Source organism: Hyphomonas chukchiensis, from assembly GCF_000682695.1.
Classification (GTDB): domain Bacteria; phylum Pseudomonadota; class Alphaproteobacteria; order Caulobacterales; family Hyphomonadaceae; genus Hyphomonas; species Hyphomonas chukchiensis.
Genome location: NZ_AWFG01000012.1, coordinates 1 through 54748, shown reverse-complemented (window position 1 = coordinate 54748; position 54748 = coordinate 1). Strand labels below are relative to the sequence as shown.

Below are 54748 nucleotides of genomic sequence, written 5' to 3'. Positions count from 1 at the left end.
CAACCGGCCAGAACCCACCTGATGACCTGAACGTCCTGATCGAAGTCCCACTCGGCGGCGACCCGATCAAGTATGAGATCGACAAGGCTTCCGGCGCCATGTTCGTCGACCGCTATCTCTACACCGAGATGCGCTACCCCTGTAATTACGGCTTCGTGCCCCACACGCTGAGCCTTGATGGCGATCCGATTGACGTGATGGTCGTTGGCAATCGTCCGCTGGTTCCGGGCAGTGTCGTGCGTGCACGCCCTGTCGGCGTCCTGATGATGACCGATGACAAGGGCCCCGACGAGAAAATCCTCGCCGTGCCGCATAACAAGCTGACGTCCTATTACGACAAGATCGCGACCTATCACGACCTGCCACAGACGCTGATCGACAAGACGGCGCACTTCTTCGAGCACTACAAGGATCTCGAAAAAGGCAAGTGGACACGTATCGAAGGCTGGTACGGCATCGAAAAGGCGCGTGAGCTGATTTCGCTGGCCGTCGAGCGCGGCAAAAAAGGCTAAAGCCAGGCGGCGGACGCATTCATGGACTTAACCGTCTGGCTTGCGCTGCTGGCCTTGTTCTTTGCGGGCGGCCTGACGCCCGGACCCGCCGTCATGATGGTGATGAGTACATCCTTGCGCTATGGCGCGGGGACGGCACTTGTTCCGGCCGTCGGCATATCGACGGCCAATCTTGTCTGGATCACGCTTGCGGCAACGGGCCTCGCGACATTTGCCGCGAGTGCACCCACCGTTCTGCTGGCCCTGAAGCTCGCCGGCCTCGTGTTCATCGCATGGCTTGCCTGGACCATGGCAACCGGGGATCCGACCCAGCCACGTGCCAGCGCCGCGCAAGCCCCACCGAAAGCGAGCCTCTTTGGCCGGGGCATAGGCCTGCAATTGCTCAATCCCAACGCGCTCGTATTCTTTGGCCTGCTGCTGCCCAGCTATTTCGATGCCGATCACCCGGTCATCATGCAGGCCGCGATTATCATGGTCACCGTCACGGCGACAGAAATGCTGGGGCTGACTGTCTATGCCTGGGCCGCCGATGCCATGAACCACCGCTTCCGGAACCCCGCTTTTGCGCTCTGGTTCAACCGCGCGGCCGCTGCTGCAATGCTCGTCTCGGCCGGGTTCGCGGCCTTCCTGACCACTGCTAAGTAGCCGAGATCACCTCAAAACGACCCGTTTTCGCGTTGCGCCAGTGAAGCTCGCCATGAACGATGGCAAACCAGGCGCCATGGAGTGACAGCTCGCCTGCCTCAACAGCCTGTGCGACGAACGGGAAAGTCATGAGGTTGCCAATCGAGGTCTCGATGCCTTCAAGCTCCAGGGCAAACTGAGGGTTCACCGAGCCACTCTCGACAACCCGCTCCCGGGCCTTTTCGAGAAGACGGACCCAAGGCGTCACGAATTCGCCAATGGCCGGATTACCCGCACCATCCAGTGAGGCTGCAATGCCGCCACAGCCGCCATGGCCCATCACCACGATATGGCCAACCTTCAGAACATTCACCGCATATTCCAGCGCCGCACTGACACCATGCAGGCCCCCATCGGGCTGATAGGGCGGCACCAGATTGGCCACGTTGCGAACCACAAACAGCTGTCCCGGCGCGGCATTGAAAATGTCAGACGGCTCTGCGCGGCTATCGGCGCAGGCGATCAGCATGATGTTCGGATCCTGCCCCTGGCCGAGTTCACGATAAAGATTTGCCTGTTGGGCATAATCGCCTGCGCGGAAGCGCCGGTAGCCTGAAATCAGGTCATCAATCGATTTCATGTCGTATATTCCTGTTTCTGCGCCGCAGACGTAATCCATAATGCGTAATCGGCAAGCAGAATCGGGACAATTTGTTAGCGATATGTCTATAATAACAAAATAGGCGTCATGGGACCCATGACCATTCCTCGCCTTTCCAGGAGACTTCAATGGCGACTACGACCGACGGCTCCAAGACATCCCGCAAGGGCCCGACGCGCAGCGAAGAATCGAAAGCCGCGATCCTTGAAGCCACACGCGTTGAAATGGCCGAAACGGGCTGGCGCGGCTTCAGCGTCGACAGCGTTGCCAAACGGGCCAGCGCTTCAAAGCAGACGATTTACCGCTGGTGGCCGTCGATTGGCGCCATGTGCGTCGACGCGGCGCTCGCGCTGATCCCTGATAGCCCGGATGGCGGCCGCGACCCGCAGGAGCGCGTGACGGCGCTCATCGTCCCGCTCGAAGCAACAGCGCGGACCGGGCAGGGACATGCCGTCTTGCGCGTGGCATTGCTGGCCGCCGTTGACGACAAGGAGGCCGGAGAAGTCTGGCGCGCCTGGATTGGCCGGGACATCCGCCAGCCCCTGCGCATGCTGCTCGCCGAACTCGCAGGAAAAAAAGTCATTCGCCGCGATTTCGATCTCGATGAAGTTCTGGAACTTCTGCTGGGCCCCCTTTGGCACCGCCTGATGATCATGCGGGCGCCTGTCCGGGAGGGCTTTTGTGCCGAACAGGCGGGCAATTTCCTCAGGGTCTACGCGACTTTCTGATCGATCCTCGCCGCCAATCAGCATGAATCTTGCACGGATCCCCCGTAAAACGACGGGGAGTGCAGGAAATGCCACTGGGACGTGTAAATTGGGTCGATCACGCAAAAGGCGCGTGCATCATTCTCATTGTGACCCTGTTCGCGACGCAAGGGTTTGCCGCCTCAGGCATGCAGACGGGCTGGATGGGTCCGGTCATGTCCTGGGCGCAGCCATTTCTAATGCCGGCTTTCTTCTTTCTTGCGGCGCTGTTTCTCAACAGAACGCTCTTCGGGCCGTCCAGACACTATATTGATCGCAAGATCCTTCACTTCGTCTATTTTTATATTGTCTGGCTCGTGTTGCAGGATGTCGTCCTCAACAACGGGCTGCTGTTCAGCGCTCCGCACGTTTTCGCGGGCGACCTCCTCGCTGCGCTGATCGAGCCGCGCGAAAGCCTGGTCCTGGTCTACATGCTGACCGTTTTTCACGCCGTGACCGGGCTCGTAAGACGCGTGCCGGCGCGCAAGGTATTCATCATCGCGGCAAGTCTGCAGATCGCTTTTACGACGGGCTGGATCGAGACAGGATCCGTCGTCCTCAACGAGTTCGGCCGCTGGTACGTCTTCTTCTTTGCCGGTTACATTGCCGCGCCGGTGGTCTTCGAGATGGCTGAGCGTGTTGCCGGGCATGGGGCACAGACCGGACGCGCGCTGATCGGATGGGCGGTTGCCAATGCGGCGTTCGTTGGCCTTCACGTCGCCGGTCTGCCGCTGATCAGCCTGGCGCTGGGTTTTGCGGGCACGGGGGCAATGATCGCGTTTGGCCTGATGCTGTCGCGTATCAAATGGCTGTCGATCATTGGGTATGCCGGGCGTCATTGCCTGATTGTCTATCTGACATGCGCCATACCGGTCACGCTGATGCAGCGCGGCCTGATCGCGAGCGGCGAGATTGATCACGCGGGCCTGGTTATCCTGACAACAACATTGGGCGCGGTGGCCCTGTCGCTTGGCTTCCACCGCCTCGTGCGCCGGACGCAGCTGAACGTGCTCTATCGCAGGCCCATGCGGCTGCGCATCAAATCGGCCAGATTCAGCCGCTCATCAGCCCTGCTGCCCCCGCCCCCGACGGCGGCCTGACGGCTACTTGGCGCGATGCCAGACCATCAGGGGATCGAAAGCGCCGGTTTCGGCCGCCCTTTGCAGCTGCGCAATCTGGTCTGATACGACATTCTTGGCCTGGCCCGGCATGGGCGCATTATAGAGCGCCTGATCCAGACGGCAGATCTGCTCGAACAGGGCTTCCGAACGCGCCACGAGTTCCAGAAAGCGGGGGGGGAGGCCCTTGTCGCGCTGGGCATCGGCATCAAGCGGCGGATCATCACGGTTGACGCGATACTTGCGCGCGGAGGCATCCTCGCGGCGCATTTCGCCGTCGCGCACGGCTTTTTGCATGACCAACCAGCTCGCCGCCTGCATCAGGCGCGTCGTCAGCTCCATGCTCCAGGCAGAATAGGTGAGGCCTGCCTCGCGCGGCAATGTGCGGGCGTGATCGCGCCCGGGGCCGTCGAGATAGGACGCTGTTTCCTCAACCAGCGCCATGCCCTTCGCGAACACAGTGTCGAAAAGTTTCCCGCCGGTGAAAGAGTTGAGGCTGTCGGAGCCGTTGTCGGGTGACCCGTTTGCCGCCATCTTCAAGACCTCAGAACACAAATTGCAATCTCAATACTTAAGTCATAACCCATTGCCGAGGCCTTAACTCTTTCCGCCAAACAGGGCGTCGGCCGCAGATTTCTGGGCCTCTTTTTTCGCAATTTCAGCCTCGCATGCCGCGATCTGGTCGCGCAAGGTGCTGATGCGGGCGTGCAGCTCGTCGATCGACATCTGATCCAGTGTCTGGCCGCGATTTGTCAGGATCGGTTCTTCTTCAAACAAGGGGCCTCTCCTTCGCTGCCTAAGCCGGTAGGCTTTCATAAAAACAGAAAGGCGGGCTAGAAGCGACTCCCCGACCGCCATTTTCATGAAGGAACGACGCCATGACCGAGATGATGAAAGCCGTAATCGTTGAGGAAGGCGCACCGCTCCGCCTTGGCGACGTGGAAGTGCCAACACTCAAACAGGGCGAAGTGCTCGTGAAGGTCGCCGCAGCCGGTCTCAACCGCGCGGACCTGATCCAGCGCAAGGGCGCGTATCCGCCGCCGCCCGGCGCATCCAATATCATGGGGCTGGAAATCGCCGGCCATATCGAGGCACTCGGCGAGGGCGTCCCGCGCTGGAAAGTGGGGGATCCGGTCTGCGGCCTACTGGCGGGTGGCGGCTATGCGGAGTTTGCGGCCGTGGACCAGGGCTCGCTCCTACCCGTTCCTGAAGGCATGGACATGGCACATGCCGCCTGTTTTCCCGAAGCGCTGTTCACGGCGTGGGCCAATGTATTCGACAGGGTCGGCCTGAAGGCGGGCGAGGATTTCCTCTGCCATGGCGGCACCAGCGGGATTGGCGTCATGGCCATCCAGATGGCGCGCGTTGCAGGGGCAGGAAAGATTTTCGCCACGGCCGGAAGCGACGAGAAATGCGCCCTTGCTGCAGAGCTCGGCGCGGACCGGGCGATCAATTACAAGACCGAGGACTTCGAGGCTGTTGTCCGCGAGGCAGGTGGCGTCGATGTCACGCTCGACATGGTCGGCGGCGACTATGTGCAGAAGAATATCGGCGCGGCAAAGGTCGACGGCCGGATCGTCAATATCGCCTACCAGAATGGCTTCACGGCCGAGGTCAACTTCGCGCCGGTGCTGATGAAGCGGCTGACGCTGGCTGCTACCACGCTACGGGCCCGGCCTGTGCCGGAGAAGCAGCGCATTCGCGATGCGGTGGAAAAGGATTTCTGGCCGCATGTCGTGTCGGGCCGGATCAAGCCCGTTCTGGACAAGACATTCGCCATGTCAGACGCTGAAGCGGCGCAGGCTTACATGGGAAAAGGCGCTCATTCGGGCAAGATCATTCTCACCCTCTGAGACGTATGCCTTTTCATTCAGCATCGCATGATCTATAATGTTTTCAGGTTCCAAGCTTGCCTGAAACCTTGACCGCCCGGCACGATGTGTCGGGCGGCTGCATTTCAGGCCCCAACGTGCTCCAAGGAGACATCCCATGTCCGAGATTCTGATGCCCAAGGCGACAGCCGTCTGGCTGCTGGACAATACGACCCTGACCTTCACGCAAATCGCAGCTTTCTCTGGCCTGCACCACCTTGAAGTCAAAGGCATCGCCGATGGGGACGTCGCCGAGAACATGCGCGGCGTTGACCCGATCGCTGGCGGCATCCTGTCGCGCGAAGAGATCGCACGCGGCGAAGAGAACCCTGATTATGTTCTGAAAGTTGCCGCGTCCAAGATCGCGCACATCCCGCAGCCGCCGCGCAAGGGCAGCCGCTATACGCCGGTCATTCGCCGTCAGGACAAGCCTGATGCCGTGGCCTGGTTCATCCGTAACCACCCGGAAGTGTCGGACGCGCAGATTTCCAAGACGATCGGCACGACCAAGTCGACGATCAACAATGTGCGGGACAAGTCGCACTGGAATTCGCAGAACATCCGTCCGGTTGACCCCGTTACGCTGGGCCTTTGCACCCAGATCGAGCTCGATGAAGTGATCGCGAAATCGGCGGACAAGCGCCGCCGTATCGAGGCTGAAAAGAGCCTCAATACGGAAGGTCCGGGCCTTGTGCCGACGCAGGACGATGCGGCTGCATATGAAGCCGAGCAGGAAGATGATCGTCACAAGAAGGACGTGTCTGCGGCCGACGTCTTCCGCGACTTCAGCTAGGCAAATCTGCAGTCAGGACTGCAGTTTACGAAGAAACACGTAGAACGCACCGGCGCCGCCATGGCGCTGGTGCGCTTCGGCGTAGCCTGACACAAGCGTGCGGGCATGATCCGTGTCGAGCCAGGCGAGGAAGTTGCGCTTTAGCACGCCTTCGCCCAGACGGCCCTTCCCTGTAATAACCAATACACAACGCGACCCGTCTGCCTGGGCATTGGCCAGGAAGCCGGGCAGGGCGCGCGACGCTGTGGCCTGCGTGTGGCCGTGCAGGTCGAACGTGGCTGAGACGACCAGTTTGCCCCGCTTCACGCGCTTTTCCCTGCCGCGATTTGCCGGACCACCGACGGGTATTCCCGGACCGTTCGCGGGTACTTCACGGGGCGTTGCGGGGCGCCTGGTGGGTATTCCCGGACCATTCGCGGGGGCTTTCTGGTCCGGTTCGCCCGCTTCGAGGGCAGAAATCAGCGCGCCGAAGTCTTCCGGCGCCGGGCCGATGGGTTTGATGGATTTCGCGACGCGCGACCAGGCCTTGGCTTCTTCGGGGGTCAGGGGGCGCTTCGACATGGGGCCCGTCTAGGGCGCTGCGGGCGGATCGCCAAGACCCGGGGCTTCCGACACCATCATGTTGCGCAGGAGCCGGTCAGCCACGGCGCGGGGCAAGAGGACCCAGAGGCGGCCGGGCGCATTCATGGTGCCGGCGCGGGAGCCGGCGTCGGTGCCCGTGCCGAAATAGAGGTCACCGCGCACGGCCCCCTTGATGGCGCCGCCCGTGTCCTGCGAGATGAGGAGGCCCGACCAATGCCCGCCGAGACCGGGCGCGCTCGTTTCGACAAACATGGGCATGCCGAGCGGCTGGATATCGGTATCGACCGCCATCGAGGCGAGCGGCGTGAGCGGGACCCCCTGCGCGCCAACCGGGCCGAGGGTTGGGTCACCTTCCGGCTCGGCGCGGAAGAAGACGTAGCGCGGGTTCTGGTTCATCGCGAGGCGGGCCTCGGCGGGCCCGGCCCGGTCCATCCAGGCGCGGATGCCCTGCATGCTGGCCTGCCCGCGCGTGATGCGGCCGGTTTCGATGAGCCAGTTGGCGGTGGACTTGAACTTGTGCCCGTTATGCGCGGCGTACACGGCCCGTGTTGTGGACCCGTCGGGGAAGGTCAGCCGGCCGGACCCCTGGATTTGCAGGAAGAAGACATCTGACGGATGGGCATAGGCGATGGGCGTGACACCCGCGCGGCTGATTTCCTCGCGCGACGGATAAGGGCGGGTGCGCCCGTCCGGCAGGCGCTGAAGCGGCGATGCGCCGTTCGGGATGAGATCTGCGGGCACGGCGGGGACCGGCTCGGTGAAGGGCGGCACAGGCGTACGGCGCGCTTCATAGGTCGGTTCGAAATAGCCGGTGAAGCGGCTGTTGCCATCAGGCGAAAGGGCCTCGATGGGCGTGAAAAGGCTCTGATAGGCGGCGCGGGCGCCGGCCTCGTCCCGGACACGGGCCATGGCGGCGCAGGCCGGCAGCCATTCGCCAACCTGCCCTGCCCAGGTGGCCTTTGCGGAGAGTTCGGCATTTTTGGGCCGCGCCTGAAGCTTGGTACAGCTGCGCTGGAAAGCCTGGACGCTGTCCATCAGGCTGACGCCGGACCAGCCGGGCAAATCCCCATAGGCCCCGGATGCGACGCCGGGCGGCGGCAGGAGGACAGGCCCCGCCTGTGACGGCGCGGATCGGGGCGCCTGCGTGCTCTGGCACGAGACAAGCGCGAGCGACAGGAAAGCAATAGCCAGTGTGCGAAGCATGGGCTTTTATGGCCCGCTTTGCGCGCAGCTGTCATCCAAAACTGTCAGGAATTGCCTGGAGGGCGATCAGTCGACCGTATCAACGTCATCAAGGATCCAGTTCGGATCCGTTCCGCGGACATTGCGCATGAAGGTCCAGTGTTCCTTGGCCGTTCGGGTGATCTCGCCATCGCCCAGCTCGGCCTCATAGCGCACAACCACGCGGGCGGTATCGCCATCGAGCTCCGCACTTTCGATCTCGGCCCGCTTGATGCGCAAGAGTTCGAACGTCTTTTCGCCGCTTGTCTGGCGGGCCGTGATGGCGGCATCCCAGGCCTCATAGACATCATCGTCCAGAAGCGGGCGCAGCGCGGCACGGTCGCCCTTGGCGAAAGCGCCGACGATCATGGTGTAGGCCATCTTGGCGCCCTGCATGAAGCCGGACACGGTAAAGCTGTTATCCGCATTGTAGATGTCTTCCAGGCCGCCAGCAGCAGGCCCGGTGAAGATGGGGCGCTCGTCACTGACACGCCGTTCGCGACGCTCGGCGAGCTCCGCCACATTGGTCTCGGAAGGCGCGGGCGAAGCGGATGGGCGCTGCACGGGCCGGTCATTACCGCCCCGCCCGAGCGCCATGTACAGGCGCGACAGGACAATCAGCGCGACGGCCGCCAGAACTAAAACCTCGATCACTGGGTCGAACATGTCTTATGGAATTCCTTCAAGTATCCGGCCTCTTATCCCTAGATAGGCACGCGCGGCCACAAACGCCAGTGAACGTTGCGCCTTTGGAGGGCGCATGCTAGGCGCGCGGTGCGATCCAGGTAGAGGAAACATCATGACAGACACGAGCGCACCGGGAAACCCCAATCCCCCGCAAGACCCAAATGGCGAGAAGCCCGCAGCGCCCATCATGCGCGTTCTGGGACAATATGTGAAAGACCTGTCTTTCGAAAACCCGGGGCATGCGCCTGTCCAGTCACAGCCCAATATCGATCTGGGCATCGATGTCGGCGCGGCGCCGCATGCGGATGGCAATGGCCTGTATGAGGTTTCCCTGAAGCTTTCCGCCAAGGCCCTGGCCGACGGCAAGGTGATGTTCATTTCCGAACTGGACTATGCGGGCCTGTTCCAGCTGCAGAATGTTGCGCAGGAACAATTGGAGCCGATGCTGCTGATCGAAGCGCCACGCCTTCTGTTCCCGTTTGCCCGCCGCATCATTGCAGAAATCACACGCGAAGGTGGCTTCCCGCCGCTGCTGATCGACCCGGTCGACTTCGTGGCGTTGTACCAGGCGCAGGTGCGCCGCGCCAATGCGGCCGGAACCCCGACCCAGCAATAGGCCTCAGGCCTGTTTCCACAGACAGTCGGGACCGAGCGTCTCGATGAAGGCCGCGTGAGCGGCCTTCTCTGATTCTGTCAGCAGGGATGGCAGCTTGTGGGGCCGCTGGCGGGCCGTGCGGCGTTCGCCGGCCTGCAGTTCTGTGTCCGGTGTATCGAAGGAAAAGGCGCGCGCGCGGCCGCCCAGCAGTTCCAGATAGACGCTGGCGAGGAGCTGGCTGTCGAGCAGGGCGCCGTGCAGCGTGCGGCTTTCAAGCGAGATGTCGAAGCGTTTGCAGAGCGCATCAAGACTGGCCGGGGCGCCGGGATATTTCTTGCGGGCAAGGGCGGCCGTATCGAGCCAGCGATCATCGGGGATCGGGTCTCGCCCGCAGAGCGCGAGTTCCATGTTGAGGAAGCCCCGGTCGAAACCCGCATTGTGGGCGACGAGCGTTGCGTCACCGACAAATTCCAGGAAGGCGCCGACGACATGCTCTTCCTCGAAGAAGGGCGCATCCTTGAGATGATCGTCAGTCAGGCCCGTGATGCGGATGGTCGCCTCGGAAACGGAGCGGCGCGGATTGATGCGTGTGTGGAATGTCTTGCCGGTCGGAATGTGGTTGATCATCTCGACGGCGCCCATCTCGATGACGCGGTCGCCATCGTTCGGATTGAGGCCGGTGGTTTCCGTATCGAAAGCGATCTCGCGGATGAGTGTGGTCATGAACGGGCTTCCTCTTCCTTGCGATTCATCAGGGCGATTATGGCCCGGACATGGTCGCGCGCAAACTCGAAACCATGTCCCGTGGAGATCACAAAGTCAGCCCGGGCGCGCTTTTCGGCATCGGGCACCTGGCGTGCGAGGATGGATACGAAAGTTTCCGGCGTCATGTCGGGGCGCGAAAGGACGCGCTCGCGCTGGACATCTGCCGGGGCGCTAACCACGACGACATAGTCGCAGAGCTGCCAGCCGCCCGTTTCGTAGAGCAGGGGGATGTCGATGACGACGAAGGGGGCGCCAGCTTCGCGCGCCTCCTGGCGGAAATCATGCTGGGCCTTGCCCGCGAGCGGATGGACGATGGATTCGAGGCGCTTCATGGCCTCGGCATCATTGAGCACGCGCTCGCGCAGGCGCAGGCGGTCGATCGCGCCATCGACGGCAACGCCCGGGAAGGCCGCCTCGACAGGCGCCACCGCCGCGCCGCCCTTGCCGTAAAGTTCGTGTACGGCCGCATCGGCATCATAGACGGGCACGCCCTCATCGCGGAAGAGCTGGGCCGTGGCGGATTTTCCCATGCCGATGGATCCGGTCAGTCCAAGGATTATCATGACGTGGCCTCCACGACCTTTCGGCATTTGCGCTCGGCTGCCTCGATATCAGGCACGATGCCGAACCAGTGCTCGAAGGCGAATGCCGCCTGGGCGACCAGCATGCCGAGACCATCCATCGGGGTCCAGTCCTGCGCGGCGGCCGCGGATAGGGTTTTGCTGGCAGCGGCGCCATAGCTGATATCATAGAAGGTGCGCCCAAGACCGGCTGGCAGATCCAGCGATTGTCCGGAATGACCGAGGCTCAATGTGTTGATGACGATTTCTGCCGTTGACAGACGGTTCATGCCGTCTTCAAGCGAGCAGACGTCCGGCCTTTCGACCAGGTCGTCAGCGATGGCTTCTGCACGCGATACCGTCCGGTTACTGATGGTCAGCTTGGCGCGCATGTCTGTCAGCACGAAGGCGAGGGCGCGGGCAGAGCCGCCGGCGCCAAGCAGGAGCACATTCTTGCCGGCCACATCGATGCCCGCCTGATCGAGCGTATGGAGGAAGCCGGGCGCATCGGTATTCTCGGCGCGCCAGCCGCTATCTGTGCGGATCAGTGTGTTGGCTGCGCCGATGCGGCGGGCGAGGTCGCCTGCCTCTTCGGCGAGCGCGAGCGCCGTGTGCTTGTGGGGCAGGGTGATGTTGAGGCCGCGGGCGCCCTGCCGCGTAAGGGTTGCAAGGGCCGATTCCAGTTCGCCATCCGGCACCTGCATCGCCTCATAGGTCGCGTCGATGCCGTGCTCGCGCAGCCAGGCATTGTGGATAAGCGGCGAGAGCGAATGAGAGATCGGGTCGCCGATGACGCCGTAGAGCTGGGTCATGTGGCGAGCGCTCCTCTTATGCGCAGGTAGTCGAGCAGCGGCAGCAGCGGCAGGCCGAGGATCGAGAAATAGTCGCCCTCGATCTGGGTGAAGAGCTGTGCGCCGAGGCCTTCGAGCTGGTAGGCGCCGACCGTGGAGAGGAGCGGCTCGCCAACGCGGTCGACATAGTCATTGATGAAGGCTTCGCTGAGCGGGCGCATCGTGAGTTTCGGCCGGGCGAGGTGGCGCCAGACGGGCGTGCCGTTCTCGCAGATGACGATGGCAGTTTCCAGCGTATGCGACTTGCCGGAGAGCTTGCGCAGATGATCGCGGGCGCCTTCGAGATCGGCCGGCTTGTCAAAGGCTTCCCGGTCAAGCGAGAGCATCTGGTCGCCGCCGATGACGAGGCCTTCGGTGCGGTTGGAGACTTTGACGGCTTTCAGTTCGGCAAGCTGCATGGCCTGGTCGCGCACAGACATGCCTTCAGCGCGCATCGCAGCCTTGGCCGAGTCCTCGTCGACATTCGGCTTCACGCTGGCGGCGTCGATGCCGGCACCTGCGAGCAGGGCCCGGCGGCTGGCGCTGCCGGAAGCAAGGGTGATGGAAAGACTCATATCTGGCCGCGCCGTTCGTTCAGGAGGTTGAGAATGGCCGCAGCCGTTTCTTCCACAGACCGGCGGGAGACATCGATCGTCTTCCACTTGTTGCGCTGGAAGAGGCGGTTGGCCTGTGTGACCTCATCACGCACCGCGTCTTCGTCGGCATAGATCGTGTGTTCGTCCTGGTTCAGGGAGATGAGGCGCTGGCGGCGGATCTGCACGAGGCGTTCGGCGCTGATCTTGAGGCCGACAACCATGGGGCCTTTCTCGCCGAGCTTTTCCATGAAGTCCGGCAGCGCCACCCCGGGCACGAGCGGAATGTTGCCGGCACGGACCTTGCGGTTGGCGAGGTAGACGCATGTGGGTGTCTTGGATGTGCGGCTGACGCCGAGCAGGATCACGTCGGCACCGATCAGCCCGTTGACATTCTGGCCGTCATCATGGGCGAGCGTGAAATTGATCGCTTCCATCCGGTCGAAATAGTCCTGGTCGAGCGCGTGCTGGCCGGCAACCTTGTGGTTGGCCGAAATACCGAGGTGGCGTCCGAGCATGGCGATGGACGCATCAAGCACGGGCAGGGTCGCGACGCCGCGTTCGCGGCAGAAGGATTCCAGGCGCGCTCGCAGGGCTTCATCGGAAATCGTGTACCAGACAACGCCGGGCGCGGCCTCGATCTCGCGCATCACGCGCTCAAGCTGCCGTTCGGACCGGACGAGGTAGTAGTTGTGCTCGAGAGGCTGTACATTCTCGAACTGCGCACACGCGGCCCGTTGAACGGCATTGAGGGTTTCGCCCGTACTGTCAGAGACGAGGTGGACGTTGAAATAGATGCTGGGGCGCTGCGGTGTGGTCATGGCTTCCTCTCTTGCCGATGGCCGGGCGTTTTCACAAGACCTGTGTAGTTCCTGTGCATAGATGATTCCTCACACCGGGAGTCACAATCCATCCACATGCGGCGGAATCTGACTCCCGGGGAATCCCCCTATGTTCCATCCTGTGACTCCAGAAGGGGCGTTAAGAGGTCGTTAACCAGCGCGTTCATTGAGGGTTAAGCAAGTCTTAACGGGGTGCGACACCCTGTGACTCCCATGTGGAATTTGCTGGACAAATCCTGTGAGTGGCCTTTCTCCCCTGATATCACCGGGTAGTAATAATAAGCGCCCTGACGGGCTTTTGAGAGATGAGAGATTTGAGGGTCATGGGGCAAGCGAGCACACCAAAACTGATATCGGTTCTCGGCGGAGAAGCTGCCAAGGTGCCTCCAGTATGGATGATGCGGCAAGCCGGGCGTCACCTGCCAGAATATCTCGAGTTGAGATCACGGGCCAAAGACTTTCTCGATTTTTGCTACACACCTTCCATGGCAACCGAAGCGACGCTTCAGCCTGTTCGCCGCTATGGCATGGACGCAGCAATCCTTTTTGCTGATATCCTGCTGATACTTGATGCGATGAGCCTGGGTGTCGAGTTCGAGAAGGGCGTTGGCCCTCTGGTGCAGCAGATCGATTCCGCCGCTGACCTCGGCAAGGTGCCTGCGAAGAAGGCGGCTGACCGGTTGGCGCCTGTCTATGAAACAGTCTCGCGTGTGAAGGCTGAGCTCTCGGCTGAAACTGCCCTCATCGGTTTTGCCGGTTCGCCCTGGACGGTCAGCCTTTATGCCATCGAAGGGCGCGGCAAGACGGACAAGTCGCTCGCCTGGCGCTGGGCGCATGGCAGGCCGGATGAGCTGGCCGCCGTCATGGACCATGTGATTGAAGCGACCGCCCATTACCTCCTGAAACAGGTGGAAGCGGGCGCGGACGCCCTGATGCTGTTCGACAGCTGGGCCGAGGGATTGCCGGACAATATTTTCCGCGAAGTGATCATCGCGCCGACGAAGAAACTCGTGACGCTGTTGCGCGGGATGGGCGTGACCGTGCCGATTATCGGTTTCCCGCGTGGCGCAGCGGCGATGCTGCCAGAATATGCCCGTGTGACAGGTGTGACCGCGATCGGCCTCGATACGGCCGCTGTGCCGTCTTTCGTGAATGCTGAAATCGTCGCCGGCATGCCTGTGCAGGGCCATCTGGACCCGTTGCTGCTGATCGAAGGGGGTGCGCGTATGGACGCACGCGTCCGCGAACTTGTGGAAGCTTATTCCGGGCGCCCCCATATCTTTAACCTCGGCCATGGTATCCGGCCGGAAACACCTATCGGGAACGTGGAGCGCGTCCTGAAAATCATTCGGGAAGGCTGACCGATCATGGGTCGCAAGATTGCTGTTGTGCTGTTCAACCTGGGTGGGCCTGACGGGCCGGACTCGGTGCAACCCTTCCTGCGCAACCTGTTTGACGACCCGGCGATCATTCAGGCGCCTTTGCCGATCCGCTGGGCACTGGCCCGTTTCATTTCCAAGACGCGGGCGCCCTCTGCGAAGAAGAATTACGCGATGATGGGGGCGGGCGGTGGTTCGCCCCTGCTGCCGGAAACCGAGAAACAGGCCGAAGCGCTGCAGATCGAACTCGCGGCGTCGTTGCCCGGCGATGAAGTGAGAACCTTCATTGCGATGCGCTACTGGCATCCTTTCACCCGGGATGTTGCCCGCCAGGTGAAAGACTGGGGCGCTGATGAAGTTGTGCTGCTGCCGCTCTATCCGCAATTCTCGACGACAACGACGGGATCGTCGCTGAAGGAATGGAAGAAGCATTATGCCGGACCGACCCGGACAGTGTGTTGCTATCCGTTCGAGGAAAGCTTTATCGCCGCGCATGTCGATCAGATCATGGCCGCTTTCGATCAGGCCGGGCGCCCGGAAAACGTATCGCTGCTGCTCTCGGCGCATGGCTTGCCGGAAAAGATTGTCGAGGCGGGCGACCCCTACCAGTGGCAATGTGAAACGCTGGTCGCGATGATTGCCGCGCGCGTGCCGCAGGATTGGGAAGTTGTTGGGTGTTACCAATCACGTGTCGGGCCGCTCAAATGGATCGGGCCGTCGACGGATCTGGAAGTCGAACGGACATCGAAAGAGAAGCGCAACATATTGATCGCACCGATTGCATTCGTGTCAGAGCATATCGAAACGCTGGTCGAACTTGGCGAGGAATACAAATTGCTGGCCGAGCAGCATGGCGCTGCAAGCTATACGCGCGTGGAAGCGCTCGGCACGCATCCGGGCTTTATCCGGACACTGGCGGGCGAAACCATGGCCGCGCTCGACATGAATGATACGATCCGGTCGTGTGCCGGGAGCCGGCTGTGTCCGACGGGCGCATCGGGCTGCCCGCACGCCGATGTCGTGCGTCAGGCCGGCCGCGCCGTCAGCATGCCGGCGGCTTAGGAGGCCAGACGATGCTCTATCTCTTCGTGAAAGCGCTTCACATCATCTTCGTTGTATCTCTGATGGCGAGCCTGCTTGTCTATCCGCGCTACAAGATCCACCAATTGTCGAGTTCGCCCGGCGAGCCGCTGTACGAGACGATGAAGAAGTCGTCGCAGCAATTGCGGATGATCATCATGAACCCCAGCCTGATTCTGGTCTGGGTGTTTGGCCTGACCATGCTGTGGATGAACCCTGCGCTGCTCTCGCAAGGCTGGCTGCACGCCAAATTGCTGCTGGTTCTGATCCTTTCCGGGCTGCACGGCTATTTCATTGGTCTCGGCAAGAAAGTGGACCGCGGCGGTGATGGCGTGTCGGCCAGGCGGCTTCGCATGCTCAACGAAGTGCCGTTCCTGCTGATGATCGTCATCGTCATTCTGGTGGCCGTGAAGCCCTTCTGAGGGCCATAAGCCATTGAAGACTTGACGAAACCGGCTCTCGAGGCCCATATGCGCTGTAACCGGCGCACAGTCCTTGTGCAGCGCGATGTTGTATTCGCCCGGTCCCCCACATTTCAGTCCGACCCAGATCATACCCGGATTCCACCTTTAATTGGCCTCATCCATGCTCGATAACGTTACCAGCGTCACCCTCCGCGAACTCAAAGCAAAATCCCCAGAAGAACTTCTTGCCTATGCGGAGGAACTTGAGGTCGAGAACGCCTCGGCGCTTCGTACGCAAGACATGCTGTTCGCGATCCTGAAGGAGCTGGCTGACAGCGAAGTCGAGATCACGGGACAGGGCGTGCTGGAAGTGCTGACCGACGGCTTCGGCTTCCTGCGCTCGCCGGAATCCAACTACCTGCCCGGCCCGGACGACATTTATGTCAGCCCGGAAGTGCTGAAAAAGGCGAATATCCGGACCGGTGACACCGTTGAGGGCCCAATCACGGCGCCGCAGGACAATGAGCGCTACTTTGCGCTGACCGACGTGTCGAAGATCAATTTCGAGGAGCCTGAAAAGGCCCGCCAGAAAGTCCACTTCGACAACCTGACACCGCTTTATCCCGAAGAGCGGATGAAGATGGAAAGCCGCGACCCCACTAAGAAAGACCGCTCGGGCCGCGTGATCGACATCGTGTCACCGATCGGCAAGGGCCAGCGCGCCCTGATCGTTGCGCCGCCGCGGACCGGCAAGACCGTGCTGCTGCAGAACATTGCAGCCGCGATCGAGGAGAACCACCCGGAATGCTACCTGATCGTGCTGCTGATCGACGAGCGCCCGGAAGAAGTGACCGACATGCGCCGCACGGTGAAAGGCGAAGTCGTTGCCTCGACCTTCGACGAGCCGGCGACGCGCCACGTGCAGGTCGCCGAAATGGTGATCGAGAAGGCGAAACGCCTGGTCGAGCACAAGCGCGACGTGGTCATCCTGCTGGACTCCATCACCCGTCTTGGCCGCGCCTACAACACGACGGTGCCAAGCTCCGGCAAGGTGCTGACTGGTGGTGTGGACGCCAACGCACTGCAAAGGCCGAAGCGGTTCTTCGGCGCGGCGCGGAACGTGGAAAACGGGGGCTCACTCACAATCGTCGCAACGGCGCTGATCGATACGGGCAGCCGGATGGACGAAGTGATCTTCGAGGAATTCAAAGGTACGGGTAACTCCGAAGTCGTGCTCGACCGGAAGATTGCCGACAAGCGCACCTTCCCCGCAATCGACATCATGAAGTCCGGTACGCGGAAAGAAGAGCTGATCACGCCGGCCGACCAGCTGTCCAAGATCTATATCCTGCGCCGTATCCTCGGCCCGATGGGCACGAACGATGCGATCGACTTCCTGATCGACAAGCTGCGCCAGACGAAGACGAACGACGAATTCTTCGAGGCCATGAAGAACTAGGCATGATGGAGCGCACATGAGCGAGCGCGACACAATCTGCGCCCTCGCTTCGGGTGCGCCGCCGGCTGCGATAGCGATCCTGCGCCTGTCGGGGCCGCAGGTGCGCCATCTGGCAGAGCGCCATCTGGGCAGCGGCCTGCCTGCGGCGCGACATGCAACACTGACGGACATGACCGATAATGACGGGGCCTTGGTTGATAGGGGCCTCGTGCTCTTCATGCCGGGCCCCGGCAGTTATACGGGCGAGGACACGCTTGAGCTTTACCTGCATGGCGGGGCGGCCGTGATCGCGCACGCGCTGGAAACACTCACCGCACATGACGGCGTTCGCATGGCTGAGCCGGGCGAATATACGCGCCGCGCTTTCGAGGCGGGCAAACTGGACCTGACCGAAGCTGAAGGTGTTGCGGATATCATCGAGGCCGAGACGGCCGCGCAAAAGGCGCAGGCGCTGCGGCAGCTGGGTGGCGGGCTGTCGGAAACGTATGACCAATGGCGCGCTGAGCTGACAGGTGTTCTGGCGCTGGTTGAAGTGGCGATTGATTTTCCCGATGAAGGCGACGCACCGCAGGATACGACAGCGCCGATCCTGGCGAAGCTCGGCCGCGTGATTGGCGAGATCGAAACCGCGTTGGGCGATGGCGGAATTGGCGAGCGGATCCGCGACGGGTTTCGCGTGGCCATTATCGGCGCGCCGAATGCCGGAAAGTCGACCCTGCTGAATCGTCTCGCGCGACGTGAGGCGGCGATCGTGACGGCAAAGGCCGGAACGACGCGGGACGTGATTGAAGTGCGCCGTGTGCTCGGCGGGCATGTGGTCTGGATTGCGGACACGGCTGGTCTGCGCGTGACGGATGACGAGATCGAAGCGGAAGGTGTGCGACGTGCGGAAGTGGCGGCGCGTGAGGCTGACTTGCGGCTGTTCGTGCTGGATGCAAGTGACCCTGACATAAGCCATCTGTCCACGGACTATCGTCTGGATACGGATCTTGTGGTTGCCAACAAGAGCGACCTTGTCGCAGTGCCGGAAGGCATCAAAGCCGATCATGTGATCTCGGCCAGGGATGGCGCCGGCGTCGAGCCGCTGGAACAAGCGATCGCCCGGTTCGTTGATCAATATGCGGCTTCAGTTGAGGCGCCGTTGATAACACGCCAGCGCCATAGGGCGCGGCTGAGCCAAGGGTTGAGCAGTCTGGAGGCCGCCCGCGATGCCCTTGAGCAAGACGTGGGGGCTGAAATGGCGGCAGAAGACATCCGCATGGCCTTGCGCCAGCTTGGGTCGATCATTGGTGTTGTCGGTGTGGAAGATGTGCTGGGCGCTGTCTTCTCCGAATTCTGCATCGGCAAATGACCCCTAGGGTTTGAGGCCCTGCGCGGTTATATAGCCGCCAGAACACCCCCTATTCCAAAGGTACTTTATCGATGGCGATGCCAGACCAATTCGACGTGATTGTTATCGGCGGCGGACACGCTGGCTGCGAAGCGGCTGCGGCTGCGGCGCGCTTTGGTGCGCGCACGGCGCTCGTAACGCACAAGCGATCGACCATTGGCGAGATGAGTTGCAACCCGGCGATTGGTGGCCTCGGCAAAGGCCATCTCGTGCGCGAGATTGATGCGCTGGATGGTTTGATGGGCCGCATGGCCGACAAGGCCGGCATCCAGTTTCGCATGCTCAACCGCTCCAAAGGCCCGGCTGTCTGGGGGCCGCGCGCGCAGATCGATCGGGCGCTTTATCGCCAGGCAATGCAGGCGGAGCTGGCGGATTATCCCAATCTCACGATTATCGAAGACGGCGCCGAAGACCTCATCATCGAGGATGATATCCTTAAGGGCGTCGTTGGGCTTTCCGGCGCAGTCTATCATGCGCGATCTGTAGTCATTACTACAGGAACGTTCCTGAAGGGCATGATCCATATTGGCGACAAACGCATCCCGGCCGGGCGTGTTGGCGAGGCGCCCGCGATAGGCTTGTCTGACCGGCTTTATGGCATGGGCCTGCCCATGGGCCGCCTCAAGACCGGCACGCCTGCCCGTCTTGATGGGAGTACGATAGCCTGGGACCAATTGGAAATGCAGGCGGCAGACGAATTGCCGGTGCCATTTTCCTATATGACGGACCGGATCGACGTGCCCCAAGTGGCATGTGGTATCACGTGGACGTCGGCAGAAACCCACGCAATCATCGCCGAGAATATCAATCAATCGGCGGTCTATTCCGGCGCGATTGCCGGACGCGGCCCCCGCTATTGCCCGTCCATCGAAGACAAGGTTCACCGTTTTGCCGATCGGGACCGTCACCAGATCTTTCTGGAGCCGGAAGGCCTCGACGACGACACGGTCTATCCGAACGGCATTTCCACGTCACTGCCGGAAACGGTCCAGGATCAATTCATCCGGACCATTCCGGGCCTCGAAAACGTGGTGATCCGGCAATATGCCTACGCGATTGAATACGACTATGTCGATCCGCGTGCTTTGACGCCCGCACTGGAAGTCCGTGCGCAGGCGGGGCTTTATCTGGCTGGTCAGATCAATGGGACCACGGGATATGAGGAAGCAGGCGCCCAGGGCCTCGTCGCGGGCCTGAATGCGGCGCGGGCATCTGCGGGCAAAGAACCCGTGATGTTTGACCGGGCCGAAGCCTATATCGGCGTCCTCATTGACGACCTCGTCACGCGCGGCGTGACCGAGCCGTATAGGATGTTTACATCGCGCGCCGAATATCGTCTGGCCCTCCGCGCGGACAATGCGGATCAGCGCCTGACACGAAAAGGCCTCGAAATGGGCTGTGTGGGCCCGATTCGGGCCAAAGTGTTTCACGTGAAACAAGATGCATTAACCCGCGCGCGTGAAACGCTCCAGGCCCTGACCCTCTCGCCGGCAAAAGCAGCGCAGGCCGGATGGGAAATCAATCAGGACGGCAGGGTGAGGTCGGCCTGGGAATATCTGGCCTACAAGAATATCGGTTTTCCCGAACTGACCGCCGTTTGGCCGGACCTTTCAGATATTTCTCCCGAGACGGCCGCCCAATTGGAAATAGAGGCCCTCTATTCCGGATATCTCGAACGCCAGTCGGCGGATGTGGCCGCGCTTCGCCGTGACGAGGGTCTGACGCTTCCACGTGACATCGATTACGCATCGGTTGGTGGACTTTCGAATGAAGTCCGTCAGAAGCTCGAATTGATCCGGCCAACAACGCTGGGCCAGGCCGGGCGGATTGAGGGTGTCACGCCCGGTGCACTCACGGCATTGCTCAGCCATGTGAAACGCCGCGCGAAGGCGGTCTGACCCGATGACAAGCGAGAATGACCGTGCGGTATTTCTGGCCGCTCATAATGTTTCACGTGAAACGCTTAACCGTTTGGACCGCGTGATCGACACGCTCGATTCCTGGCGGATGAAGTCGAATCTGATCGGGCCGCGCGAGTGGCCGCATATCTGGCAAAGGCATGTGTGGGATTGCCTTCAATTGCTCGACCATATTCCGGAGACGGCTAGCGTCGTGGATCTTGGATCGGGCGCAGGGTTTCCCGGCCTTATTATCGCGGCGGCCCGGCCGGAGGGCCGCGTGACGATGATGGAAAGCGTCGGCAAGAAAACGGCGTTCCTGAATGCGGCGATTGATGCGGCCGGATTATCGGCCGATGTGTATAAGGGACGGGTGGAATCGGCACCGGCCAGCCGCGCCGATTTCGTCACGGCGAGGGCCTTTGCGCCGCTTCCGAAACTTCTGGATTACGCCTCTCCCTGGATGAAAAACGGTGCAACAGGGCTATTCCTCAAGGGCGAACGCTGGGAAGAAGAATTGACGGAAGCCCGACAAAGGTGGAGATTCGCTCATGAGGCGATTCCGAGCCGAAGCGGTGGGTCGGGAGTCGTGTTGATCGTAAGGGAGCTGCAAGGTGGCGAAGCCTAGGATTTTTGCTGTGGTGAATCAGAAGGGCGGGGTCGGTAAGACCACGACTTCGATTAACCTTGGAACTGCATTGGCGGCTGTAGGTCGCCGCGTTCTGATCGTCGATTTCGATGCGCAGGGTAATGCCTCGACAGGCCTTGGTATTTCCAGGGCAGACCGGCAATTGACGAGTTATGATCTGGTCGTTGACCGTGTCGACATGGAACAGACGGTCCTTTCGACCATCGTGCCGCGCCTGGACATTGTTCCCGGCGACGAGAACCTGTCTGGCGTGGAAACGGAATTGGCCGGTGATGCGCGTCGCTCCTATCGCCTGCGTGAAGCGCTTATGAATTATGTTGACCGGGCCGAAATGGGCGGCCTCGTCAAATACGATTATATCCTGATCGATTGCCCGCCATCCCTGTCGGCACTGACATTGAACGCCATGACGGCCGCGAATGCGCTGCTTGTGCCGCTACAGTGCGAGTTCCTGGCGCTGGAAGGTCTGTCCCAACTGATGCGGACGGTCGAAGTCGTGCGGCAGGGCCTTAATCCTGGCCTCGAGATCCAGGGCGTGGTGCTGACCATGTATGACCGTCGCAACAACCTGTCCGACGAAGTGGCCGACCAGGTACGCGCCTATTTCGGCAACAAGGTCTACAACACGGTCATACCGCGGAATGTCCGTCTGTCCGAGGCGCCATCCTTCGGTAAGCCCGCACTACTCTACGATTATCGGTGTCCCGGCAGCGAGGCCTATATCCGTCTCGCCTCCGAAGTCCTGCAACGCGAAAAAGCGAGAGCGGCCTGATCACGATGAGCGAAGAGGCAAAGAGCAAACCCACGCGGCTTGGCCGCGGATTGTCGGCCCTGATGGGCGAGGTCGATGCTGTCGGCGCTGGTTCCGGCAAGGAATTGTCTGCCAAGCCGGGTGTGGCGTCGAATGAGATCGATATTGACCTTATTCGCCGGAATCCGGCCCAGCCGCGCCGCACATTCGATGAAAGCGCGCTGAACGAGCTCGCGGAGTCGCTGAAGAGCAAGGGTGTCTTGCAAGCGATCCTCGTGCGGCCGGACCCGAAGGATAAGGGCAAGTTCCAGATCATCGCGGGTGAACGCCGCTGGCGTGCGGCCAAGATTGCGGGCCTGAAGTCGATCCCGGCGCTTGTGCGCGACATCGATGAACTTGAGCTTCTCGAGATCGGCATCATCGAGAACGTCCAACGCGCAGACCTCAATCCGATCGAAGAGGCGGAAGCCTATGAAGCGCTGATGAAACGCTTCGGGCGGACGCAGGACAGCCTGGCCAATAGCGTCGGCAAGAGCCGGGTTCACATTGCCAACACACTGCGCCTGCTGCAATTGCCGGAAAGCGCGCGGGCGTTTGTGCGCGATGGGAAACTGAGCGCCGGCCATGCCCGCGCTGCGCTTGGCGCGCCGGACCCTGAGGCGCTCGTCAAGCTGGCGGCGGAGAAGGGGCTGAGTGTTCGCGAGGTTGAGGCCAAGGCTAAAGAGGCGCGCGAGGGCGGACCTGTCGAGACAAAATCAGCCAAGCAAATGGCCGAGGAGAAGGATGTCGACACCGAAGCGCTTGAGGCGGACCTGACGCGCACGCTGGGTCTGGCCGTAGACATCCGTCATGGCAAGAATGGTGGCGAGCTGCGGATCCAGTATCGCGACCTGGAGCAGCTGGACGATGTGTGCCGGCGCCTGACCGCCAAACGCGGAAGCTGATCAGGACGCTCTCGCAGCGGCCTGGCCAAGCTCATTCATCAGTACACGCACAACAGGATCGGCGCTGCCTGATCCTGACTTCGCCTGCTGCTCGGCTTCATAGATACGCTCCATAATCCGCATCAGCCGCTTCTGTGGCCACTTGCCGAGGCGCGCGCGAAAGGCAGGCCAGTCACTCTGCCAGACAGGCGGGCGCAGCTTCATGCCGGGGGCGCCTTCACCGGCAGCCATGCGCTTGTGCGCATCGAGCATGCGCAGGGTTTCGCTTTGCAGCGCACGCAGGATCGAGATGGCCGATGTGCCTGCCACCTCAAGACGTTGCAGCGCGACATTGGCGGCGACGAGGTTGCCATCCAGCGCCGCACGGATAGCGGCTGACAGGTTGTGGTCGATATCTGTCGCAGAGAGGGAGCGGATATCGCCAAGCGACACATCGCGCCCCAGCCCGCGCGCATAGAGCGCCAGCTTCTCGATCTCGGCATTGGCGATGCCGCGATGGCCGGGCAGGTCGCCGGTGAAGGCATGAAGCGCGGCTGCATCGATTGTTGCGCCAACTTCCAGCAGAGCCGTTTTCACGCGCTCTTCAATATCGCCGGCCTCATCTGCGAACAGCTGGAGGCAGGCCGCATTCTGGGCACCACTCGCCGCAGCACGTAGCTTCGATTTGGATGCGAGCGATCCCGCCTCGATCACCAGCCGCGCGGCATAGCGGTCCGGGCGCTTGTCGCCTTCGGCCAAGGCTTCAGCAAGCAGCGCGGCGATCTTGTCTCCGCTCGTCCGTATACGTATTGCACGCGGATCGCCGAGCAGGGAGACGGCTTCAAGATTGTCGAAGAGGAGGGACGGGTCCTTCTTGATGGCGTCATCGTCGAGGACGGTGACTTCCAGCTCACCCAGTTTGGGCTTCCACGCCTTGATCAGGCTGCTGGCGGCGTCACTTGCAAGGCCCTCGTCTTCGCCGAAAGCCAGCACAGACCAGATGGCGGGATCAGGCCTGCGAGCGAAAGCGACAGCGTGCTTGCCCTTTAGCAGCATCAGTCAGCCATGAGCTGGAGACGCAGATCCTGCACGATATGCTTGGCGAGTTCGCGCATGGTGCGATCCGCGGCGCTGGTCTGGGCGGCGATATCGCCATAGGGCTGGGACGGCACCGAGAAGTCAGTCTCCGCATCGGCGGAGCCTGAAATGGCTGAATTGTCCCGGGCGAGAACATAGCGCGCTGTGGCCGAGAGGCTGGAGCGCGAGGCGGCGCCATCCGGCTTGAAGGCCAGCCGCGTCAGGTTCTCGTTCAGGACCACGTTGAGCGTCGCAGGCTCTGTAACGCCCGGCAGGCCGATCGCCAGCTCTTGCTGAAGCGCCCGCCGCAACACATAGCCGGACCGTCCGCTGATCGGCTCAACCGTAATGGGCCCGCCTGCGGCCAGTGCGCTATTGCCCGGTGCATAGACCGGCTGGAAGCCACAGGCGCTCAGGGTGAGCATGGCGAAGGCGGCGAGGAAGTGTTTCATGCCACCACGATATTCACGATGCGGCCGGGAACGACAATGGTTTTCTTGACGTCCTTGCCATTGAGGAAGGCGGCAACTTCCGGATCCGCGAAGGCAGCGGCCTCTACGGCCTCCTTCGCGAGGTCCTTCGCGACAGTGATTTCGCCGCGGCGTTTGCCGTTTACCTGAACAGCCATCGTAACGCTGTCGTCGACCAACAGGGCGGGCTCGGGCTCGGGCCAGACCGCAGCCGAGACGAAGCCTTCGCCGCCAATGCGTTCCCAGCAGGTTTCAGCCAGGTGCGGCATGAACAAGGTCAGGCAGCGTGCCAGCATGGAGGCGCCTTCCATGCGCGCGCCGACAAGTACGTCCGACCCCGTTTCAGCCTTTTTCAGCGCAGTGACCCATTCATAGATCGTTGCAACGGCTGAGTTGAAGCGGAAATCGGAAATGGCCTTGTCGATGGAGGCGACGGCTTTGTGCGATGTTTTGTGCAAAGCGACTGAGCCATCATCTGAGCCAATAGCGGAAGATCCGTTTTCGGGCAGGGCATCAAAGACGCTCCAGATACGCTGCGCAAAGCGGGCTGCACCTTCAGCGCCGGACTGTGTCCATTCCACATCGCGTTCAGGCGGGGAGTCCGAGAGGACGAACCAGCGGGCAATATCGGCGCCAAAGGCCCCGATAATGGCATCCGGATCGACCGTGTTCTTCTTCGACTTTGACATCTTCTCGATCGGGCCGACGCTCGCGGGCGCGCCGGTCGCAATCTCGATCCAGGTCCCGTCGCGCTGTTCGACTTCCGATGGTTCCAGCCAGACGCCGCTGTCTGACTTGTAGGTTTCGTGTGTCACCATGCCTTGCGTGAAGAGGCCCGCGAACGGCTCGCCGCTGGGCAGGTCCAGCTCGCCGACATCGCGCATCGCGCGGGCAAAGAAGCGGGCGTAGAGCAGGTGGAGCACGGCATGCTCGACGCCACCGACATATTGGTCGACCGGCAGCCAGTAGGCGCGCTCTTCCAGGTCGTCGGGGCTGGCGAACCGCGCATAATACCAGGAGCTGTCAACGAACGTGTCCAGCGTGTCCGTCTCGCGGCGGGCCTTGCCGTTGCAGTTCGGGCAGGTCGTGTGCTTCCAGGTCGGGTGGCGCTCCAGCGGGTTGCCGGGGACGTCGAAGGTGACGTCGTCGGGCAGACGGATAGGCAAATCAGCTGCCGGAACCGGAACGATACCGCAGGTTTCGCAATAGATAACCGGGATCGGGCAGCCCCAATAGCGCTGGCGCGAGACGCCCCAGTCGCGCAGGCGATAGTTCACCTTGCCTTCGCCAAGGCCCATGGATTCGATCTTGGCGATTGCCATGCGCTTGGCATCGTCGATGGATTGGCCATCGAGGAAGCCTGAATGGAAGATCGTGCCAGGGCCGGTATAGGCATCGTCTTCGACGTCAAATGTAGCGGCGTCTGCGTTGGGCGGCAGGACAACCGGCGTGACCGAGAGGCCATACTTGCGGGCAAATTCAATGTCGCGCTGGTCGTGCGCCGGGCAGCCGAAAATGGCGCCCGTGCCATAGCCCATCAGCACGAAGTTCGCGACCCAGACCGGCAATGTGCGGTCGGCTTCGAACGGATGCTGCACGGTGAGGCCTGTATCGAAGCCGAGCTTCGGGGCCTTCTCGATGGCCTCTTCGCTTGTGCCGACAGCAGCGCACTCGGCGCGGAACGCCGTGAGCGCGTTGTTGCCTTCGGCCAGTTGCAGCACGAGCGGGTGATCAGGTGAGAGCGCAATGAAGCTCGCGCCGAACAATGTGTCCGGGCGCGTGGTGAAAATCTCGACGCCTTTCTCATAGTTCGCCGGGGCATTGCCTGCGAATTCGAACCGCATCTGCAGGCCTTCCGACCGGCCGATCCAGTTGGCCTGCATCGTGCGGACCTTCTCGGGCCAGCGCTCGAGCTTCTGGACTTCTTCCAGCAGGTCTTCGGCATACTGCGTGATGCGGAAAAACCATTGGGTCAGTTCGCGCTGCTCGACGATGGCGCCGGAACGCCAGCCCCGACCGTCAACGACCTGCTCGTTTGCCAGGACCGTGTTGTCGACCGGATCCCAGTTCACCTTGCTGGCCTTGCGATAGACGAGGCCCTTTTCCAGCATCTTGAGGAAGAGGCCCTGCTGGGCGCCATAATAGTCCGGGTCGCAGGTCGCGAACTCGCGGCTCCAGTCGAGCGACAGGCCGAGCTTCTTCAGCTGGGCCCGCATCGCGTCGATATTCTGGTAGGTCCATTTGCCGGGATGGACGCCGCGCTGCATGGCCGCGTTCTCGGCGGGCATACCGAACGCATCCCAGCCCATCGGGTGGAGCACGTTATAGCCCTTGGCGCGCCGGTGGCGGGCAACGACATCGCCCATGGCATAGTTGCGCACATGGCCCATGTGCAGGCGGCCGGACGGGTAGGGGAACATCTCGAGGATGTATGCCTTGGGCGCATCCCCGGCCTCGGCCGGTGATTTCGCCTTGAACAGGTTTGCTGCGTCCCACTCGGCACGCCATCTGCTTTCCGCGGCCTGCGGATCATAACGGGTGGCCATGTCCCGCTCCTTTAAAGACGTATGATTTGTGGCTTTCTAGCCGATCTGTGAAGCCTTGAGCGTGCGCGCACGTTGAAGGATCTTGTTCTCAAGCTGGATTCCGGTTTCCGGGTCGACGGTTGCATCGGTCCAGGTGCCGTCTGTGTTGGTCTGGCGGAAGACCGAAACCTTGACGCCATCGGCGCGTAGTCGCGTATCGAGAATGTAGACAGTAGCCTTGATGCGCTCGTCCGGCGAGTCCGGGAAGGACTTCCAGTCATAATTGACGATGCCGCCTACGGGATCGGCTTTATCGAGGGGCATGTTCTCGAATGTGTCCAGCGTGGCGCGCCAGAGATAAGGGTTCACAGTGCCGACATTTTTCTGGGTGATGCTGGCATCGTTGGACTTGCTGCCGCCGAACTGGCAGCCGGAAACGATCAGCATGCCAGCCATGGCGGCGGTGAGGATGTGTTTGACCATGAAGATTGTTCCTGAGTGCAAGACCTTGTTGACGAGGGTTTGTATAACAAGGGGAGTCGGGGCTCGCCAGTGCTGATATGCCGTAGAGGGCGCAAGGGGTTTGCAGGAGAGAAACCATGTGGAAACCACTGACACTGCTGGCCGTGCTGGGCCCGCTGGCCGGACAGGCCATAGCCCAGGAGGACTGGGAGGTCTGGGAAACCGAAGCCGGGGCCGATGTGGCGGTCGCCGCGTCGAGCGCTGAAGATGCGCCGGTGACCTGGGCAGCCGCTTTCAATCTCTCGACCAACCGGATTCTGGACAATGGCCTCGAGATTGGCGCCGTCGGCCGGCTTGAGCTGCAGCACGACAATCCCCACAGGGCGGGCTTCAGCGGCGTGAGCGGGGGTGATTTCGGGCTGGGGCAGGGCGCCTTCAGCGGCCTTGCGGCGGGGACTGGCTATGAGCAGGTCGGGACGCGGGGCCAGCTGGAACAGGCCTATGTCTATGCCGAAGGGGGCTATGGCGAGGTGCGGCTGGGCCGCGACAAAGGCGTGGCCGCGCGATTTTACGAAGGCGCCCCCAGCATCTTCCTCAAGGCCAGCACGGCCAATCCGGTGCTCGACCCGACCGGCCGGGCCTATATTCGCACTGATAATGACCTGACAGGACCGGCGCTGAAGGTCAGCTATGCCAGCCCGCGTATCCTGGGTGTCCGGGCCGGGGTCTCTTATACGCCGACGGCCGATGTGCGCGGACTGGACCGCGATCCGGAGCGCCAGGTCGCGGGTAATCCGCAAATCAGTGTCGATTCAGCGGCTGAAGCGGCCATCAATGTCTCGCGGCGCTTGCGCGAGAGCGGTGTCCGGTTGCGCGGGGCGCTCGCCTATAGCCGGGCGGATGTCAGCTCGTCCCTGCGACCGGATATATATGGCACAGTGGAAACATGGTCGGCCGGGGCATCGGCGGAGTTCGAGACGATCACGCTGGGCGCGAGTCTGCTCGGCAGCAATAATGGCCTGGATTCAGGTGCGGGCGACTATTCCGCCTGGACGATCGGGGCCACCAAACAGGCCTTCTCGATGGTCTTCGGTGCCGACTATGGCGAGGCAACGGACGACCTGACTGGGCTGACAAGCGAATCATGGAGCCTTGGCGCTGCCAAGGAACTTACCGACAGCCTGCGTGTTACAGGGGGATACCGGAGCCAGACAAGTCGCGTAAGGCGAGCTTTGCCCCTCGGAGTGCCTCAAAAGGAGGATTCGGCGGACGGTATTGTGTTAGAAATCACACTATCGCTTTAATTTAGCCGCCTCACGGAATGTTAATCTTCTATTTACTGGGCCCGCTGACTATTCTTGTTACGGGTAAGGTGCAGAATATGAAATCGGGCTTGGTCCTCTCTCTCATGCTGTTCTCGGCTGTGCTGGCAATGCCAGCCATGGCCGATCCGGCTATGGCAGAGGGCGCGATGAAGGTCGATGCACCATCCCTTTCCGAAAGCAAGGCCGCAGAGGCTGACTGGTATCGCCAGTTTGCCCGCCCAAAGCCTGCGGACACCAAGCCAGTCTGGCAACCGGAACCAACCGATGATTTCTCGGTCCAGTTCGGTGGCAACACACGCTGGCAGCTTAATCTCGACATGCTGACACGCCCGAACTCGTCGCCCCTGCCGCGTGAGCAGATGCAGGCTGGCGCCACGTTCCGCGTGACACCCCGTTTTTCGGTCGGTGGTGAAGTCAGCCTCGGTGCCGAACGTCTGAATGATTCCACCCAGTGGGAAGACAATCAGGTCGAAACCGGTATCCGGCTCAAGTCCGCCTTCAAGTTCTGATTTTCCCTTCTTTTGATCTGGCCATCGCATGACCGGCGGCCTTTTACATGTTGCCTGAGGCTTGCGACCGGGTTTAGGCCTGTGCCTATTCAGGCGCCACGGTCCGCACGGGCGCGCAATCGGGGATGATGAGTGTTGGCGCCATGTTTGTGAATGGCTTGATCCTCGTCGTCACGCTGATAGCGGGCGCTGTCCTCCTGTGGCCTCGCGTGGCCAATGTGAAGCTCTGGCGCGCCACCATGACGCCGCTCGCTTCGATCATCGGCAGCGGCTTCCTGGTCCTCGGACCGATCCTTGATTTCCAGTACGGAAAATACGCGCCGCTGATCATGCTGGCGCTTTGCGCCGGTGCCTACCTGTTTGGCGGGGCGATCCGGCACAATATCCGGCTGCGCGGTGAGCATGACGAAGATCCGGACAAGTTCGTGGCCCGGCTTGAGATCGGTGGTTCATGGACCCTTGCACTCGCTTACGTCATTTCGGTTGCCTATTACCTGAACCTGTTCGGTGCCTTCGGCGTCAGCCTGACGCCATGGGACACAAAGTATTCCGCCCGCATCCTGACCAGCGTCGTCATGCTCCTGATCCTGGCCGTTGGCTGGTTCAAGGGCTTTCGCGCGCTGGAGCGCATGGAGCAGGTATCGGTCAGCGTGAAGCTGGCGATCATTCTCGGCCTGCTGGTTGGGCTCGCCATTTTCTTCGGCAAAGAAGCGAGCACCGACAAGTTAGTGTTTCTGGAGCCCAGGGCATCCGGCTGGGCGGCGATCTCGCTGGCTTTCGGCCTGATCGTGACCGTGCAGGGCTTCGAGACATCGCGCTATCTTGGCACCACCTACGACCATCTCACGCGGATACGCTCGATGAGGCTCGCACAACTGGTCTCTTCGGCGATCTACATGATCTATATCGGCTTCGTGGCCTATGTGTTTCAGGGCAATGAGCTGCATCTGGAAGAGACTGCGATCATCGACATGATGAAAGTCGTCGCGCCGATCCTGCCTTTCCTGCTGGTTGCAGCTGCGCTGACCGCGCAGTTCAGCGCGGCGATTGCGGATACGAGCGGCTCGGGCGGCTTGGTGGCCGAGCTGACGGGCGGACTGGTCAGCGAGCGGCAGGCCTATGCGATCCTTGTCGGCATTGGCCTTGTGTTTACCTGGACCGTCGACCTGTTCGAGATCATCTCCTACGCGTCGCGCGCCTTTGCCATCTATTACGGCGTCCAGTCGGCGATTGCGGCGGTGTCAGCCCACCGGGTGCTGGGGCACAAGCGAAAGACGGCGCTCTATGCCAGCCTCGCCATTCTCGGTTTCATGATCGCGATTCTGGGCACACCGGCCGAGGGCGGTTGATGCGCTCTATTGCATGAGCCCGTCGACCGCCGCGAGCCCTGCGAAGGGCGCGACCTTGCCAGCGTTCCCTGCATTCACACCGCCGAGTGCGTAGATGGGGCAGGGCGCAGACTGGCCGAGGCGGCGCAATGCCGGCGCACCGAGCGGTTTGCCAGCAGACGGGCTGGCGGACGGGAAGATGGCCGAGACGAGCGCTGCATCAATCGGGAAACCGGCGATGGCGCGCAGCTCTGCGGGCGAGTGCGCGCTGGCGGTCATGAGGCCCATCCGGTCTTTCCACTGGCGGGACTGGGCCAAGCGGGCATGCGGCCAGTGCACGCCATCAGCGCCGACCTGAAGGGCGAGCTGAGGATCAGCGGCGATCAGCAGGCGCAGGTGGCGTTGGCGAGAGATGGCTGCGAGCTGGGCCCCGACAAATGACGCATCTGCTGCACCGAAATGGCGATGGATGATGCCCCAGCCTTCGGGGAGCGTGCGCGCTATGCTGGCCGGATCGGGCGTTCTTTGCGGATCGGTGAGGAAAAACACCGGCGGCAAGCCGGCTGGGAGGTGCGCTGCGGCAATGCGGGCAGCGGTCATGAGCTTGCGCTTTGGCGAGGATTGGCGTTTCAACGTCATCAGCATGACTGATACGGTTTCCCTCACACTTGCCAAGCGGCGCAGCGAGATTCTGGCGGAGCTTTCGGCGGCGGTTAATCCGGCGCCGGTGCTCGTTGCTGTTTCGAAAACCCAACCTGACGAGAAGCTTGAGGCGATGCTGGCGGCTGGCCAGCGCGTGTTCGGCGAGAACAAGGTTCAGGAGGCGCAAGCCCATTGGGCGGCGCGGCGTGCAGACTATCCTGACCTGGAACTGCGACTGATCGGCCCGCTGCAGACCAACAAGTCGGACGATGCGGTCGCCCTGTTCGATGTGATCGAGACGCTCGATCGCGAGAAACTGGCGCGGACGCTGGCCAAGGCCATGGACAAGCTCGGGCGGCGTGTGCCGGTGTTCATTCAGGTGAACACGGGCGAGGAACCGCAGAAGGCGGGCGTATTGCCGGATGATCTGGAGGCGTTACTGGCCTGCGCCCGGGAGGAATGCGGGCTCGATGTGCAGGGCCTGATGTGCATTCCGCCGGTTGATGAGCCCGCCGGGCCGCACTTTGCGCTGCTGGCCAAGCTCGCCAAACGCCATGGCCTGACGGGCCTCTCGATGGGGATGAGCAGCGATTATGCCGTCGCCGCCAGTTTTGGCTCGACCCATGTGCGCGTCGGGACGGCGCTTTTCGGGGCGCGCTAGACGGCGATCTCGATCACGGATTCCGGCGTCAGGAAGCGCAGGACATTGCGCAGGTCCGGCTCGGCGAGTGCGATGCAGCCTTCGGTCGGCTGGTAGGCCTCGCGGGCAAGATGCAGGAAAATCGCGCTGCCATGGCCGGGGACCGGGGGAGCGTCATTATACCCAAGCTCGACGATGAGGTTGTAGACATGGTCGGGCCGCCAGAGTTTTTCGGCTGAGGCCGGGTAAGGCAGGCTGACCGGGCGGTTATAGAGGGGATCATCCGGCGCATCGCACCAGCCATCGTGGGCGCGGAGGGGGACTTTGGGCAGGCGGGTTTCGGGCGGCTGGGTGCGGTCCGGCCGGTAGAAGAGGCGGCGCGTCTGCCAGATGCCGATGGGGGAGGCGCCATCGCCTTCGCGCTTCAGGTCAGCGCCAATCACGCCGCCAACGCCCAGCGCGCAGCGGCAGGACACGTCCATGCCGAAAAAACTGCCATCTGACCGGGCTATGAAGTGGCTGTTCACGCGCATCTCCCTGTGTTGTGATCGCCTTTCCGGCACATTCTTATGACATCCTTGCGTGTCTTGGATATGTGCAAGACGAATTTGGAGCGAATGGAGCGCCATAATGTCTGCAAAAAAGACAATCCTGCTTGTCGATGATGATTCCGACCTGCGTGAAGCGCTGGCGGAACAATTTGAGTTGCATGATGGGTTCGAGACGTTGCAGGCGGCCAATGCCCGCGAGGGGATCGAGCTTGCGGTCAATGAGCGGATCGACCTGGTCCTGCTCGATGTGGACATGCCGGACCTCGATGGCCGCGAGGCCTGCAAGGTGATGCGGCAGAAGGGCGTTCGCGCGCCGATCATCATGCTGACGGGCCAGGACGGGGATGCCGACACGATCCTCGGGCTCGATTCCGGCGCGAATGATTATGTGACCAAGCCGTTCAAGTTTTCCGTTCTGCTGGCGCGCGTCAGGGCGCATTTGCGCAGTTTCGAACAGTCGGAAGACGCGACCTTCCAGGTCGGCCCTTATGATTTCCGCCCGTCGATGAAGCTGCTGGTGACCGCCGAGGGCCGCAAGGTGCGCCTCACGGAGAAGGAAACCAATATTCTGAAATATCTCTACCGCGCGGGCGGCAAATCGGTTGCGCGTGAGGAGCTGTTGTCGGAAGTCTGGGGCTACAATGCCGCTGTCACGACGCACACGCTGGAAACCCATATCTACCGCCTGCGGCAGAAAGTGGAGCCGGACCCGGCCCATGCGCGCCTGTTGCTGACGGACGCGGGCGGGTATCGGCTGCAGCCTTGATGTGAGGCCTCAGGTTTGGTCAGCATCCCCGGCGAAAGCCGGGGTCTCATGCGGTTCTTCCTTTTTCCAATTGCCTGCCGTCCCGGCTTTCGCCGGGACTGTGGCGTGTGGGGGAAGGGGGGAGCACCCTAAACGCTTACCTTCACGCTGATTGGTGCGTGGTCGGAGGGTTTCCAGCCGCCGCGCCAGGCGAGGTGGACGCGGTAGGTGTCGATCTTCGTGTCGGGCAGGGCCTCCGGGTTGGCCCAGATATGGTCGAGGCGGCGGCCCTTGTTGGAGGCGGCCCAGTCCTTGGCGCGATAGCTCCACCAGGAATAAAGCTTCTGTTCATCGGGCACGGCCATGCGGGCAATGTCGGCGAAGCCGGCGGTCTGGCGCGAATGTTCGAGGGACTCCGTTTCGACCGGCGTGTGGGAGACGATTTTCAGGAGCTGTTTGTGCGACCAGACATCGTTCTCATGCGGGGCGACGTTGAGGTCGCCGACGAGGATACGCGGGATCTTCTTCAGTTTCTTGTAACCGGGGCCGAGCTTTTCGAGGAAGTCGAGCTTGTGGGCGAACTTGTCGTTGATGACGGGGTCCGGCTCGTCGCCGCCGGCGGGCAGGTAGATATTGTGGATCTCGATGCCCTTGACGCGGGCCGCAATGGCGCGGGCATGGCCGTGGCGGCAGAGGTCCGGCACGTCAACGCGCTCAAGCGGAAAGCGCGAGGCGATGGCGACGCCGTGATGGCCGCCTTTCTGTCCGTTCAGCACGAGATGGGGCAGGCCCATTTCGCGGAACTGCTTTTCCGGGAATTCGCCATCCTGGCACTTGGTTTCCTGCAGGCAGATGACATCGGGCGCTTCGGCGGTGACGAAGTCAGCGACATTCGGGGCGCGCAGGCGGACCGAGTTGATGTTCCAGCTGACAATCTTGAGAGGCTTTGACATGGGGTCTGCCTAGCACTGATCCCTGAAACGTCAACGCGCCCGAACGCGGGGGAGTTCGGGCGCGCCTGACGCGGGTCTCAACGTCTCGCCGGCAAGGGAATTCCGGCGGCGATGTCGCGGATTGGTTCACAGCGGGGGGTCAAGTGCTGCGCGGGGTATTTCCGTTTCATCGACAGTTGCAAAGATGTCACTCCCTGCAGAATTTTCAAGTAAAATAAACGTTAGACACTTGCCTTTTTGAGTTCTTGAAACTTTTGCGACGGTCCCGACTTCATCCGAGCCGCTTTAATGGCTGCAGAAAGCGCCTAATCGTCGTCGAAATCCTTCATGATGAAGAGGCGCGGATTGAGCTTCTTGCCATATTCCACATCAGACAATTGTACCGAGGTGATGTTGCCGCCGGAATCTTCCGTGCGCCAGCCGAGCAGCTCCTTGGTGACGTCCGACATGACTAGCGTGAGCGTGCCGTCCATCTCGCCTGAGCGGTCACGCAGGGTGACGCCGATGCGGCCATTGGTGCGGATCACGTCGAGCACCTGGGCTTCACGTTCGAAGTCGAGATTGTCGTCGAGGAGCAGGGCGAGCGGCGTGGAGCTGAGCGGCACGCGGTCGGTGGTTTCCAGTTCGCTGTCCTGCATGGCCACTGTGGCGCCATCGCTGACGATCAGGATCGGCGTCGGGTCGTTATAGTCGAAGCGGACCTTGCCGGGGCGCGAGATGGCGAATGTGCCGGTCGATTCCGAATAGTCGGGCGCGACCTGCTCGAATTTGCCCTTGGCGGTTTTTACGTCCGACAGGGCCTTGGCGACCTCTTTCAGGATGGCGCTGCGCTCGGTCGCCGAGAGGGCGCCGGTAGTGGCAGGTGCGGCGATGGCAGGCGCAGCCGGGGCGGCGCCCTGCAGGGATACGGCAAGCGGCGCAGTGGCCAGCGCCGTGACTGCGCCTAGGGTCGTGAGCAAGTTCATCATCGTTTCGGCCTCCTTATGACCATGGGCTTAAACTTAATGGGCTGAACCCCACCTAAACAGGGCCGGATAAAGGTATTTCGGCCGCTTTTCGTTGGGCCCTGTTCATGCTGGCAGGCCCCGGGGGCCAAACCGACCGCCGGATGAACACCGGGTGCTCAGGCCGGGTTCCGGACTTCGCACAGTGCCTGCTTGCGAAATCGGCCCCAGAGGCCCATCTTTGGCCCGTATATAAAGGAACCCCTGCCATGGACATCGCCGCGCTCAATACCAAGGACAGTACCGACCAGGATTTCATGGCGGACGTTGTTGAAGCCTCGAACACGCAGCCCGTGATCGTTGACTTCTGGGCGCCGTGGTGCGGCCCGTGCAAGCAGCTTGGCCCGGTGATCGAACGCGTCGTCGAGGGCAAGAAGGGCGCGGTCAAGCTGGTGAAGATCAATATTGACGAGAACCCGGCCTATGCGGGCCAGCTCGGCGTGCGGTCCATCCCGGCGGTCTATGCGTTTGACAAGGGGCGCCCGGTCGATGCGTTCATGGGCGCGCTGCCGGAAAGCCAGGTGAAGGGTTTCATCGACAAGCTGCTGAGCGGCACGGACAGTGCGCAGGTGATTGCCGAAGCGCTGGCGCAGGCCGAAGCAGCCAGCCAGGCGGGCGATATCAGCACCGCGGCGCAGATCTATGCCAGCGTGATCCAGGAAGACCCGGAGAATGTGACGGCGATTGCCGGTCTCGCGCGCTGTTATCTCGCCAATGGTGACAAGGCGCGCGCGTCGGCGACGCTGGACATGGTGCCGGAGTCGAAGAAGCACGATTCAGGCGTGAAGGGCGTGCGCATAGCCATCGAGATGATGGCTGACGCGCCTGCGCCGGGCGAGTTTGACGAGGCGCTTGAGGCGGTGACCGCCGCGCCGAACGATCATGCCAAACGGTTCGAGCTGGCGGAGAAATATGCCGGTGCCACGCGCTACAAGGATGCAATCGACCATTTGCTGATCATTCTCGGTGCGAAGCTCGACTGGGAAGGCGGCAAGGCGAAGGAAAAGCTGCTGCAGGTATTCGAGGCTGCCGGCCCGACAGACCCGGCCACTGTTGAAGGTCGCCGGCGTCTGGCATCGCTGATGTTTGCCTGATCGGCCTTTCGGGCCATCTTGTAGAGAATGATGGAGTCAAAACCTGGACCGATGAGCGCTGGCGATTACAGGAAGACAAGCGACCTGCCGGGTACGCTGGCGGTGTTTCCGCTGCCGGGCGCGCTGTTATTCCCACGCTGGCCGCTGCCGCTGAACATATTCGAGCCGCGCTATCTCAACATGGTGGACGATGCGATGTCGGGCACGCGCCTGATCGGTATGGTTCAGGCCATGGGCGGGGACAAGGCGCGGCCTGACCTTGCCATGGTAGGATGTGCGGGGCGGATCACCTCCTATTCGGAAACCGATGACGGACGCTACCTGATCACGCTGACGGGCATTGCGCGCTTTGGCATTGCGCAGGAGCTGCATGTGATGACGCCCTACCGGCAGGTGACGCCGGACTGGGAGCCGTTTGCGGGCGATCTGGTCAGTGCGACGGACGTGTCGCTGCCAAGCCGCGAGAAACTGCTCGGGGCCCTGCGGGCCTATGTCGAGATCAACCAGATGCATGCCGACTGGTCGGCTGTGGAAGAAGCGCCGATCGAGACGCTGGTGAATGCGCTTTGTTCGGGCTGCCCGTTCACGACGATGGAGAAACAGGCGCTGATCGAGGCACCGACCTTGAAAGCGCGGGCCGAAACGCTCATTACGCTGCTGAAGATGGATGTCCCCGGCAATGATGCCGGCGGCACGATGCAATAGGACGCGCCATGAGCGACGAGACACCGGCCAATACCGAACGCGCCTCGGGCGTCGATCCGCGCCTGCTGGAGATCCTGATCTGTCCGGTCTCACGTCAGCCGCTGAGCTATGACCGTGCCGCCGGAGAACTGATCTCGAAGAAGGCGGGTCTCGCCTATCCGATCCGCGGCGGCATTCCGATCATGCTGGTGGATGAGGCGCGCGACCTGAATGCCGACATGGATGGCGGGGATGTGGCATGAGCCAGCCAGCCTGGCCCGTCCGGCTGACATTCCGGCGCGGCGCTGGCGAACTTGTCGCCGCGTTTGATGATGGAACGTCCGGCGCAGTGGATTATGTGCGCCTGCGCGAGGAAAGCCCGTCCGCCGAAGTGCAGGGGCATGGCTCCGGGCCAAAACCTGTTCAAGCGCCCGTTCCAGCAGACATCAAGGTGGAGCGCGCCGAACCGGTGGGTCGCTATGCGCTGCGCATCTTCTTTTCCGATGGCCATTCGAGCGGGCTTTATACGTGGGACCTGCTGCGGCGGCTGACGGTGGGCGCCTAGCGCATCAGGCTGGGCAGGGCCGGCTGGTCGGCGCTGGCCTGACGGGCCATGGCGCGGCGGATGGGGCCAAGACGATTTGCTGCCGTAAGCGCGAGGCCGCGCAGCGGTTTCAGGAGCGCATTGTCGTTCGAGAAGGCGCGGTCGACGACATCCATGAACATGGCGGCAGCGGCTGCATCAAACCGGCGCCATTGCTGGTAGCGCTGCAGCGAGGTGTCGGAGCCGGGATCAAGCCCGACCGAGCGCGATTCCGTCATCACATCTATAAGGGCGCCGACATCCTTGAAACCAAGATTGAGGCCCTGACCGGCCAGCGGGTTGATCCGGTGGGCAGCATCACCCAGCAGGGCGCCGCGCTGGGCGACGAGCCTTGTCGCCAATTGGAGATGGAGCGGATAGGCGAGGTGCGGACCGTCGAGGGTCATCTTCCCGGCAAAGTCTGAGAACCTTGCGTTGAGTTCGGCTTCAATGGCTTCGACCGGCTGTTTCGCCATGGCTTCGGCGGCGCCGGTCTTCATGTACCAGGCGAGGTTTGCACGATTTCCGGGCAGAGGCAGGGTGGCGAAGGGGCCTTCGGGCGTGAACAATTGCCGGGCGAGGCCCTCATGCGGGCGGGAAAGCTTAACATCTGCCGCAAAAACCGACTTGCCGTAGGCGCGGCCTTCGGTGGTGATACCGAGGGCCTTCCGGACGCCGGAATTGACCCCGTCGCAGGCCGCAACGAGGCCAGCCGCGACGGTGCGTCCGTCTTCCATGGTGATGTGCGCACTGGCGGGGCCGGTCGTGAGACCGGCAAAGCGTGTGTTGCGCCACCAGGTGAGATTTGGCTCATCCGCCGCAACCGTATCGAGAGCGGCCTGAAGGGCGCCGGCCGGTACCATCTGGCCGAGCGGTTCGCCCTGCGCATCCTCTGGAAGGTCCACTGTATCAAACAGGACAGAGGGCGCGCCGAACCAGTGACGCCCGCCATCTGTCGCTTCCAGTCCCAGCAGGGGTTCGGTCTGTCCGGCGAGGGCCTGATGGACGCCCGCCGCGCCGAGCAGGCGCCAGCTACCGCGCACAATGGCAAAATTCCGTGTGTCCTGAGGTGGCGTCGCGTCCGGGTCGCGGGCATCCACCAGCAGTGTCGCGAATCCGGCGCGTGCAGCGAGAATGGCCAGCGATGTTCCGACCGGGCCGGCACCGATAATGGCCAATTCAACCTTCAGGGAGGGGGAGTCAGGGATTTCAGTCATGCTCCCTAGTTAGGGTGGAGTAACCAAGCCGTCCAGCGATGACCTAGTTTTGGGCGATTGGCCGCAACACTGCACAGTGATTGACCACCCAAGCTCAGAATCCGGCCTGACCCCTGCGCGGCAAGCGACTTTCCGTGAGCGCCTCAATCATATCACATTTGGGAGAGCGCGGGGGGTCCCGAGCTCCAGTGTCATTGACGAAGGAGGGGCCTGATGGGTCAGTCGATTGGAAGATGGATACGCGGTGCGGCATTGCTGCCGGTCGCGCTTACGGCGGGGGTCCTCGCCTACGCCCAGGAGGACGATGTCGCAACACGGCTTGCGGCGCTTGAGGAAACCGTCAACAGCAGCGCAAGCGCCTATGTCGACAACAGTTACCTGTTTCTCATCGGCGGCATCATTGTCATGTTCATGGCGGCCGGCTTCTGCATGCTCGAGGCGGGTCTCGTGCGGTCGAAGAACGCTGCGATGCAGTCCACGAAAAACGTCCTCCTTTATGCTGTTGCGGGCCTGATGTTCTGGGTTGTCGGCTACAACATGGCCTATCCGGGCACGACCATTCTCAACGGTCTTCTCGGCGTGACGCCCGGCCCATGGTCCGGCGGCGACCTCAGCGTGATGAGCGAAGCAGGTTATGCGCCGGCTTCCGACTGGTTCTTCCAGATGGTGTTCGTTGCAACGGCGGCCTCGATCGTTTCGGGCACCGTGGCCGAGCGCGTCAAGATCTGGCCTTTCCTGATCTTCACGGCTGTCCTGACCGCCGTGATCTATCCGATCGTCGTGTCCTGGGAATGGGGCGGCGGTTATCTTGATAGCGCGTGGGCCTTCTCCGACTTCGCCGGTTCGACGCTCGTTCACTCGGTGGGTGGCTGGGCAGCCCTTGTCGGCGCCATCATCATCGGTCCGCGTACCGGCAAATATATCGGCAATGTCGTCCACCCGATGCCGGGTTCGAACATTCCGCTCGCCGCGCTGGGTACATTCATCCTGTGGTTCGGCTGGTTCGGCTTCAACGGCGCCTCGCAGCTTGCTGCCGGCACCGTGGCCGACATCAACTCGGTCGCTCAGATCTTCGCCAACACGAACATGGCCGCTGTCGGTGGCACGCTGTTCGCGATGGTCACAACAGCTGTCCTTTATAAGGGCAAGGTCGATGCAACCATGGTGTTCAACGGCGCCCTTGCCGGCCTCGTGTCGATCACCGCTGAGCCGCTGACCCCAACAATGGGCCAGGCTGTTCTGATTGGTGGCGTGGGCGGTGTGCTCGCCGTGCTGACAGTTCCGCTGCTCGACAAGTTCAAGATCGATGACGTTGTCGGCGCCATCCCTGTCCACCTCGTGTGCGGCATCTGGGGCACGATCATTGTTGCCGCGACACATGGCGGCGCGATCATGCCGAACGAAGCCGGTGACCCGAGCTTTGTCGGCCAGGCCGTCGGTGTCGGACTGACAGCCGTGTTCGTGGTGGCCGCTTCGACCGTCGTCTGGCTGGTTCTGAAGTTCACCATGGGTGTCCGCTGCAGCCTCGAGGCCGAGGAAATGGGTCTCGACAAGGCGGAGATCGGTCTCGAAGCCTATCCGGAATTCTCTCGGGGCTGAGGGGGCCTTCCAGAGAATATCGACCCCGGCGAACCGAGTGTTCGCCGGGGTTTTTCCTTGCCGCAATGAAAACATCCCGCAGCGTGCTGCGGGATGTTTGCGTTTCAGCTTCAGTCTATGGACTTGGCTTATTGCCCTTACATCTCCGTACTGGTGTTCATCTCGTCAGTGGATGTTTCATCGGCATCGGCTGGTTCCATGATGACCGTGTCGATGGCGTGTATCACACCGTTCGAGGCCTTGATGTCGGTCGCAACAACGTCAACATCATCAGCCATTACCATGTCGCCTGAACGTTCGATGTCCATCGTGGTGCTGGCTAGCGTGGTCAGGTTGGTTTCGCCTTGCGAGATGTCTGCAGCGTCATATTCGCCGTCGATCACGTGGCCTTTCAGGAGGGCGACAAGTTCAGGCTTGCCTTCTTCAGACGTCAGATGAGCGACGACGGAAGGGTCCAGTTTGTCAAACGCGTCATTCGTTGGCGCGAAAAGCGTGTAGGGACCGTCATTCTTGAGGGTCTCGTCGAGACCGGCCAGTTTGACCAGCGAGACAAGCGTCGTGAAGCGGGCGTCGTCCATCGCAACGTCTGCCAGCGTGCCAGGCATGTCGGCATGTGCCGAGGCATCAGCTTCAGTCTTGTAATCCGGTCCGCCCATTTCAGTCGTCTCTGTGTCGGCATAGGGCGTCACGGTCTCGGTCGACATGTTGGCGGCCATGTCCGTTTCAGTCTCGGTGGTGGCATTCATGTCCATCGGCGCTGTATCAGTGTTAGCCGAGGTAGTGGAAGATGTCGCGACCTGGAATGTGGTCTCGCTATCCGCACTGTCTGTCGCGGCGGTCTTCAGGCGCTCGAGCTGCATGGCGTTGAGTTGTTCAATGGTCATGCCGTCAAGCGAAGCCTGGTCATTGGACTCAGTCATCACGGCTGCGGAAGTCTTAACGGCGTCAGCGTTTTCGTTAGACTCCTGCGCGGTGGCTGTGAGACCTGTTAACAGGGCAACTGTGGCGGGGATGATGAGTAAGCGTTTCATGGTCGTCTCCTTGATCGTTTCCTATGCGCAACCAACGGGCCGCAAGGGCCGCATGTTCCCCGATCACGTGCATTAAATTCGTGTTAGAGGACCGTTTTGGGGTGATTTATGCCTCCGGCAGGCCCGCGCGCAAAGCGTAAACGGAAGGCTAAAACGGCGCGCAAATCGTTAACCAAGCGACAGAATTCAAATGAACCATGTTTGCGCGGTGTTAAGGCTGACCCGGCAATGTGGGGGCTTCCTTCTCGAAACGCGGAGTTGCCCCCACACATGACTGACTACGCCTATACAGACGACGATGCCCCGAGCCTGAGCGATCCAGTGTGGCGGATCCTGACAGGCGCCGCGGCCTTCGGTGCGGGCGTGTTCGTATGCGGCAGCGTGGGCTCTTATGTGCCGAGCGATCCGAGCTGGAATGCGGCCACGGATGCGGCCGTACAGAACCTGTTCGGCGGACCGGGTGCGATCTTTTCCGACCTCGCGCGGCAGGGCTTTGGCTGGTCAAGCTGGACGGCGGGTCTGGCGCTGATGATTGGCGGGGCCATGCGAGCGGTGCTGATCGGCGCGCCGAGCGTGCGGCGCTGGCTGCTGGGCGCAGCCTTTGTGCCGCTGTCGGCTGCCTGTTTCGCCGGCTGGCCCGTTCCGGAATCCTGGCCGCTGAGCGCGGGACTTGGCGGCGTCGTGGGCGATGCACTCTTCTACTATGCGCAAATGCCGTTCAAGGCACTGCTACTGCCATCGCCGGGCACATGGGCCGGGCTTGTCCTGGGCGCCGTGGCGATCTGGGCCGCTCTGTCGGCCCTCGGTTTCCGCCGCAGGGATGCCCACCTCCTGCAGGAGGCTGCGACCTCGTCCGGCCTGCGCGCTGCGCGGCGGGCACAGGGCGCGGTGGGCCTCATCGCGTCGCTCGGCCGTTTCCTGAAGCCAAAGCGCCGACCAGCGGACATCAATGACCGCGCCCGCGTCGTGAAGGGGGATGACGAGCTTTCCGGCGAGGCGCGCCGCTTCCTGCGCACGCCGAAGAAGACGCCTGCCGATTATGACGAGGACGAGGAAGATCTCGAGGAGATCTACGACGAGGATATCGAGGAAGACGATTTCGACGAGGATGATCTGGAAGAGGTCGAGGACGTGCCGATCCGCGCCCCGCGCATGACTGCGCCAAAGCCTTCTGCAAAACCGAAAGTGACCAAGACCTCGCGTCGGACCAGGGCAACGCGCCTGCCATCGATCGACCTGCTGCAAATGCCCGAAGAGCGCGGCGACACGGTGGACGAGGAAGCGCTGATCGCCAAGGCGGCGCGCCTGTCCGAAGTGCTGAAGGAATTCGGCGTCCGCGGCCGCATCAAGGAAGTGCGTCCGGGCCCCGTGATCACCCTGTTCGAAATGGAGCCTGCACCGGGCGTGAAATCCTCCCGCGTGATTTCGCTGGCCGATGACATTGCCCGCTCGATGAGCGCCGTGTCTGCGCGTGTGGCCGTTGTGCCGGGCAAGAATGCGATTGGTATCGAACTGCCGAATGATGATCGCGACACGGTCTATTTGCGCACGTTGCTGCAGGCCGATCCCTACACCGCGACCCGCGCCAGCCTGCCCATGGCGCTGGGTGAGGATATTGGCGGCGTGCCGACGGTTGTTGACCTCGCGAAGATGCCTCACCTGCTGATCGCCGGTACGACAGGCTCGGGCAAGTCGGTGGGCGTCAACGCGATGATCCTGTCGCTGCTCTACCGCCATACGCCGGAGCAGTGCCGGTTCATCATGATCGACCCGAAGATGCTCGAGCTTTCGATTTATGAGGGCATTCCGCACCTGCTGGCGCCGGTTGTGACGGACCCCAAGAAGGCCGTGAACGCGCTGCAATGGACCGTGCGCGAGATGGAAGGCCGTTACGAGTTGATGTCGAAAGCCGGGGTGCGGAACCTTGGCGGCTTCAACGACAAGGCAGCGAAATACCGTGCCTCGGGCGAGGAAATGGTCCGCAAGGTCCAGACCGGCTATGATGATCGCGGCAAGCCGATCCACGAGACGGAAGTTCTGCCGGTTGACCATATTCCGAACATTGTCGTCGTGATCGACGAGATGGCCGACCTTATGATGGTGGCCGGCAAGGAGATCGAAGGCTGTGTACAGCGCCTGGCGCAGATGGCGCGGGCCGCAGGCATCCACCTTATCACCGCCACGCAGCGTCCGTCCGTGGACGTTATTACCGGTACGATCAAGGCGAACTTCCCGACACGGATTTCCTACATGGTGACGACGAAGATCGACTCGCGCACTATCCTCAACGAGCAGGGCGCGGAGCAATTGCTTGGAATGGGCGACCTTCTGTACCAGGCGCCGGGCAAGAAATCGCAACGCCTTCATGGCCCGTTCGTTTCGGATGAGGAAGTGGGCGCCGTGGTCGACTGGCTGAAAGAACAGGGCGAGCCTGACTATGTGATGGACATTCTTGAGGCGCCGGAAGATGGCTCAACGGGGTCGGCCGTGATGGACGCCATGCTTGGCACGTCCACCGGTGATGATGACGAAGACCTGTTCGCGCAATCGATCGCCATTGTCGTACGCGACAAGCGCGCCTCGACCTCCTACCTGCAGCGGAGGCTCAAGGTTGGTTATAACAAGGCGGCGGGCCTGATCGACCGGTTGGAAGAAGAGGGCATCGTTTCGGCGCCTAACCATGCAGGCCGCCGCGAAGTGCTGGCCAATGGAGCGCCGAGCAGCGACTGATACATGTTTTGGTGGGCAAGAAGATGAGCTCCCGGTCGCCACAAGAAGCGGCCGGGAGTTTCTTTTTGTGCCTCAACCCATCGGGTAGAGGATATCTTTGGAGACCTGATCGCAGGCCTTCATGACATCGTCGGAGAGGACCATGTCAGCGGCGGCGAGGATGGGTGCGACCTGTTCCAGGGTGCTGACGCCGACAATGGTCGAGGCGACGAAGTCATGCTGCTTCGACCAGGCTGTTGCCAGCGTGACGGGTGACATGCCGGCCTCTTCGGCGATGGCCATGTAGCGTTCGGTAGCGGCCAGCGACTTTTCGTTGACGAAGCGCTGCGCCATGAGCGTGTGACGTCCTCCCTTGTTGATATAGCTGGAGAAACGCGCGCCTTCGGGCGTCGCGCCCCCATTATACTTGCCGGAAAGGACCCCGCCCGCGATGGGCGAATAAGGGATCAGGCTGACGCCTTCCTTGCGGCAGATATTGGCCAGCTCGTCCTCGAAGCGGCGATTGTTCAGGCTGAAATTGTTCTGGATCGTCTGGTGACGCACCGTGCCGAGGCGTTCGGACGTGGCGAGGCTTTTCATCAGGCCCCAGGCATTTTCGTTGCTGCAGCCAACAATACGGACAAGACCGGCCCGCACCAGATCGTCCAGCGTATCCATCGCCTCGTCATAGGCTGTGCCATGGTCTGGCCAGTGCGTCTGGTAGAGGTCGATATAGTCCGTATCGAGGCGCTCAAGGCTCGCTTCCACGGCGCGGGTTATATTGTGCCGGTCCATGGCGGTCATGCCGGCGCGCTGGGACGACTTGATCCAGCCATGCGACGGGCCGGAGACCTTGGTGGCAATGATCAGGCTGTCGCGGTCCTTGGTCTTCATCCAGCGCCCGACGATCTCTTCCGTGCGGCCGGCCCATTTGGGATCAGGCGGGACGGGATAGTTTTCCGCGGCGTCATAGAAATTGATACCCGCATCATAGCATTCATCGAGAATGCGGAAGGCTTCCTTCTCGTCGGTCTGAGATCCGAAGGTCATGGTTCCCATGCAGATGTCGGAGACGTAGATGCCGCTTTTGCCGAGACGACGATGTTTCATTGTTTCCCCCAGGGTTTTTTGTTTGTGGGCCAAGACTAGCGGCATATTGCGCGAGCGCCATAGCTGGCGTGCCCATTAGAGGCTGCGTTCACCCAAGGTCATGCAGCCAGCCTCAACGAGAATGTCGAGTGCGTCGGCCAATCCCGCTTCATAGCGCTTCCAGCGGGCGAGCGAGCCGGTATAGAGCGGCTGGCGCACCTGGGCGGAACTTGCGGTCGCGACCGGGGCCGCGTTTTCATGGAAAGCGAGGCAGGCGGCCTCAAAAGGCAGGCCGCAGAAATCCAGCAGGCGGCGGGTTTCGGTCTCGATATCGGCGACGACATGCTCGTAGTGGACTTCGCTGAAGCGGCTTGCCGGCAGGGCGCCGGCAAACGTCTTCATCATCCTGTCGAAGCCGACATAGTAGCGCGCCGCGTCTTCAAGGCTGAAGGCATAGTTGTAATAGGAAAAGCTGGTCGCGAACATCTGGCGATAGTTGCTGAGCACCGTGTCGGCCGGGTGCCGTCGCAGGCATATGACGCGCGCATTGGGCAGGGCGGCGAGAATGACGGCGCTGTAGAAGGCATTGAGGGGCATCTTGTCGATGAAACGGCCGGCGATGTTCTGCGTGGCGCGCACCCTGTCCATATAAGCCTTGCCGAGCTCGGAGAGATCGAGCTTTGCGGTCGCTGCCAGTGTTTGGGAATCAAGCACATAGTTTGAGCGGGTGCCGGACTGGCGTTTGAGGCAAAGGCCGAAATCCGTGAGCTCGCCGGCCGATGTGATGGCGCTATGACTGGAGAGGATACGATCAACCAACGTGGTGCCGGTGCGCGGCATGCCGACGATGAAGATGGGAGCGGCGTCTTCGTATCCCGGTTTGCTACCGAGCGCATCGATAGTCGATTGCGCGGCCTCGAAGAGGGCGGTGTCGAAGGCCGGATCATGGCGGATCAACTGGCGCTTCTTCACCTTGGCGCGGGCGAGCCATGCCAGTGCGTCAGCCGGATTGCCGATATCCTCATGGGCCTTGGCCAGCGCGTGGCCGGTGCGCAGGGCATGGTCGGCGTCGTCTTTTGTGGCGGTGAAGGCCGCTTCCAGCTCGGCAATCCGGTTCTGCTCAGCGGTCTGGCGGGTGATCTGCACGATGGATGAGAGGGCGCGGGTTTCGAGCGGGTCGATAGCGAGGCAGCGTTCGAAGGCAGCGCGTGCGGCGTCCATGTCGCCGAGAAACTGCAGCGCCGCGCCGTGATTGTAGTGATAGTCTGCGATGTCCGGAGCGGCCTTGGTTGCGGCGGCATAGAAGGGCAAGGCTTCGGCATGCAGGCCGGCGCGGCTGAAGACGACGCCGAGCGTGTCCAGTGTGAGGGCATCCTTTGGCTTGAGCACGGCCGCTGCGCGTGCGACCTGCAGGGCAGCTTCGCGGTTGAGGCGGGCAATGTGGCTGCGCGCCATCTGGGCGAGGGCAGCGGCGTGATCGGGATTGAAGTGCAGGGCGCGTTCGAAGAGTTCGATGGCCTTGGCATGGTTGGCGTGGTCTGCGGTGAGGATGCCCAGCAGGTAATAGGCCTGTGCCGAGGCCGGGTCCTTGCTCAGCACATCCATGCAGATGGCATGGGCCGACTTGTAGTCCCTGGCACCCAGCCGGGCGGCGGCCTCCTGAAGCTGAGTGTTGCCGAAAGTCATCATGGGAACATCTTTAGCAGGTCTGTCCTGTTTTGAGGCAGAAAATGCCCTGTCTGCCCATTTTGACGCGCGTTCCGGCAAAAGAGAAGTCCGGTGGGCAGCCGGCTTGCCTCGGACGGTGGCGTACTGACAATTCCTTGTGTGAGGCGGGACCCAAACATCACGAGGGAAACACCATGAGGACGACTCTGTTAAAAACAACAAGCGCATTTGTGCTGGTGGCAGGCGCTGCATTGGCTGCACACGCACAGGATGCTGCAGAAGACACAGAACTTCGCGCGCAGACAATCACGGTTACAGCCACGCGCCGCGCTGAAAGCGTGCAGGACGTGCCGCTGAACATTGCAGCCGTTGGCGGCGCGCAAATCGAGGAGCAGGGCTTTGACGAGCTGGCTGATGTGCTTGCCTATGTTCCGGGCATCAACGTCGTCGATCGCGGTGGCCGCCAGGGCAACCCAATTATTGTGCGGGGCCTTAATGCTGACGGACTAGGGTCCGGCGATGGCAATAATGACGGCGGCGGTACGGTTGCGACCTATATCGGCGAAGTGCCGCTGTTTGTGGATCTGAAGCTGAATGACCTGGAGCGGGTCGAAGTTCTGCTCGGGCCACAGGGCACGCTTTACGGCGCTGGCACGCTTGGCGGCGCCATCCGCTACATCCCGGCCAAGCCGAAATTTGACGGCGACATGCTGAATGTGCGCGGTGAGCTGTCGCAGAATTTCGAAGCCGAAAACCTCAGCTACGATACCGGCTTCACGGTGAACAAGGTAATTGCGCCGAATTTCGCTGTGCGCGCATCGGTGGATTACGAGGATAATAGCGGCTTTACGGACTATCCGTTCGTTGTGCGCGAGATTGGCGTTTCGGAGCCGGATCCGGATTTCAGCGATCCGGTTGACGTCGGTACCAATCTGAAGCGGGTGAAGGACGCCGACGGCGAACAGATCCTTTCGGGCCGCGTGGCCGCGCGTTGGGAGCCCGTCTCCTGGCTCGATGGCACGCTGACCTATTATTACCAGAAGTCCGACATTGAAGGACGTCAGATTTCCAGTGCACGCTCAACCGTGCCTGCAGGCAAATATGAATCGGGCATGCGCGTCGAAGAGCCAAACGAAATCACGAACCAGCTGCTCGCTCTGGAAGTGACCGCAGACCTCGGCTTTGCCGAACTGACATCGGCCACCGGATATTCGCGTTATGATGACGATGGTCAGCGCGATCAGACCGACCTCTTGATTTCGCTGGAATACAGCTATGAGCTGTTCCCGACTTTTACCGCCTATACGCATGAGAAAAGCCGCGAGAACACGTTCAACCAGGAAGTTCGGCTTGTTTCCACAACTGAAAGCCGCCTCAACTGGATCGTCGGAGCCTTCTACAATGACTCCGACGTCATCTCCTATTCGGAGGAATACACACCCGGATATGCCGACTATGTCGGTTTCGACCGACCGGATGACCTCGAATATTATTCGCAATTCTATTCCCAGTTGAAGGAATCGGCGATCTACGGCGAGATCGGCTATGACATCACGGACAAGTGGAGCGTCACGGTCGGTGGTCGCTATTACAAGTACGACCTGGAATCCTTCAGCGATGTGGACTTCCCGCTATTCGACAGCTTCCCGGACTATTTGCAGACTGTCGGCATCGGCTCCATGGAGGACAGCCTGAAGTCAGACTTCGCTGCAGGCAGCCCGAACGGCACAGAGCGGACATCACAGGCCGACAATGGTTCGCTGTTCAAGTTCAATACATCGTATGACTTCACCGAAGATTTCCTCGCCTACTTCACCATATCCGAGGGCTATCGCATTGGTAACTCGAACGGAATCGGTGTGTGCCCTGCCTATGATCCGACTGATAACCAGCAGGGCGCCTGCGCGCTTGTGCCGGGTCAACAATATGGACCAAACGCGGGTGATGTCTCGACACGCGACGAAACACAGTTTGGCCCAGATACGACCAAGAACTATGAGCTCGGCTTCAAGTCCGAATTCGCTAATGGCCGTGTGACGCTGAATGGCGCCATATATTATATCGAATGGACCGATCCTCAACTGAGCTCGGCAACAATCAATGCCTCGATCCCGATCACGGTGAATGCCGACGGGGCAGAGTCCAAGGGCATCGAGCTGAATGGCAACTGGATTGTTTCGGATGACCTGACCGTTCGCGGTAGCTACAGCCACACCGAAGCATCGCTCACCGCCCCGGCGCCGGGGCTTGTCGGCACGATCTCGACGCCGGGCTTCGGCAGTGTACTGCTGGATGGTCGTGATGGCGACCGTCTGCCGGGTTCACCGGAAGACCAGTTCTCTTTCTTCGGCAGCTACACGATCCCGAACACCGGGCTTGATGGCCAGCTGGTCGCCAATTTTGGATATGCTTGGCAGAGCGATGTGCTGACGCGTACGGGCAATCTGGGCGACGGCATTACGCTGGATTCATTCGGGGTTGCCAATGCATCGCTCGTCTATGACACGGGCAAATGGCAGGCCTCACTGTTCGTGAACAACCTGTTCGACGAGTATTACGAGACAGGCGTTCGCGGCACGCCGCTCTACAATCAGGTCCTGACAGATGATGCCGGTGGACCGGTCTATGAGCGCACATTCTATACCTATGTCGGGGCGCCGCGGGTTTTGGGTATTCGGATGAATTATACGTTCGAATAGGCTTTACGGGGGCTATACAGCGGGGGAAGGGGCTGCCTGTGCACGGGCAGCCCCTTTTTCATTCGGCGAGCGCGGCGAAGTCGACAATTTCGAGCGCGCGGCCGGTTGCGGCGACGAAACGCGTGAAGTCCGCGCGCGAAATGGCGGTGGTGCCTGTATTGATGAGCGGGTGGAAATTGACCGGGTCCGCCGTGAAAAGCGCCGCATCCGCGATGAAGCGGACCTTGCAGGCCGGATCATTTATCAGGGCAAAGGCCGTGACTGAGCCCGGCGTGACACCGAGCCGTTCCAGCAGTGCTTCAGGCGACCCGAACGATAGGCGTTTGGTGCCGATATGGCGGTGGAGATGGTTGAGACGGATCTGCGTGTGAGCCTCGGCCGAGATGAGGATAAAGGTGCCATCCTTGTCCTTCAGGAAGAGGTTCTTTGTGTGCACGCCCGGCATGGCGGCCTTGAGGTCAGCCCCTTCATCCACCGTGAAAACCGGCTCATGCCAGTGCGTCTCGTGCGCGATGGCGTGCGTATCGAGGAAGGCGAACAGGTCTTCAGGGCTTGCGGTCATCCTGCACTTTGGGCCAAGACTTTCCTTTAGCGTCAAGCCTTTCGGAGAAACTTATCCCATGCGTCTCGAATGCTATAAAATTCACGATGTGGCCCCGGAAATCGTGCCGGGCCGCAGCCAGCGCGAATGGATGGATGCGTTTCCGGATCGCCACCCCTATCGCTGCCTGCCGCTGACCATGGCAAATTCCACGGGGTGGGAAATCCTCTGCCCGATGGACATCAAGATCCAGTGGAATGGCGGGCCGAAAAAAGAGGACATCAATTTCCTGACAACCGGCGACCCGGCGGCGATTGCGAGCTTTGCCGACAGCCATTTCATGCGCGGGATCGTGACCTTCCACACGGGCCACCTGTTCCGCACGCCGCCCGGCTGGGGTGTGTGGGCGACGGGCGCGCCGAACTGGCCGAAGGACGGCATTGCGCCGCTGACGGGCCTTGTCGAGACCGACTGGCTGCCCTTCCCCTTCACGATGAACTGGGCGATGACGCGGCCCGGCGAAGTGATCTTCCGCAAGGGCGAGCCCTTCTGCTTCGTGACGCTGATGGAGCACAAGAAGCTCGAACAGATCGAGCCGGAACGTAAATCGATGAAGACGAATCCGGAGCTGGTGAAGGAATATGACGCCTGGGTGGCGAGCCGGTCCGACTTCAATACGCGCCTTGCGACGGGCGAGGAAAAGGCCATGAAGGAGCGCTGGCAGCGCCACTATATGAAGGGCCAGAAAGTGACCGGCGACAAGGCCGAGGACCACCAGACGAAGCGGCGCCTTAAGCCTGTAAAGGACATGTGAGGAGCGGCTTTTCCCACCGGAATGGGCGGCGCTTTCCGACACTTCCGATGCACGGAAAAAGCACGAATAATGCACGGTCGATGCACGAAAGACCGTGCATGCACGGAAAGGCCCTCACCTCCCACGCCCTTTGGGCGCGGGTCCCCCCTCTCCCGCAAGCGGGAGAGGGGTCAAGTGGTTCTTCCGGTCAAACCCCTCCCTCCGGGAGAGGAGGGCCTACTCCTTGCGGGCCGCCTTCTCGGCGAGGCCGCTGGTGCCCTGGCGGGCTTCGAGTTTTGCGGCGACGGCGTCGAGGGGCACGCCGCGGGCGCGCAGGCCGACCATGAGGTGGTAGATCACGTCGGCGGCCTCGGAGGCCACGTTATCGTCTGACTCGCGGATGACGGCTTCGGCCAGCTCGTTGCCTTCCTCGGCAATCTTGCCGGCGGCGGCATCGGGCCCCTTGGCGAGGAGGCGGGCGGTCCAGCTGGTGCCGGCATCGCCTTCGAGGGCGCGGGCATCGATGGTGCCGGAGAGGTGTTCCAGCGCGGCGGCGAGGCGGGCGAGGGGGCCGAGGGGTGTGGTCATGGCAGCGCTCCTAGAGGGGCCTAACCGGCGCGCCGGCGGCGGCGAGGGCCTTGCGGGCGTCGGCAATGGTTGCTTCACCGAAGTGGAAGATGGAGGCGGCGAGGACGGCGCTGGCGCCGCCTTCGAGAATGGCGGGGGCGAGATCGCCGACATGGCCTGCGCCACCTGAGGCGATGACGGGGATGTTCACGGCGGAGGAGACGGCGCTGAGCAGCGGGATGTCATAGCCGGACTTGGTGCCGTCCTTGTCCATGCTGGTGAGGAGGATTTCGCCGGCGCCGCGTTTTTCGGCTTCAATCGCGAATTCCACGGCGTTGATGCCGGTCGGTTCGCGGCCGCCCTTGGTGAAAATTTCCCAATGATTTCCAGTCTGTCGCGCATCTATGGCGACGACGACACACTGGCGCCCGGCCTTGGCGGCGCAGCGGCTGATGAGATCCGGATCGGCCACGGCGGCGGAGTTGATGGCGACCTTGTCGGCGCCGGCTTTCAGGAGGGCGACAAGGTCTTCGACGCTGCGCACGCCGCCGCCGACGGTGAGCGGCATGAAGCAGGCTTCGGCCGTGCGCGTGACGATATCGAGCATCGTGCCGCGGCCCTCATGGCTGGCCGTAATGTCCAGGAAACACAGCTCATCTGCGCCCTGTTCGTCATAGGCGCGGGCGAGGGCGACGGGGTCTCCGGCGTCGCGCAGGTCAACGAAATTGACGCCCTTCACGGTGCGGCCGTCTTTCACGTCGAGGCAGGGGATGATGCGGGTCTTGAGCATGGATGTGCGTGTAGCGGGGAAGGGCATGGGAGGGAAGGGGGCGGCGCGACGGGGGCGTTCCGCGGGGCATCGCGGGGAATTGCGAGTCCAGTCGGAGTCCATTCCCTGACCACTCCCTGTCTATTCCGTGCCCCTTCGGCGTCCCTTCGCGGACCCCTCGCCGCCCGGTTTGACATATAAACGTTTGTTGATACGTTTGGCCGATGGAATCCCTGACAGACGACGCGCGCTGGAAAGCGCTGACAGACGCCGAAGACAAGGCGCTGACCCTGTTCGACGCGATCGAGGCGGCGGGCATCATTGCGCCGGGGCGCAGCGAGGCCGAGGTCGACGCTGACATTGCCGTGCTGGCGCTGGAGCGGTTCGGCATCGAACGCCACTGGCACCAGTGCAATGTGCGCGCCGGGGCCAATACGGTGACGACGTTCCACGACAAACCGCCCCTGCGCGTGATCCAAGCCGACGATACGGTCTATGTCGATCTCGGGCCGGTGTTCGCCGAATGGGAAGCGGATGTCGGGCGGACTTATGCGGTCGGAGAGAGCGCGGCGAAGCACGCACTTGTCGGCGCGCTGGAGACCGTGTTCGAGGCGGTGCGCGCCGAGGCGACGCCCGACATGACGGGCGCGGCGCTCTATGCGCTGGCCTGCCGGATGGCCGAGGCGCACGGCTATGTGTTTGGCGGGGCGATTGCGGGCCATGTGGTGGCGGAGTTTCCGCATGCCGTGTGGCCGGGCGACAAGGACCAGCAGCGCATCAGCCCGAACAACCGCACGCGCCTGTCGGACCCCGACCCCTTCGGCCGCCCGCGCCACTGGATTCTGGAAGTGCACCTTCTGGAACCGGGGCGCCAATGGGGCGGGTTTTATGAGCGATTGTTGCGTTTTTAGGGGGTCTGGGGCGAATAAGGCTTCACAACCTTCCGGTGTCATGTTTTTCTGATTCGCATGGAAAGTTCGCCCTCCCCTGAATTCGGCCTGCGCGACGCCCATCGCGGCAAACCGGCGCCCGGGCCGCAGGTCTGGCCAAGGCGGCCGTCTTTTTTCTGGGGGGCGTTTATCCTGCTCCAGGCCGTGATCCTGTGGCGGACGCTGGAGGCGCCCGGCTTGTGGATCGCCTTCGGCGTGGCCGCGGCGGCCTTTTACATGCGCGGCCTGTGGCCCATGAGCCGACGCGCCTGGCACCTCTGGTCCGCGCCGTTCGCGATCATCGGGTGTTGCGGGATAATCTATTGCGGGTACGGATTGCTGAAGGGCGCGCTGGTTTAGGCGCGGGCGTGCCATTAGCGGCAACGAAGAAAATTCTTAAGGTTTAAACATTATCCCTCTTTGAGCGAAATCAATTGAGGGCATTGAAATGCTGAAGGCCATACTTCTTGGAGCAGGTGCATTGTGCCTGACGGCATGTGCAAACCACCAGCCGACAAAGAATGCGGCCATGAGCTTGCCCGGCTTCATGAACCAGCAGGACACACTTGAAAAGCAGCGCCCTGTCCTGCCGGTGACCCATTATGTTAAATGGTACACGGAGGATCGCCTCCAGCACGGAATTGTTCTGGACTATATCAGTGGCATGTCGCAGCGGGACTATTTGTTTGAAGAGCCCAATCAGGAACTCTTCCGCCCAATGGTCGGCGACGCTCTTTATCAATCGGGCCTTATGGCCCGGACTGGCGCTGGCGCGCGGTATGCGCTCCAGATTGAATTTCTGGATCTTGATACGGACGCATTCGGGCGCAACTTTGCGGGCAAGACGGACGCGATCTATCGCATTGTGGATCGACGGACGAACGAGATTGTCTATGAGAAGACGATCGGCTCGCGGTTCGTGGCGAAATATCCCGGGCTGAACGAAGACGATGCGAGCTTTGCCTATGATGTTTCGGCGCCCGGCGTGATTGCGGCGACGAAGGCATTTGGTGCCTTTGCATTGTATGAAGGCGGAATGGTTGAGCTCTGGAACAACAATGAGAAGCTTCAGAACTTCTTTGGCGGCGATTCGATAGATGAGGTTTCACAAGCGGGCTGGAATGATGCGTATCAGTCCTATGCGTGGGTGACAGGCATTTCGGCCTTGTCGGGACCCGCGCTTGTCCTGCTTGGTCAGGTGAACCCGTTGAATTATGCGTCGCTGCAGCTTGAGCCGCGGGGCGAGTCCCCTTCCCTTACAAAGGCGCGGCGCGGAACTCTTTCGGAAAGCGGTCTGGGTTCGCGGTCGGCACGGAAGCGGGCCAACGAACTGAATACGCACCTTCTGGCGCAGAGCCTGACCGTGTTCCTGCTCGACCTGGCGGAGAAGGAAGACGTTCGTCTGACGCAACTTGTGCCATGCGGTTCATCGCCGTCTGACGCGTCTGATATTATCGAGGCGGTTCGGCAGGGAACGCGCGTCGTATCTGATGATTGCAGGGTCTATGTTGAGCCTGACACCTCCAGGGGTGTTGGCATTACGGCGTATAAATAGCGGGACACCTGCCCGGTGGGTTACGGCTGCGCCTAACCCACCCTTGTATTGTCAATT

Annotated in this window: 58 protein-coding genes (1 of these 58 cut by a window edge); 32 read left to right on the top strand and 26 right to left on the bottom strand. The window is 61.7% G+C overall.

Going from position 1 to position 54748, the window contains the following annotated elements; all coding sequences use genetic code 11:
- Nucleotides 1-512 carry the 3' portion of an inorganic diphosphatase gene (gene ppa, locus HY30_RS04895; protein ID WP_034737714.1) on the top strand. The gene continues 19 nt to the left of window position 1, outside the view, so the window shows 512 of its 531 coding nt (coding positions 20-531); its start codon lies beyond the left edge, outside the window; the stop codon is at nt 510-512.
- Nucleotides 513-533: 21 nt separating this feature from the next.
- A complete protein-coding gene (locus tag HY30_RS04890; RefSeq protein WP_034737712.1) occupies nt 534-1157 on the top strand; it encodes a LysE family translocator in 624 nt (207 codons plus the stop codon).
- On the opposite strand, the gene HY30_RS04885 is transcribed toward HY30_RS04890, so the two are convergent.
- The gene (locus tag HY30_RS04885) at nt 1150-1776 is read right to left on the bottom strand and encodes a carbonic anhydrase (RefSeq protein WP_034737710.1); all 627 of its coding nucleotides are present in this window, start codon (nt 1774-1776) and stop codon (nt 1150-1152) included. The genes HY30_RS04890 and HY30_RS04885 overlap by 8 nt on opposite strands.
- A 149-nt stretch (nt 1777-1925) precedes the next feature.
- Between HY30_RS04885 and HY30_RS04880 the strand changes: the two genes are divergently transcribed.
- Nucleotides 1926-2525, top strand: a complete 600-nt coding sequence (locus HY30_RS04880) for a TetR/AcrR family transcriptional regulator (protein WP_034737708.1) — start codon at nt 1926-1928, stop codon at nt 2523-2525.
- A gap of 68 nt (nt 2526-2593) precedes the next feature.
- On the top strand, nt 2594-3643 hold the full coding sequence (locus HY30_RS04875) for an acyltransferase family protein (RefSeq protein ID WP_034737706.1): 1050 nt from the start codon (nt 2594-2596) through the stop codon (nt 3641-3643).
- 3 nt (nt 3644-3646) lie between these two features.
- Here HY30_RS04875 and HY30_RS04870 read toward each other — a convergent pair whose 3' ends face one another.
- The gene (locus HY30_RS04870) at nt 3647-4195 is read right to left on the bottom strand and encodes a DUF1465 family protein (protein ID WP_034737704.1); all 549 of its coding nucleotides are present in this window, start codon (nt 4193-4195) and stop codon (nt 3647-3649) included.
- A 63-nt stretch (nt 4196-4258) separates the two neighbouring features.
- Nucleotides 4259-4525 (bottom strand): DUF1192 domain-containing protein, encoded by a 267-nt coding sequence (locus HY30_RS04865; protein ID WP_241765648.1) that lies wholly within the window; start codon nt 4523-4525, stop codon nt 4259-4261.
- A 14-nt stretch (nt 4526-4539) separates the two neighbouring features.
- On the opposite strand from HY30_RS04865, the gene HY30_RS04860 reads away from it, so the two are divergent.
- A complete protein-coding gene (locus HY30_RS04860; RefSeq protein WP_034737700.1) occupies nt 4540-5514 on the top strand; it encodes an NAD(P)H-quinone oxidoreductase in 975 nt (324 codons plus the stop codon).
- A 136-nt stretch (nt 5515-5650) separates the two neighbouring features.
- Nucleotides 5651-6325 (top strand): DUF1013 domain-containing protein, encoded by a 675-nt coding sequence (locus tag HY30_RS04855; RefSeq protein WP_034737698.1) that lies wholly within the window; start codon nt 5651-5653, stop codon nt 6323-6325.
- Nucleotides 6326-6337: 12 nt separating this feature from the next.
- Here the strand turns inward: HY30_RS04855 and HY30_RS04850 are convergent, their stop codons facing one another.
- The 3 genes from HY30_RS04850 to HY30_RS04840 form a co-directional block, all read right to left on the bottom strand.
- Complete coding sequence (locus HY30_RS04850) at nt 6338-6886, bottom strand: Smr/MutS family protein (RefSeq protein ID WP_034737696.1); 549 nt, start codon at nt 6884-6886, stop codon at nt 6338-6340.
- Nucleotides 6887-6895: 9 nt separating this feature from the next.
- A complete protein-coding gene (gene mltA / locus HY30_RS04845; RefSeq protein WP_051614850.1) occupies nt 6896-8110 on the bottom strand; it encodes a murein transglycosylase A in 1215 nt (404 codons plus the stop codon).
- A 66-nt stretch (nt 8111-8176) separates the two neighbouring features.
- Entirely contained in the window at nt 8177-8794 is a 618-nt protein-coding gene (locus HY30_RS04840) for a Tim44/TimA family putative adaptor protein (RefSeq protein WP_034737694.1), read from the bottom strand.
- A 133-nt stretch (nt 8795-8927) separates the two neighbouring features.
- Between HY30_RS04840 and secB the strand changes: the two genes are divergently transcribed.
- Complete coding sequence (gene secB / locus HY30_RS04835; protein ID WP_034737692.1) at nt 8928-9431, top strand: protein-export chaperone SecB; 504 nt, start codon at nt 8928-8930, stop codon at nt 9429-9431.
- A gap of 3 nt (nt 9432-9434) precedes the next feature.
- Here secB and dnaQ read toward each other — a convergent pair whose 3' ends face one another.
- The 5 genes from dnaQ to HY30_RS04810 are packed head-to-tail and all read right to left on the bottom strand — an operon-like array spanning nt 9435 to nt 12979.
- On the bottom strand, nt 9435-10133 hold the full coding sequence (gene dnaQ, locus HY30_RS04830; protein WP_034737690.1) for a DNA polymerase III subunit epsilon: 699 nt from the start codon (nt 10131-10133) through the stop codon (nt 9435-9437).
- On the bottom strand, nt 10130-10738 hold the full coding sequence (coaE, locus tag HY30_RS04825) for a dephospho-CoA kinase (RefSeq protein WP_034737688.1): 609 nt from the start codon (nt 10736-10738) through the stop codon (nt 10130-10132). Before coaE ends, dnaQ begins: the two co-directional genes overlap by 4 nt.
- Entirely contained in the window at nt 10735-11547 is an 813-nt protein-coding gene (gene aroE / locus HY30_RS04820) for a shikimate dehydrogenase (RefSeq protein ID WP_034737686.1), read from the bottom strand. The genes coaE and aroE overlap by 4 nt, the downstream gene beginning before the upstream one ends.
- Nucleotides 11544-12140 (bottom strand): Maf family protein, encoded by a 597-nt coding sequence (locus HY30_RS04815; protein ID WP_034737684.1) that lies wholly within the window; start codon nt 12138-12140, stop codon nt 11544-11546. The genes aroE and HY30_RS04815 overlap by 4 nt, the downstream gene beginning before the upstream one ends.
- The gene (locus HY30_RS04810) at nt 12137-12979 is read right to left on the bottom strand and encodes a pyruvate, water dikinase regulatory protein (protein WP_034737682.1); all 843 of its coding nucleotides are present in this window, start codon (nt 12977-12979) and stop codon (nt 12137-12139) included. The genes HY30_RS04815 and HY30_RS04810 overlap by 4 nt, the downstream gene beginning before the upstream one ends.
- Nucleotides 12980-13305: 326 nt before the next feature.
- Here HY30_RS04810 and hemE point away from each other — a divergent pair, with 326 nt between their 5' ends.
- From hemE to HY30_RS04765, 9 genes are all read left to right on the top strand, one after another.
- Nucleotides 13306-14361 carry a uroporphyrinogen decarboxylase gene (hemE, locus tag HY30_RS04805; protein ID WP_338390511.1) on the top strand — a complete coding sequence of 352 codons (1056 nt, stop codon included), beginning with the start codon at nt 13306-13308 and terminating at the stop codon, nt 14359-14361.
- Nucleotides 14362-14367: 6 nt separating this feature from the next.
- Entirely contained in the window at nt 14368-15441 is a 1074-nt protein-coding gene (hemH, locus tag HY30_RS04800; protein ID WP_034737678.1) for a ferrochelatase, read from the top strand.
- 11 nt (nt 15442-15452) lie between these two features.
- Entirely contained in the window at nt 15453-15881 is a 429-nt protein-coding gene (locus tag HY30_RS04795) for a CopD family protein (RefSeq protein WP_034737676.1), read from the top strand.
- A 163-nt stretch (nt 15882-16044) separates the two neighbouring features.
- Nucleotides 16045-17322 (top strand): transcription termination factor Rho, encoded by a 1278-nt coding sequence (gene rho / locus HY30_RS04790; protein WP_034737674.1) that lies wholly within the window; start codon nt 16045-16047, stop codon nt 17320-17322.
- A 16-nt stretch (nt 17323-17338) separates the two neighbouring features.
- Nucleotides 17339-18673 (top strand): tRNA uridine-5-carboxymethylaminomethyl(34) synthesis GTPase MnmE, encoded by a 1335-nt coding sequence (gene mnmE / locus HY30_RS04785; protein ID WP_034737672.1) that lies wholly within the window; start codon nt 17339-17341, stop codon nt 18671-18673.
- A 77-nt stretch (nt 18674-18750) separates the two neighbouring features.
- Nucleotides 18751-20610, top strand: coding sequence for a tRNA uridine-5-carboxymethylaminomethyl(34) synthesis enzyme MnmG (mnmG, locus tag HY30_RS04780; protein ID WP_034737816.1), 1860 nt, complete (start codon nt 18751-18753; stop codon nt 20608-20610).
- Nucleotides 20611-20614: 4 nt separating this feature from the next.
- Nucleotides 20615-21238 carry a 16S rRNA (guanine(527)-N(7))-methyltransferase RsmG gene (gene rsmG / locus HY30_RS04775; protein ID WP_034737670.1) on the top strand — a complete coding sequence of 208 codons (624 nt, stop codon included), beginning with the start codon at nt 20615-20617 and terminating at the stop codon, nt 21236-21238.
- Nucleotides 21225-22031: a ParA family protein gene (locus HY30_RS04770; RefSeq protein ID WP_034737668.1), complete on the top strand. Its 807-nt coding sequence runs from the start codon at nt 21225-21227 to the stop codon at nt 22029-22031. The genes rsmG and HY30_RS04770 overlap by 14 nt, the downstream gene beginning before the upstream one ends.
- A gap of 5 nt (nt 22032-22036) precedes the next feature.
- Nucleotides 22037-22954 carry a ParB/RepB/Spo0J family partition protein gene (locus HY30_RS04765; RefSeq protein ID WP_034737666.1) on the top strand — a complete coding sequence of 306 codons (918 nt, stop codon included), beginning with the start codon at nt 22037-22039 and terminating at the stop codon, nt 22952-22954.
- On the opposite strand, the gene holA is transcribed toward HY30_RS04765, so the two are convergent.
- The 4 genes from holA to HY30_RS04745 are packed head-to-tail and all read right to left on the bottom strand — an operon-like array spanning nt 22955 to nt 27488.
- Nucleotides 22955-23989, bottom strand: coding sequence for a DNA polymerase III subunit delta (gene holA / locus HY30_RS04760; protein ID WP_034737664.1), 1035 nt, complete (start codon nt 23987-23989; stop codon nt 22955-22957).
- A complete protein-coding gene (gene lptE / locus HY30_RS04755; protein ID WP_051614848.1) occupies nt 23989-24462 on the bottom strand; it encodes an LPS assembly lipoprotein LptE in 474 nt (157 codons plus the stop codon). Before lptE ends, holA begins: the two co-directional genes overlap by 1 nt.
- On the bottom strand, nt 24459-27026 hold the full coding sequence (gene leuS / locus HY30_RS04750) for a leucine--tRNA ligase (RefSeq protein WP_034737662.1): 2568 nt from the start codon (nt 27024-27026) through the stop codon (nt 24459-24461). The genes lptE and leuS overlap by 4 nt, the downstream gene beginning before the upstream one ends.
- 36 nt (nt 27027-27062) lie before the next feature.
- A complete protein-coding gene (locus tag HY30_RS04745; RefSeq protein WP_081812058.1) occupies nt 27063-27488 on the bottom strand; it encodes a DUF3576 domain-containing protein in 426 nt (141 codons plus the stop codon).
- Nucleotides 27489-27604: 116 nt separating this feature from the next.
- Between HY30_RS04745 and HY30_RS04740 the strand changes: the two genes are divergently transcribed.
- From HY30_RS04740 to HY30_RS04730, 3 genes are all read left to right on the top strand, one after another.
- On the top strand, nt 27605-28771 hold the full coding sequence (locus tag HY30_RS04740; protein ID WP_034737661.1) for a porin: 1167 nt from the start codon (nt 27605-27607) through the stop codon (nt 28769-28771).
- Between the two features lie 77 nt (nt 28772-28848).
- The gene (locus tag HY30_RS04735; RefSeq protein WP_155839250.1) at nt 28849-29301 is read left to right on the top strand and encodes an NtrZ family periplasmic regulatory protein; all 453 of its coding nucleotides are present in this window, start codon (nt 28849-28851) and stop codon (nt 29299-29301) included.
- Nucleotides 29302-29426: 125 nt separating this feature from the next.
- Nucleotides 29427-30650, top strand: a complete 1224-nt coding sequence (locus tag HY30_RS04730; protein ID WP_206741411.1) for an APC family permease — start codon at nt 29427-29429, stop codon at nt 30648-30650.
- A gap of 6 nt (nt 30651-30656) precedes the next feature.
- On the opposite strand, the gene HY30_RS04725 is transcribed toward HY30_RS04730, so the two are convergent.
- Nucleotides 30657-31274: a thiamine phosphate synthase gene (locus HY30_RS04725; RefSeq protein ID WP_081812057.1), complete on the bottom strand. Its 618-nt coding sequence runs from the start codon at nt 31272-31274 to the stop codon at nt 30657-30659.
- Between HY30_RS04725 and HY30_RS04720 the strand changes: the two genes are divergently transcribed.
- The gene (locus tag HY30_RS04720) at nt 31273-31932 is read left to right on the top strand and encodes a YggS family pyridoxal phosphate-dependent enzyme (protein WP_034737805.1); all 660 of its coding nucleotides are present in this window, start codon (nt 31273-31275) and stop codon (nt 31930-31932) included. The two genes, HY30_RS04725 and HY30_RS04720, sit on opposite strands and share 2 nt — an antisense overlap.
- On the opposite strand, the gene HY30_RS04715 is transcribed toward HY30_RS04720, so the two are convergent.
- The gene (locus tag HY30_RS04715; protein WP_034737657.1) at nt 31929-32444 is read right to left on the bottom strand and encodes a L,D-transpeptidase family protein; all 516 of its coding nucleotides are present in this window, start codon (nt 32442-32444) and stop codon (nt 31929-31931) included. The two genes, HY30_RS04720 and HY30_RS04715, sit on opposite strands and share 4 nt — an antisense overlap.
- Nucleotides 32445-32541: 97 nt before the next feature.
- Here HY30_RS04715 and HY30_RS04710 point away from each other — a divergent pair, with 97 nt between their 5' ends.
- A complete protein-coding gene (locus HY30_RS04710) occupies nt 32542-33228 on the top strand; it encodes a response regulator transcription factor (RefSeq protein WP_034737655.1) in 687 nt (228 codons plus the stop codon).
- Nucleotides 33229-33356: 128 nt separating this feature from the next.
- On the opposite strand, the gene HY30_RS04705 is transcribed toward HY30_RS04710, so the two are convergent.
- Together HY30_RS04705 and HY30_RS04700 are read right to left on the bottom strand one after the other, a co-directional pair.
- Nucleotides 33357-34160 carry an exodeoxyribonuclease III gene (locus HY30_RS04705; RefSeq protein ID WP_034737653.1) on the bottom strand — a complete coding sequence of 268 codons (804 nt, stop codon included), beginning with the start codon at nt 34158-34160 and terminating at the stop codon, nt 33357-33359.
- Between the two features lie 305 nt (nt 34161-34465).
- Complete coding sequence (locus HY30_RS04700; RefSeq protein ID WP_034737651.1) at nt 34466-35128, bottom strand: LolA family protein; 663 nt, start codon at nt 35126-35128, stop codon at nt 34466-34468.
- A 245-nt stretch (nt 35129-35373) separates the two neighbouring features.
- On the opposite strand from HY30_RS04700, the gene trxA reads away from it, so the two are divergent.
- The 4 genes from trxA to HY30_RS04680 are packed head-to-tail and all read left to right on the top strand — an operon-like array spanning nt 35374 to nt 37507.
- Nucleotides 35374-36258, top strand: a complete 885-nt coding sequence (gene trxA, locus HY30_RS04695) for a thioredoxin (RefSeq protein ID WP_034737649.1) — start codon at nt 35374-35376, stop codon at nt 36256-36258.
- Nucleotides 36259-36309: 51 nt separating this feature from the next.
- Nucleotides 36310-36963, top strand: coding sequence for an LON peptidase substrate-binding domain-containing protein (locus tag HY30_RS04690; protein ID WP_034737647.1), 654 nt, complete (start codon nt 36310-36312; stop codon nt 36961-36963).
- Nucleotides 36964-36971: 8 nt separating this feature from the next.
- Nucleotides 36972-37205: a Trm112 family protein gene (locus HY30_RS04685; protein WP_034737646.1), complete on the top strand. Its 234-nt coding sequence runs from the start codon at nt 36972-36974 to the stop codon at nt 37203-37205.
- On the top strand, nt 37202-37507 hold the full coding sequence (locus tag HY30_RS04680; protein ID WP_034737645.1) for a gamma-butyrobetaine hydroxylase family protein: 306 nt from the start codon (nt 37202-37204) through the stop codon (nt 37505-37507). The genes HY30_RS04685 and HY30_RS04680 overlap by 4 nt, the downstream gene beginning before the upstream one ends.
- On the opposite strand, the gene HY30_RS04675 is transcribed toward HY30_RS04680, so the two are convergent.
- Complete coding sequence (locus tag HY30_RS04675) at nt 37504-38742, bottom strand: FAD-dependent monooxygenase (RefSeq protein ID WP_241765644.1); 1239 nt, start codon at nt 38740-38742, stop codon at nt 37504-37506. The two genes, HY30_RS04680 and HY30_RS04675, sit on opposite strands and share 4 nt — an antisense overlap.
- A gap of 213 nt (nt 38743-38955) precedes the next feature.
- On the opposite strand from HY30_RS04675, the gene HY30_RS04670 reads away from it, so the two are divergent.
- Complete coding sequence (locus tag HY30_RS04670; RefSeq protein WP_034737644.1) at nt 38956-40341, top strand: ammonium transporter family protein; 1386 nt, start codon at nt 38956-38958, stop codon at nt 40339-40341.
- Between the two features lie 137 nt (nt 40342-40478).
- Here HY30_RS04670 and HY30_RS19050 read toward each other — a convergent pair whose 3' ends face one another.
- On the bottom strand, nt 40479-41372 hold the full coding sequence (locus tag HY30_RS19050) for a fasciclin domain-containing protein (RefSeq protein WP_051614845.1): 894 nt from the start codon (nt 41370-41372) through the stop codon (nt 40479-40481).
- 270 nt (nt 41373-41642) lie between these two features.
- On the opposite strand from HY30_RS19050, the gene HY30_RS04660 reads away from it, so the two are divergent.
- Nucleotides 41643-44102 (top strand): DNA translocase FtsK, encoded by a 2460-nt coding sequence (locus HY30_RS04660; RefSeq protein ID WP_034737643.1) that lies wholly within the window; start codon nt 41643-41645, stop codon nt 44100-44102.
- A gap of 72 nt (nt 44103-44174) precedes the next feature.
- Here the strand turns inward: HY30_RS04660 and HY30_RS04655 are convergent, their stop codons facing one another.
- The gene (locus HY30_RS04655) at nt 44175-45236 is read right to left on the bottom strand and encodes an aldo/keto reductase (protein WP_199286278.1); all 1062 of its coding nucleotides are present in this window, start codon (nt 45234-45236) and stop codon (nt 44175-44177) included.
- A gap of 30 nt (nt 45237-45266) precedes the next feature.
- Nucleotides 45267-46859 carry a tetratricopeptide repeat-containing sulfotransferase family protein gene (locus HY30_RS19945; RefSeq protein ID WP_051614843.1) on the bottom strand — a complete coding sequence of 531 codons (1593 nt, stop codon included), beginning with the start codon at nt 46857-46859 and terminating at the stop codon, nt 45267-45269.
- 230 nt (nt 46860-47089) lie between these two features.
- Here HY30_RS19945 and HY30_RS04645 point away from each other — a divergent pair, with 230 nt between their 5' ends.
- On the top strand, nt 47090-49537 hold the full coding sequence (locus HY30_RS04645; RefSeq protein ID WP_241765643.1) for a TonB-dependent receptor: 2448 nt from the start codon (nt 47090-47092) through the stop codon (nt 49535-49537).
- A 58-nt stretch (nt 49538-49595) separates the two neighbouring features.
- Here HY30_RS04645 and HY30_RS04640 read toward each other — a convergent pair whose 3' ends face one another.
- A complete protein-coding gene (locus HY30_RS04640; RefSeq protein ID WP_034737639.1) occupies nt 49596-50099 on the bottom strand; it encodes a prolyl-tRNA synthetase associated domain-containing protein in 504 nt (167 codons plus the stop codon).
- A 58-nt stretch (nt 50100-50157) separates the two neighbouring features.
- Between HY30_RS04640 and HY30_RS04635 the strand changes: the two genes are divergently transcribed.
- Nucleotides 50158-50892: a DUF6065 family protein gene (locus HY30_RS04635; RefSeq protein ID WP_034737637.1), complete on the top strand. Its 735-nt coding sequence runs from the start codon at nt 50158-50160 to the stop codon at nt 50890-50892.
- A gap of 216 nt (nt 50893-51108) precedes the next feature.
- Here HY30_RS04635 and hisE read toward each other — a convergent pair whose 3' ends face one another.
- Together hisE and hisF are read right to left on the bottom strand one after the other, a co-directional pair.
- Complete coding sequence (hisE, locus tag HY30_RS04630) at nt 51109-51459, bottom strand: phosphoribosyl-ATP diphosphatase (protein WP_051614839.1); 351 nt, start codon at nt 51457-51459, stop codon at nt 51109-51111.
- Between the two features lie 10 nt (nt 51460-51469).
- Entirely contained in the window at nt 51470-52228 is a 759-nt protein-coding gene (hisF, locus tag HY30_RS04625) for an imidazole glycerol phosphate synthase subunit HisF (protein WP_034737793.1), read from the bottom strand.
- Between the two features lie 203 nt (nt 52229-52431).
- Between hisF and HY30_RS04620 the strand changes: the two genes are divergently transcribed.
- The 3 genes from HY30_RS04620 (at nt 52432) to HY30_RS04610 (ending at nt 54691) form a co-directional block, all read left to right on the top strand.
- Nucleotides 52432-53118: a M24 family metallopeptidase gene (locus HY30_RS04620; protein ID WP_034737635.1), complete on the top strand. Its 687-nt coding sequence runs from the start codon at nt 52432-52434 to the stop codon at nt 53116-53118.
- 57 nt (nt 53119-53175) lie between these two features.
- Entirely contained in the window at nt 53176-53496 is a 321-nt protein-coding gene (locus HY30_RS04615; protein WP_034737633.1) for a hypothetical protein, read from the top strand.
- A gap of 88 nt (nt 53497-53584) precedes the next feature.
- Nucleotides 53585-54691: a hypothetical protein gene (locus tag HY30_RS04610; protein WP_034737630.1), complete on the top strand. Its 1107-nt coding sequence runs from the start codon at nt 53585-53587 to the stop codon at nt 54689-54691.
- The last annotated feature ends 57 nt before the right edge of the window (nt 54692-54748 follow it).

Bases quoted from the DNA above. Each gene is read 5' to 3' on its own strand.
- HY30_RS04815 (WP_034737684.1), bottom strand. From the start codon at position 12,140: ATGAGTCTTTCCATCACCCTTGCTTCCGGCAGCGCCAGCCGCCGGGCC.
- HY30_RS04635 (WP_034737637.1), top strand. From the start codon at position 50,158: ATGCGTCTCGAATGCTATAAAATTCACGATGTGGCCCCGGAAATCGTG.
- HY30_RS04610 (WP_034737630.1), top strand. From the start codon at position 53,585: ATGCTGAAGGCCATACTTCTTGGAGCAGGTGCATTGTGCCTGACGGCA.
- hisF (WP_034737793.1), bottom strand. From the start codon at position 52,228: ATGCTCAAGACCCGCATCATCCCCTGCCTCGACGTGAAAGACGGCCGC.
- HY30_RS04740 (WP_034737661.1), top strand. From the start codon at position 27,605: ATGTGGAAACCACTGACACTGCTGGCCGTGCTGGGCCCGCTGGCCGGA.
- aroE (WP_034737686.1), bottom strand. From the start codon at position 11,547: ATGACCCAGCTCTACGGCGTCATCGGCGACCCGATCTCTCATTCGCTC.
- HY30_RS04690 (WP_034737647.1), top strand. From the start codon at position 36,310: ATGAGCGCTGGCGATTACAGGAAGACAAGCGACCTGCCGGGTACGCTG.
- HY30_RS04700 (WP_034737651.1), bottom strand. From the start codon at position 35,128: ATGATGAACTTGCTCACGACCCTAGGCGCAGTCACGGCGCTGGCCACT.
- HY30_RS04765 (WP_034737666.1), top strand. From the start codon at position 22,037: ATGAGCGAAGAGGCAAAGAGCAAACCCACGCGGCTTGGCCGCGGATTG.
- HY30_RS04640 (WP_034737639.1), bottom strand. From the start codon at position 50,099: ATGACCGCAAGCCCTGAAGACCTGTTCGCCTTCCTCGATACGCACGCC.
- HY30_RS04860 (WP_034737700.1), top strand. From the start codon at position 4,540: ATGACCGAGATGATGAAAGCCGTAATCGTTGAGGAAGGCGCACCGCTC.
- rho (WP_034737674.1), top strand. From the start codon at position 16,045: ATGCTCGATAACGTTACCAGCGTCACCCTCCGCGAACTCAAAGCAAAA.
- mnmE (WP_034737672.1), top strand. From the start codon at position 17,339: ATGAGCGAGCGCGACACAATCTGCGCCCTCGCTTCGGGTGCGCCGCCG.
- HY30_RS04715 (WP_034737657.1), bottom strand. From the start codon at position 32,444: ATGCGCGTGAACAGCCACTTCATAGCCCGGTCAGATGGCAGTTTTTTC.
- HY30_RS04745 (WP_081812058.1), bottom strand. From the start codon at position 27,488: ATGGTCAAACACATCCTCACCGCCGCCATGGCTGGCATGCTGATCGTT.
- HY30_RS04710 (WP_034737655.1), top strand. From the start codon at position 32,542: ATGTCTGCAAAAAAGACAATCCTGCTTGTCGATGATGATTCCGACCTG.
- dnaQ (WP_034737690.1), bottom strand. From the start codon at position 10,133: ATGACCACACTCATCCGCGAGATCGCTTTCGATACGGAAACCACCGGC.
- HY30_RS04795 (WP_034737676.1), top strand. From the start codon at position 15,453: ATGCTCTATCTCTTCGTGAAAGCGCTTCACATCATCTTCGTTGTATCT.
- HY30_RS04890 (WP_034737712.1), top strand. From the start codon at position 534: ATGGACTTAACCGTCTGGCTTGCGCTGCTGGCCTTGTTCTTTGCGGGC.
- HY30_RS04725 (WP_081812057.1), bottom strand. From the start codon at position 31,274: ATGCTGATGACGTTGAAACGCCAATCCTCGCCAAAGCGCAAGCTCATG.
- hemH (WP_034737678.1), top strand. From the start codon at position 14,368: ATGGGTCGCAAGATTGCTGTTGTGCTGTTCAACCTGGGTGGGCCTGAC.
- hemE (WP_338390511.1), top strand. From the start codon at position 13,306: ATGAGAGATTTGAGGGTCATGGGGCAAGCGAGCACACCAAAACTGATA.
- hisE (WP_051614839.1), bottom strand. From the start codon at position 51,459: ATGACCACACCCCTCGGCCCCCTCGCCCGCCTCGCCGCCGCGCTGGAA.
- HY30_RS04720 (WP_034737805.1), top strand. From the start codon at position 31,273: ATGACTGATACGGTTTCCCTCACACTTGCCAAGCGGCGCAGCGAGATT.
- HY30_RS04735 (WP_155839250.1), top strand. From the start codon at position 28,849: ATGAAATCGGGCTTGGTCCTCTCTCTCATGCTGTTCTCGGCTGTGCTG.
- HY30_RS04880 (WP_034737708.1), top strand. From the start codon at position 1,926: ATGGCGACTACGACCGACGGCTCCAAGACATCCCGCAAGGGCCCGACG.
- HY30_RS04685 (WP_034737646.1), top strand. From the start codon at position 36,972: ATGAGCGACGAGACACCGGCCAATACCGAACGCGCCTCGGGCGTCGAT.
- HY30_RS04810 (WP_034737682.1), bottom strand. From the start codon at position 12,979: ATGACCACACCGCAGCGCCCCAGCATCTATTTCAACGTCCACCTCGTC.
- HY30_RS04670 (WP_034737644.1), top strand. From the start codon at position 38,956: ATGGGTCAGTCGATTGGAAGATGGATACGCGGTGCGGCATTGCTGCCG.
- HY30_RS04730 (WP_206741411.1), top strand. From the start codon at position 29,427: ATGATGAGTGTTGGCGCCATGTTTGTGAATGGCTTGATCCTCGTCGTC.
- holA (WP_034737664.1), bottom strand. From the start codon at position 23,989: ATGCTGCTAAAGGGCAAGCACGCTGTCGCTTTCGCTCGCAGGCCTGAT.
- HY30_RS04865 (WP_241765648.1), bottom strand. From the start codon at position 4,525: ATGAAAATGGCGGTCGGGGAGTCGCTTCTAGCCCGCCTTTCTGTTTTT.
- leuS (WP_034737662.1), bottom strand. From the start codon at position 27,026: ATGGCCACCCGTTATGATCCGCAGGCCGCGGAAAGCAGATGGCGTGCC.
- mnmG (WP_034737816.1), top strand. From the start codon at position 18,751: ATGCCAGACCAATTCGACGTGATTGTTATCGGCGGCGGACACGCTGGC.
- HY30_RS04705 (WP_034737653.1), bottom strand. From the start codon at position 34,160: ATGTCAAAGCCTCTCAAGATTGTCAGCTGGAACATCAACTCGGTCCGC.
- HY30_RS04660 (WP_034737643.1), top strand. From the start codon at position 41,643: ATGACTGACTACGCCTATACAGACGACGATGCCCCGAGCCTGAGCGAT.
- lptE (WP_051614848.1), bottom strand. From the start codon at position 24,462: ATGAAACACTTCCTCGCCGCCTTCGCCATGCTCACCCTGAGCGCCTGT.
- HY30_RS04655 (WP_199286278.1), bottom strand. From the start codon at position 45,236: ATGCCGCTAGTCTTGGCCCACAAACAAAAAACCCTGGGGGAAACAATG.
- HY30_RS19050 (WP_051614845.1), bottom strand. From the start codon at position 41,372: ATGAAACGCTTACTCATCATCCCCGCCACAGTTGCCCTGTTAACAGGT.
- secB (WP_034737692.1), top strand. From the start codon at position 8,928: ATGACAGACACGAGCGCACCGGGAAACCCCAATCCCCCGCAAGACCCA.
- HY30_RS04615 (WP_034737633.1), top strand. From the start codon at position 53,176: ATGGAAAGTTCGCCCTCCCCTGAATTCGGCCTGCGCGACGCCCATCGC.
- HY30_RS04680 (WP_034737645.1), top strand. From the start codon at position 37,202: ATGAGCCAGCCAGCCTGGCCCGTCCGGCTGACATTCCGGCGCGGCGCT.
- HY30_RS04840 (WP_034737694.1), bottom strand. From the start codon at position 8,794: ATGTTCGACCCAGTGATCGAGGTTTTAGTTCTGGCGGCCGTCGCGCTG.
- HY30_RS04850 (WP_034737696.1), bottom strand. From the start codon at position 6,886: ATGTCGAAGCGCCCCCTGACCCCCGAAGAAGCCAAGGCCTGGTCGCGC.
- mltA (WP_051614850.1), bottom strand. From the start codon at position 8,110: ATGCTTCGCACACTGGCTATTGCTTTCCTGTCGCTCGCGCTTGTCTCG.
- coaE (WP_034737688.1), bottom strand. From the start codon at position 10,738: ATGATAATCCTTGGACTGACCGGATCCATCGGCATGGGAAAATCCGCC.
- HY30_RS04620 (WP_034737635.1), top strand. From the start codon at position 52,432: ATGGAATCCCTGACAGACGACGCGCGCTGGAAAGCGCTGACAGACGCC.
- trxA (WP_034737649.1), top strand. From the start codon at position 35,374: ATGGACATCGCCGCGCTCAATACCAAGGACAGTACCGACCAGGATTTC.
- rsmG (WP_034737670.1), top strand. From the start codon at position 20,615: ATGACAAGCGAGAATGACCGTGCGGTATTTCTGGCCGCTCATAATGTT.
- HY30_RS04885 (WP_034737710.1), bottom strand. From the start codon at position 1,776: ATGAAATCGATTGATGACCTGATTTCAGGCTACCGGCGCTTCCGCGCA.
- HY30_RS04855 (WP_034737698.1), top strand. From the start codon at position 5,651: ATGTCCGAGATTCTGATGCCCAAGGCGACAGCCGTCTGGCTGCTGGAC.
- HY30_RS19945 (WP_051614843.1), bottom strand. From the start codon at position 46,859: ATGATGACTTTCGGCAACACTCAGCTTCAGGAGGCCGCCGCCCGGCTG.
- HY30_RS04870 (WP_034737704.1), bottom strand. From the start codon at position 4,195: ATGGCGGCAAACGGGTCACCCGACAACGGCTCCGACAGCCTCAACTCT.
- HY30_RS04675 (WP_241765644.1), bottom strand. From the start codon at position 38,742: ATGACTGAAATCCCTGACTCCCCCTCCCTGAAGGTTGAATTGGCCATT.
- HY30_RS04875 (WP_034737706.1), top strand. From the start codon at position 2,594: ATGCCACTGGGACGTGTAAATTGGGTCGATCACGCAAAAGGCGCGTGC.